Source organism: Actinocorallia longicatena (genome assembly GCF_039534125.1).
In the GTDB taxonomy this organism is placed as follows: Bacteria; Actinomycetota; Actinomycetes; order Streptosporangiales; family Streptosporangiaceae; genus Actinocorallia; species Actinocorallia longicatena.
The window spans coordinates 55,727-99,653 of sequence record NZ_BAAAUV010000026.1; the positions used below are offsets into that span (position 1 = coordinate 55,727).

Annotated in this window: 36 protein-coding genes and 1 tRNA gene (1 of these 37 only partly in view); 20 read left to right on the forward strand and 17 right to left on the reverse strand. The window is 71.2% G+C overall.

Annotation, left to right across the window (positions count from 1 at the left end):
- The 7 genes from ABD785_RS33680 to htpX all read left to right on the forward strand — a co-directional run.
- A protein-coding gene (locus ABD785_RS33680) for a NuoI/complex I 23 kDa subunit family protein (RefSeq protein ID WP_344836527.1) crosses the window boundary here: on the forward strand, window positions 1–63 show its 3' end. It extends 411 nt beyond the left edge of the window; only the last 63 of its 474 coding nucleotides appear in the window; its start codon lies off the left edge, out of view; its stop codon occupies window positions 61–63.
- Entirely contained in the window at window positions 60–563 is a 504-nt protein-coding gene (locus ABD785_RS33685; protein WP_344836529.1) for an NADH-quinone oxidoreductase subunit J family protein, read from the forward strand. The genes ABD785_RS33680 and ABD785_RS33685 overlap by 4 nt, the downstream gene beginning before the upstream one ends.
- Window positions 564–884: an NADH-quinone oxidoreductase subunit NuoK gene (gene nuoK, locus ABD785_RS33690; protein ID WP_344836531.1), complete on the forward strand. Its 321-nt coding sequence runs from the start codon at window positions 564–566 to the stop codon at window positions 882–884. It abuts the gene before it with no gap.
- The gene (locus tag ABD785_RS33695) at window positions 881–2,866 is read left to right on the forward strand and encodes an NADH-quinone oxidoreductase subunit 5 family protein (RefSeq protein ID WP_344836532.1); all 1,986 of its coding nucleotides are present in this window, start codon (window positions 881–883) and stop codon (window positions 2,864–2,866) included. The genes nuoK and ABD785_RS33695 overlap by 4 nt, the downstream gene beginning before the upstream one ends.
- Window positions 2,863–4,329, forward strand: a complete 1,467-nt coding sequence (locus ABD785_RS33700; protein WP_344836534.1) for a complex I subunit 4 family protein — start codon at window positions 2,863–2,865, stop codon at window positions 4,327–4,329. The genes ABD785_RS33695 and ABD785_RS33700 overlap by 4 nt, the downstream gene beginning before the upstream one ends.
- Window positions 4,329–5,804 carry an NADH-quinone oxidoreductase subunit N gene (locus ABD785_RS33705; protein WP_344836537.1) on the forward strand — a complete coding sequence of 492 codons (1,476 nt, stop codon included), beginning with the start codon at window positions 4,329–4,331 and terminating at the stop codon, window positions 5,802–5,804. Before ABD785_RS33700 ends, ABD785_RS33705 begins: the two co-directional genes overlap by 1 nt.
- Before the next feature lie 73 nt (window positions 5,805–5,877).
- Window positions 5,878–6,726, forward strand: a complete 849-nt coding sequence (gene htpX / locus ABD785_RS33710; RefSeq protein ID WP_344836540.1) for a zinc metalloprotease HtpX — start codon at window positions 5,878–5,880, stop codon at window positions 6,724–6,726.
- A 48-nt stretch (window positions 6,727–6,774) separates the two neighbouring features.
- Here htpX and ABD785_RS33715 read toward each other — a convergent pair whose 3' ends face one another.
- Window positions 6,775–7,266: a YajQ family cyclic di-GMP-binding protein gene (locus ABD785_RS33715; protein ID WP_344836543.1), complete on the reverse strand. Its 492-nt coding sequence runs from the start codon at window positions 7,264–7,266 to the stop codon at window positions 6,775–6,777.
- Window positions 7,267–7,400: 134 nt separating this feature from the next.
- Between ABD785_RS33715 and ABD785_RS33720 the strand changes: the two genes are divergently transcribed.
- Together ABD785_RS33720 and ABD785_RS33725 are read left to right on the forward strand one after the other, a co-directional pair.
- Window positions 7,401–7,784 carry a hypothetical protein gene (locus ABD785_RS33720; protein WP_344836545.1) on the forward strand — a complete coding sequence of 128 codons (384 nt, stop codon included), beginning with the start codon at window positions 7,401–7,403 and terminating at the stop codon, window positions 7,782–7,784.
- A gap of 73 nt (window positions 7,785–7,857) precedes the next feature.
- Window positions 7,858–7,942, forward strand: a tRNA-Tyr gene (locus ABD785_RS33725).
- A 179-nt stretch (window positions 7,943–8,121) separates the two neighbouring features.
- Here ABD785_RS33725 and ABD785_RS33730 read toward each other — a convergent pair.
- Window positions 8,122–8,430: a hypothetical protein gene (locus ABD785_RS33730; RefSeq protein ID WP_344836548.1), complete on the reverse strand. Its 309-nt coding sequence runs from the start codon at window positions 8,428–8,430 to the stop codon at window positions 8,122–8,124.
- A 161-nt stretch (window positions 8,431–8,591) separates the two neighbouring features.
- On the opposite strand from ABD785_RS33730, the gene ABD785_RS33735 reads away from it, so the two are divergent.
- Complete coding sequence (locus ABD785_RS33735) at window positions 8,592–12,347, forward strand: hypothetical protein (protein WP_344836551.1); 3,756 nt, start codon at window positions 8,592–8,594, stop codon at window positions 12,345–12,347.
- A gap of 92 nt (window positions 12,348–12,439) precedes the next feature.
- On the opposite strand, the gene ABD785_RS33740 is transcribed toward ABD785_RS33735, so the two are convergent.
- Complete coding sequence (locus tag ABD785_RS33740; protein WP_344836554.1) at window positions 12,440–13,468, reverse strand: mechanosensitive ion channel family protein; 1,029 nt, start codon at window positions 13,466–13,468, stop codon at window positions 12,440–12,442.
- 184 nt (window positions 13,469–13,652) lie between these two features.
- Between ABD785_RS33740 and ABD785_RS33745 the strand changes: the two genes are divergently transcribed.
- The 4 genes from ABD785_RS33745 to ABD785_RS33760 are packed head-to-tail and all read left to right on the forward strand — an operon-like array spanning window position 13,653 to window position 18,242.
- Complete coding sequence (locus ABD785_RS33745; RefSeq protein ID WP_344836557.1) at window positions 13,653–15,053, forward strand: ABC transporter substrate-binding protein; 1,401 nt, start codon at window positions 13,653–13,655, stop codon at window positions 15,051–15,053.
- A 44-nt stretch (window positions 15,054–15,097) separates the two neighbouring features.
- Window positions 15,098–16,393 carry a flavin-containing monooxygenase gene (locus ABD785_RS33750; RefSeq protein ID WP_344836559.1) on the forward strand — a complete coding sequence of 432 codons (1,296 nt, stop codon included), beginning with the start codon at window positions 15,098–15,100 and terminating at the stop codon, window positions 16,391–16,393.
- On the forward strand, window positions 16,393–17,316 hold the full coding sequence (locus ABD785_RS33755; RefSeq protein ID WP_344836561.1) for a bile acid:sodium symporter family protein: 924 nt from the start codon (window positions 16,393–16,395) through the stop codon (window positions 17,314–17,316). The genes ABD785_RS33750 and ABD785_RS33755 overlap by 1 nt, the downstream gene beginning before the upstream one ends.
- Window positions 17,313–18,242 (forward strand): SDR family oxidoreductase, encoded by a 930-nt coding sequence (locus tag ABD785_RS33760; RefSeq protein ID WP_344836564.1) that lies wholly within the window; start codon window positions 17,313–17,315, stop codon window positions 18,240–18,242. Before ABD785_RS33755 ends, ABD785_RS33760 begins: the two co-directional genes overlap by 4 nt.
- Window positions 18,243–18,286: 44 nt before the next feature.
- Here the strand turns inward: ABD785_RS33760 and ABD785_RS33765 are convergent, their stop codons facing one another.
- Window positions 18,287–20,425, reverse strand: a complete 2,139-nt coding sequence (locus ABD785_RS33765; protein ID WP_344836567.1) for a discoidin domain-containing protein — start codon at window positions 20,423–20,425, stop codon at window positions 18,287–18,289.
- Window positions 20,426–20,725: 300 nt separating this feature from the next.
- Here ABD785_RS33765 and ABD785_RS33770 point away from each other — a divergent pair, with 300 nt between their 5' ends.
- The 3 genes from ABD785_RS33770 (at window position 20,726) to ABD785_RS33780 (ending at window position 23,198) form a co-directional block, all read left to right on the forward strand.
- Window positions 20,726–21,988 (forward strand): DUF1996 domain-containing protein, encoded by a 1,263-nt coding sequence (locus ABD785_RS33770; RefSeq protein WP_344836570.1) that lies wholly within the window; start codon window positions 20,726–20,728, stop codon window positions 21,986–21,988.
- 46 nt (window positions 21,989–22,034) lie between these two features.
- Entirely contained in the window at window positions 22,035–22,628 is a 594-nt protein-coding gene (locus ABD785_RS33775) for a DUF305 domain-containing protein (protein ID WP_344836573.1), read from the forward strand.
- A gap of 87 nt (window positions 22,629–22,715) precedes the next feature.
- Window positions 22,716–23,198, forward strand: coding sequence for an SRPBCC family protein (locus tag ABD785_RS33780; RefSeq protein ID WP_344836576.1), 483 nt, complete (start codon window positions 22,716–22,718; stop codon window positions 23,196–23,198).
- Between the two features lie 100 nt (window positions 23,199–23,298).
- On the opposite strand, the gene ABD785_RS33785 is transcribed toward ABD785_RS33780, so the two are convergent.
- The 4 genes from ABD785_RS33785 to ABD785_RS33800 form a co-directional block, all read right to left on the reverse strand.
- Window positions 23,299–24,201 (reverse strand): hypothetical protein, encoded by a 903-nt coding sequence (locus ABD785_RS33785; protein ID WP_344836579.1) that lies wholly within the window; start codon window positions 24,199–24,201, stop codon window positions 23,299–23,301.
- Window positions 24,202–24,280: 79 nt separating this feature from the next.
- Window positions 24,281–25,045 (reverse strand): hypothetical protein, encoded by a 765-nt coding sequence (locus ABD785_RS33790; protein ID WP_344836581.1) that lies wholly within the window; start codon window positions 25,043–25,045, stop codon window positions 24,281–24,283.
- Window positions 25,046–25,209: 164 nt separating this feature from the next.
- Window positions 25,210–25,893, reverse strand: a complete 684-nt coding sequence (locus ABD785_RS33795; protein ID WP_344836583.1) for a hypothetical protein — start codon at window positions 25,891–25,893, stop codon at window positions 25,210–25,212.
- A 343-nt stretch (window positions 25,894–26,236) separates the two neighbouring features.
- Window positions 26,237–26,896 carry a TetR/AcrR family transcriptional regulator gene (locus ABD785_RS33800; protein WP_344836586.1) on the reverse strand — a complete coding sequence of 220 codons (660 nt, stop codon included), beginning with the start codon at window positions 26,894–26,896 and terminating at the stop codon, window positions 26,237–26,239.
- 286 nt (window positions 26,897–27,182) lie between these two features.
- Here ABD785_RS33800 and ABD785_RS33805 point away from each other — a divergent pair, with 286 nt between their 5' ends.
- Window positions 27,183–27,653: a hypothetical protein gene (locus ABD785_RS33805; RefSeq protein WP_344836589.1), complete on the forward strand. Its 471-nt coding sequence runs from the start codon at window positions 27,183–27,185 to the stop codon at window positions 27,651–27,653.
- A gap of 3 nt (window positions 27,654–27,656) precedes the next feature.
- Here the strand turns inward: ABD785_RS33805 and ABD785_RS33810 are convergent, their stop codons facing one another.
- The 9 genes from ABD785_RS33810 to ABD785_RS33850 all read right to left on the reverse strand — a co-directional run bounded on the left by ABD785_RS33810 (window position 27,657) and on the right by ABD785_RS33850 (window position 38,088).
- Window positions 27,657–28,553, reverse strand: coding sequence for a DUF3455 domain-containing protein (locus ABD785_RS33810; protein ID WP_344836592.1), 897 nt, complete (start codon window positions 28,551–28,553; stop codon window positions 27,657–27,659).
- Between the two features lie 98 nt (window positions 28,554–28,651).
- The gene (locus ABD785_RS33815) at window positions 28,652–29,728 is read right to left on the reverse strand and encodes a mechanosensitive ion channel family protein (protein WP_344836595.1); all 1,077 of its coding nucleotides are present in this window, start codon (window positions 29,726–29,728) and stop codon (window positions 28,652–28,654) included.
- 132 nt (window positions 29,729–29,860) lie between these two features.
- Window positions 29,861–30,883: a cobalamin B12-binding domain-containing protein gene (locus ABD785_RS33820; RefSeq protein WP_344836597.1), complete on the reverse strand. Its 1,023-nt coding sequence runs from the start codon at window positions 30,881–30,883 to the stop codon at window positions 29,861–29,863.
- Window positions 30,880–32,523 carry a PP2C family protein-serine/threonine phosphatase gene (locus ABD785_RS33825; RefSeq protein ID WP_344836600.1) on the reverse strand — a complete coding sequence of 548 codons (1,644 nt, stop codon included), beginning with the start codon at window positions 32,521–32,523 and terminating at the stop codon, window positions 30,880–30,882. Before ABD785_RS33825 ends, ABD785_RS33820 begins: the two co-directional genes overlap by 4 nt.
- Before the next feature lie 41 nt (window positions 32,524–32,564).
- Complete coding sequence (locus ABD785_RS33830) at window positions 32,565–33,746, reverse strand: ABC transporter ATP-binding protein (protein WP_344836602.1); 1,182 nt, start codon at window positions 33,744–33,746, stop codon at window positions 32,565–32,567.
- 3 nt (window positions 33,747–33,749) lie between these two features.
- On the reverse strand, window positions 33,750–34,580 hold the full coding sequence (locus tag ABD785_RS33835; protein WP_344836604.1) for a carbohydrate ABC transporter permease: 831 nt from the start codon (window positions 34,578–34,580) through the stop codon (window positions 33,750–33,752).
- Window positions 34,580–35,491: a carbohydrate ABC transporter permease gene (locus tag ABD785_RS33840; protein ID WP_344836607.1), complete on the reverse strand. Its 912-nt coding sequence runs from the start codon at window positions 35,489–35,491 to the stop codon at window positions 34,580–34,582. Before ABD785_RS33840 ends, ABD785_RS33835 begins: the two co-directional genes overlap by 1 nt.
- Window positions 35,488–36,729 (reverse strand): ABC transporter substrate-binding protein, encoded by a 1,242-nt coding sequence (locus ABD785_RS33845; RefSeq protein WP_344836610.1) that lies wholly within the window; start codon window positions 36,727–36,729, stop codon window positions 35,488–35,490. Before ABD785_RS33845 ends, ABD785_RS33840 begins: the two co-directional genes overlap by 4 nt.
- A 69-nt stretch (window positions 36,730–36,798) precedes the next feature.
- Window positions 36,799–38,088, reverse strand: coding sequence for an FUSC family protein (locus ABD785_RS33850; protein WP_344836613.1), 1,290 nt, complete (start codon window positions 38,086–38,088; stop codon window positions 36,799–36,801).
- Between the two features lie 150 nt (window positions 38,089–38,238).
- Between ABD785_RS33850 and ABD785_RS33855 the strand changes: the two genes are divergently transcribed.
- Window positions 38,239–39,750 (forward strand): SDR family oxidoreductase, encoded by a 1,512-nt coding sequence (locus ABD785_RS33855; RefSeq protein WP_344836616.1) that lies wholly within the window; start codon window positions 38,239–38,241, stop codon window positions 39,748–39,750.
- Window positions 39,751–39,857: 107 nt separating this feature from the next.
- Window positions 39,858–43,927 (forward strand): beta-ketoacyl synthase N-terminal-like domain-containing protein (locus ABD785_RS33860; protein ID WP_344836619.1); only part of this gene is annotated, 4,070 nt, incomplete at its 3' end.

Sequence of the window (43,927 nt, forward strand, 5' to 3'; positions counted from 1 at the left end):
TGGACGGTCCCGCCGCCGCAGCCGCCCGAGCCCAACGCCGACCCGCCCAAGGAGCTCCGGTGACCGCGCAGGAGATCGTCTTCTCGGCCCTCGGCGTCCTCGCCGTGGGGTCGGGGGTGCTCGTGGTGTCCACGAGGCAGCTCGTCCACGCCGCGCTGTGGCTGGTGGTGTCGTTCGGCGCGCTGGCCGGGATGTACCTGGTGCTGACGGCCGAGTTCGTCGCCTGGGTCCAGGTCCTCATCTACGTCGGCGCGGTCGTCGTGCTGCTGCTGTTCGGGATCATGCTGACCCGCGCGCCGATCGGCCGCTCGGACGAGCTGGACTCGGGCAACCGGATCGCGGCGCTGGCCGTCGCGGGGGCCACCGGCGTGACGCTCGTGACGCTCCTGGTCCGCGGCTTCCAGGACGCGAAGATCGACCTGAAGCCGGGGTCGGGCAGCGGCGGCGCCGTGGGCGAGTCGCTGTTCAGGACCTGGGTGCTGCCGTTCGAGGTGCTGTCGGTGCTGCTGCTCGCGGCGCTGATCGGAGCGATCGTGCTGTCGCGCGGCGGAGGTGAGGACTAGGTGCACGTCGTCTATCCGGTGGTGTTCGCCGCGCTGCTGTTCTCCGTGGGGATCTACGGGGTCCTCGCACGGCGCAACGCGATCCTCGTGCTGATGTCGGCCGAGCTGATGCTGAACGCCGTCAACCTCAACCTGGTGACGTTCGACATGTGGCTGCGCGACCGGCTGCACGGCGGCCAGGTCCTCACCCTCTTCACGATCGTGATCGCGGCGGCCGAGGTCGGCCTCGGCCTCGCGATCGTGCTGCTGCTGTTCCGCAACCGACGGAACATCGACGTCGACCGGCAGGACACCCTCCGGGAACCCGAGGAGGTCCGGTGACGGTGCTCGCCGCACAGGCGATCGTGCTGCCGTTCCTGGGCGCGGTGCTCGGGCTGCTCGTCGGCCCGCGGCTGACCCGGGTGCTGGCGGGCGGGCTGAGGCAGGACGCGGAGACGCCCGTCGTGGCCGAGGGGTCGGAGGCGCACGTCTCGGCCGAGGCCGAGGGGGAGGCCGCACCGCCCGAGGCGCAGGCCGGTCCGCCGGGAGCGGTGACGGGCGGGGCGCGCGGAGCGCTCGGGCCCGTGCTGTGCGCGGTTCTGCCGACGGCCGCGATGACCGTGCTCACCGCCGTGATCGCGACCGTCCAGTGGCAGTCGCCCGCGACCCGGGCGGGGGTGCTGACGACGATCCCGACCGGGACCGCGCCGATCACCGTCGGGCTGACGGTCGACGGGCTCGCCGCCCTGCTCGGCCTGCTGGTCGGGTGCGTGGCGCTGGCCGTCCAGGTGTACTCGGTCGCCTACATGCGCGACGAGCCTCGCTACTCCTCCTACGCCGCGTTCGTGTCGCTGTTCACCTCGGCGATGCTGCTCGTGGTGTTCGCCCGCGACCTCCTGCTGCTGTACGTCGGCTGGGAGATCATGGGCGTCTGCTCCTACTTCCTGATCGGCCACCACTGGGAGGACCGGGCCAACACCCGGGCCGCGATCAAGGCGTTCCTGGTGACCAGGGTCGGCGACGCGGGCTTCCTGCTCGGGATCATCGTGCTGGGCGTCGGGGCGGGCGGCTTCGACATCCCGACCGTCCTGGCGAACGCGGAGTCGCTCCCGCACACGACGGTCGTCGTCGCGGCGCTGCTCCTGCTGTGCGGGGTCGCGGGCAAGAGCGCCCAGTTCCCGCTGCACACCTGGCTGCCCGACGCGATGGCGGGCCCGACCCCGATCAGCGCGCTCATCCACGCGGCCACGATGGTCGCGGCCGGGATCTACCTCGTGGCGCGGCTGTACCCGGTGTTCCTCGCCGCGCCCGTCTCGCTGGCGGTCCTCGGTGTGCTCGCCGCGATCTCCATGGTCGGAGCCGCGCTCGCCGCACTCGCCCAGGACGACCTCAAGCGCGTCCTCGCCTACTCCACGATCAGCCAGCTCGCCTACATGGCGGCGGGGCTGGCCGTCGGCGCGAAGACCGCCGCGATGTTCCACCTCGTGACGCACGGGGCGTTCAAGGCGCTGCTGTTCCTCTCAGCGGGCTGCGTGATCCACGCGGTCGGCTCGAACCTGCTGGCCGGGATGGGCGGGCTGCGCAGGGCGATGCCCGTCACCTTCGTCTGCATGACGATCGGGTACGCGGCGCTCGCCGGGCTGCCGCCGTTCTCGGGGTTCTTCTCCAAGGACGCGATCGTCGAGGGCGCGCAGGAACTGGCGTTCAACGGCGCCATGGACGGCGCCCCCGACCTGCCGGGCTGGGTCGCCTGGTCGGTCTACCTGGCCATGCTCGCGACGATCTTCCTGACCGCCGCCTACGCGATGCGCGCGTGGCTGCTGACCTTCTTCGGCACCCCGGCCGAGGGCGCCCACGAGGCCCCCGCGCTGATGAGGTGGCCGCTGGTGCTGCTCGCGGTCCCCGCGGCGTTCGTGGGCTTCTGCGGGCTCGGCGCCGACGAGCTCCGCCCGCACGCGGGCACCGCCGCGATGTCGCTGCTGTTCGTCGCGGCCGGTGCCGCGGTGACCTACCTGACCTGGAAGGACGCCCCCTCGAGCGACCCGGCGGCCCGGCTGCGCGGGCTGCGTCCGGTGTTCGCGAACGCCTTCTACGTGGACTCCCTCTACGACCGGGTGATCGTGCGGCCCGTGCTGTGGCTGGCGGGGGCCGTCCGGGGGTTCGACGTGAAGGTCGTCGACGGGGCCGTGGAGGGCGTCGTCCCGGCGACCCGGCGGCTCGGGGCGCTGGCCCGGCTGCCGCAGGGCGGCAATCCACAGACCTATCTGACCGGCGTCCTGGCCGGTGCGGTGTTCCTCGTCCTCGCGGTGGTGGTCTTCTCATGAGCGCGCTGCTGCTGCTCCTCACGCTGGCCGTGGCCGTCGCGGTGTTCTTCGTCCGCGGGGACGCCGTGGTGTTCGGCCGGTGGGCGTCCGGGCTGGTGCTCGCCTGGACGGTCCTGATGGGGGTGCTGTTCGACTTCGGCGAGCCGGAGCGGATGCAGCACACGACCGACTGGGCCTGGGTTCCGGGTCTCGGGATCAGGTTCCACCTGGGCGTCGACGGGGTGTCGCTGCCGCTGGTCGTGCTGACGGCGCTGCTGACCTTCCTGTGCTTCGTCCACCTCGGCCGCCGCGACACCGCCGAGCCCGGTCTCCTGGCGGCGCTGCTGCTCCTGCTGGAGTTCGGGATGCTCGGCACGTTCCTGGCGCTCGACCTGCTGCTGTTCTTCGTGTTCTTCGAGGTCGTCCTGCTGCCGATGTTCGTGATCATCGGGCGGTGGGGCGGGCCCGGGCGGCGGCACGCGTCCTACAAGTTCATCATCTACACCCTCGTCGGCTCCGGGTTCCTGCTGGTCGGGCTGCTGCTGCTCGCCTCGGGCGCCGGCACGCTCGACATGGTGAAGATCGCCGAGGCGCACGGTTTCGGGATCACGCACGGCACCCAGGTCGCGGCGTTCGCGTTCCTCGGGATCGGGCTGGCCGTCAAGGCGCCGATGTGGCCGCTGCACACCTGGCTGCCGGACGCCCACACCGAGGCGCCGACCGTCGGATCGGTGCTGCTGGCCGGGGTGCTGCTGAAGATGGGCACCTACGGGTTCGTCCGGATCGCGGTGCCGGGGCTGCCCGAGGGGGCGTCGTTCTGGGCGCCGTGGCTGGGCTGCCTGGCCGTCGTCGGGATCATCTACGGGGCGCTGGCCTGCCTGGCCCAGACCGACCTCAAGCGGATGATCGCCTACTCCTCCATCGGGCACATGGGCTTCGTGCTGCTGGGGATCTCGACGCTGACCGCGGTCGGGATCAACGCCGCGCTGTTCGGCAACATCGCCCACGGCCTGATCACCGGCCTGCTGTTCTTCCTGGCCGGCTCCATCAAGGAGCGGTACGGGACGGGCACCCTCGCCGAGATCGGCGGCGGGATGCTGGGCCGGGCGCCGCGGCTCGGGTCGGTGCTGACCTTCGCGTGCGTCGCCTCGCTCGGGCTGCCGGGGCTCGCCGGGTTCTGGGGCGAGATGATGGCCCTGGTCGGCTCCTACCGGCCGTCGGCGGGGCTGCCGCGCGAGACCTTCGTGACCTTCATGGCCGTCGCGGCGATCGGGGCGGTGCTGACCGCGGCCTACTTCCTGCGGCTCCTCGGCCGGATCACCCACGGACGCCCGTCGTCCGGCGGGGCCCTGGTGGACGTGCGGCCGCTCGAATGGGCCGCCTGGACGCCGCTGATCGTCCTCATCCTGCTGGTCGGGCTCTGGCCGAAGACCTTGCTGGCCCTCACGGACGCGCCGGTCCGCGCGCTGATCGGAGCAGGCTGATGATCCAGTCGATCGACTACGCGGCGCTCTCGCCGCTGATCGTGATCTCGGCCGGGGCGATCGCGCTCCTGCTGGGCGACCTGTTCGACGCGTCGCGGCGGGTGCTGGGCTGGGCAGCCGCCGGAATCCTCGCCGCCGCCTTCGGCGCGGTCCTGGTGCTGGCCGCCGGCGACCCGCGCGCGACGTTCTGCGTGCCGGGCGAACTGCGCGGGGACGGGCCGCCCTCCTGCTCCTACGTCGCCGACGACTTCACGCTCGTGTTCCAGGGGATCGTGCTCGCCGCCGCGTTCGTGGTGGTGCTGCTGTCGCTGGAGGAGATCGAGCGGACCTCGCTGCCCGCGGGGGAGTACTTCTTCCTGCTGTTCTGCGCTGTCGCGGGCGTGCTGTCGCTGGTGGCGGCGCGCGATCTGGTGCTGCTGGTCGTCGGGCTCGAGACCCTGTCGCTGCCGGTGTTCGCGCTGGTCGCGCTGCGCCGCTACGACGGCAGGGCCACCGAGGCCGCGGTGAAGCTGTTCCTGGTGTCGGTGGTGTCGGCCGCGGTCCTGCTGTTCGGGATCAGCCTCGTCTACGGGACGACCGGATCGATGCACTTCGACCGGATCGCGATCGCGAACGTGCCGGACGGCCTCGAACCGGTGCTGGCGGCCGGGATCGTGATGGTGATCGTCGGCTTCGGGTTCAAGGTGGCGGCGGTGCCGTTCCACTTCTGGGCGCCGGACGTCTACCAGGGGGCTCCGCTGCCCGTCGCGGCGTTCCTGTCGGTCGTGTCGAAGGCGGGCGGGTTCGCCGGGCTGGCCCTGGTCGTCACGCTGGCGTTCCCGCAGCAGTCGGACGTCTGGGGGCCGCTGCTGGCGGTGCTCGCGGCCGTGACGATGACGGCCGGCAACGTGATGGCGCTGCGGCAGACGCAGGCCGTCCGGCTGCTGGCGTGGTCGTCGGTGGCGCAGTCGGGGTACATGATCGCGCCGCTGGCCGTCGGGGTCTTCCACATCAGGGAGGCGGTCGCGGCCACGGCCGGATACCTGGCCTTCTACGCGGTCATGAACCTGGGGGCGTTCGCGATCGTCACCGGGTTCAGGGCGCGTCAGGGAGCCGGGGAGGCCGACCTGCTGGCCGACTACCGCGGCATGGCCCGGGTGACGCCCTGGTACGGCGGGGCGCTGGCGTTCTTCCTGGTCTGCCTCGCGGGGCTGCCGCCGGGCATCATGGGCCTGCTGGCCAAGGTGCTGGTGTTCAAGGCCGTCCTGAGCGAGCCGGTCGCCTGGCTGGGCGTCGTGATGGCCGTCAACACCGCGATCGGGCTGTACTACTACCTGCGCTGGGCGGTCCGGCTGTTCGGGCCCGCCCCCGCCGAGCGGTACGACCTGCCGTGGGAGCCGTCGTTCAAGGTCGCGGTCGCCCTGACGGCCGGAGCCGCCGTCCTGCTGTCCGTCGCCCCTCAGCTCCTGCTGGAAGCCACCCTCTCGCTCGGGTAAAGCTCCAGTTCCGGAACGTATCTCCGCTCTTTCGCGTTGTTTCGGGTGAGAGGCCAAGGGGAGGTTCTCGACCATGAACGGCTTGAAGACGGCACTCCTGATCGGGGCGCTGTCCGGAGTGATGCTCCTCGTCGGCTGGGGGCTCGGCGGGCGCGGTGGACTGATGATCGCGCTCTTCATCGCGCTGCTCAGCAACGGCGCCGCCTACTTCTTCAGCGACAAGATCGCGCTCCGGTCGATGCGGGCGCATCCCGTCAGCGAGGTCGAGGCACCCGCGCTGTACGCGATGGTGCGGGAGCTGTCGACCGCGGCCCGGCAGCCGATGCCGCGCCTGTACGTCTCGGAGACGCCGCAGCCCAACGCGTTCGCGACCGGGCGCAACCCGCGCAACGCGGCCGTCTGCGTGACCCGCGGGATCCTGCAGATGCTCGACCAGCGGGAGCTGCGGGCGGTGATCGGGCACGAACTGTCGCACGTCTACAACCGCGACATCCTGATCTCCTCGGTCGCCGCCGCCCTGGCCACCGTCATCACCTACCTGACCTACCTGGGCATGTTCCTGCCCGGCCGGTCCAACGACGACGACGGCCCCGGCGCCATCGGCGCCCTGCTGATGGTCTTCCTGGGCCCGCTGGCCGCCGGCGTCATCCAGATGTCGATCAGCCGCACCCGCGAGTTCCAGGCCGACAAGTCCGGCGCCGAGCTGAGCGGCGACCCGCTGGCCCTCGCCAGCGCCCTGCGCAAGATCGCGGGCGGCGTCCGCGCGATGCCCCTGCCCCAGGACCCGAACCTGGCCTCCACCAGCGCCCTGATGATCGCCAACCCGTTCCGCGGCCAGGGCATCGTCAAGCTCTTCTCCACCCACCCGCCCACGGAGGAGCGCATCGCCCGCCTGGAGCAGATGGCCGGCCACCGCCCCTGACGCGAGCACGGGGCGTCTCCTCTACCGGAGCCGCCCCGTTCGTGCTTTCTAGCGGTAGTTGGTGAACTGGAGGGCGACGTCCAGGTCCTTGCCCTTGAGCAGGGTCATGACGTCCTGGAGCTCGTCCTTCTTCTTGGAGCTGACCCGGAGCTCGTCGCCCTGGATCTGGGCCTTGACGCCCTTGGGCCCCTCCTCGCGAATGATCTTGCTGATCTTCTTCGCGTCCTCCTGGGAGATGCCCTCCTTCAGGGCGATCTGGATCTTGTAGAGACGGCCGGACGCCTTGGGGTCGCCGGAGTCCAGGATCTTCAGCGAGAGGCCGCGCTTGATCAGCTTCTCTTTGAAGACGTCGAGGACGGCCAGGGCCCGCTCCTCGCTGTTGGCCTGGATCTCGATGGCCTCACCCGACCACCTGATACCGGCGTCGACGTTGCGGAAGTCGAAGCGGTTGCCGACCTCCTTGGCCGCCTGGTTCAGCGCGTTGTCGGTCTCCTGCCGGTCGAGCTTGGAGACGATGTCGAACGAACTCTCGGATGCCACGGTGACAAGTCCTAACGGATTGTGACGATCAAGACGGGGTAGAGCCTGTTCAGGAACGGGCTGCCACTGGTAACAGTCTCGCAGCCCGAACCCGGGGAATCGCTCATTCAGACATCCGATCGGGGGGATCCGGTTTGTCTTCCACGTTCCTGGTGGCCCTGCCACTGGCCACCGCCCTGGCCTTCTCGGCCACCGCCTGCGGCTCCGGCGACACGGCCGTCAAGGCCAGCCGCTCCGCCGCCGCAGCGGCCGACAAGGCCAAGTCCCAGGCCACCCAGGCCGCGGACACCGCCAAGACCGAAGCCACCAAGGCCGTCGACGCGGTGAAGACCGAGGCCACCAAGGCGGTGGACGCCGTCACGGCCACCCCCACGATCTCCAAGCCGACCACCCCGCCCGTGGCCAAGAACGTCAAGAAGAACACCCCCTGCAAGATCACCAACCAGAAGGGCACCACCCCCGACGGCAAGACGACCCTGACCTGCAAGTGGGTCAACGGCAAACGAGTCTGGACCTGACCCCCACCCCGAGCCCGGATGTCCGACCCACTCCCCACATCCGCTAGTATTTCTCTCGTCGCAAGCGACACAAGGCGGTTTGCCCGAGTGGCCAAAGGGAGCAGACTGTAAATCTGCCGGCTCAGCCTACGGTGGTTCGAACCCACCAGCCGCCACCACTTGCGAAATAGCCCCTGACCAGGGAAACCCGGTCAGGGGCTGTTTGCGTTGATCGGGCTCTTGGGGTGCAAGAGCGACAGCGGAGGTATGGCCTGACGGCTGGTCGATCACTGATGGGGATTGAGGATGAACGCGATGTGGAAGTGTGACGTCGCGGCCTGGGTCCAGGGGCCGGTACCTATTCGGTGAGAGGTGCGGTGGCGTCGGACTCCATGCTGTCCTGGTCGGCAATGGGGGCCTCCACGTTCTCTGCGGCGCGCGGCTCGAACTCTCGAATGTGCTCTTCACGACGACCGTTCTGGTCGCGTTCGGCGGTTTCGCTGGGAGCGGGGTCGTCGCGGCGGAGTGCGTCCCGCAACTCCTTGACCGCATGGACCAGGGGTATGCAGGCTCGGACGAGTTCGGCGAGCGCGCCGGGCAAGCGGCTGGCTGCACCGACGATGATCACGATGCTGCCGATGATCAAGATGATCGCGGTGGTGTTCACGTCTGCCTCCAGGGCGATAGGGCCGGTGTCCGGCCGGTCCGCCCAAGCTCGGCTACGCCGCCTGGTCGTTTCCATTCCGGATTCCGGTATTCGCGGCGATCGCCCAGTTGGAGTCCGTAAAATTGCTTATCCGGACCGGATCTGGCTTTAAGGGGAGGTCGGTGGGTGACGCAAGGGAGTTCTACGCCGAGCGTCTGACCGAGCTGATCGACCGGTCTGGCCTGCGCATCGACCAGGTCCCGGGCAGAGTCTCCCGTCCTGCCGGGGCTCGATGGCAGATCAACGCCCAGCGTCTCAGCGACTGGCAGGCTGGTAAGAACGTCCCCAACAAGGAGCCCGCAGCGGCTCTGGTCCGCTCGCTCATCACTCGGGCGCGCGAGCGGGGCGTCCTTGCTGAGGATGTCACCAAAGGGCTCTTTGACGAAGCGCTCTGGCAGAGCTGGCGGAAGAAGGCCAGGGCCCACCGGGTGAACAATTCCGCGGCCTTCCATCCGCGGACGACGGCGGTGCTGACCGATGCGACTGAGCCACCGGTGAACGTGGTCTTCGCTGAGGATCATCTGCCTCGCCTACGTCACCTGACCGAAATGGCCCTTCAAGAGGCTGGGCAGGTGCCCTGGGACTTCTTCACGGGCGGGCCCAAAGGAGAGTTCGCCGCAGGCCTCTATGTTCACCGCGAGCTGGAGAACGTGCTCCTGGACGCCATGGTGGCGGAGCCCGGGCGGACGCTGCTCGTGCGGGGCGAGCCGGGCTACGGCAAGACCAGTTTGCTGTGGGGGCTTTCGGCGCGTCTGCTCGAGGACGACGCGGCTGAAGTCTTTCTGATCAAGTCGGTGTGGCTGCTGGGTCCGGCGCCCCTGGTGGAGTCGGTGATGCTCGAGGCCGCTGTGCGGCACCTGGCAGAACAGGGCGTCAGATGTACGGTACTGATCGACACCGCAGATGTCCTGGCGGGCGACGAGCGTGCGCAGCTGGCGCTGAGAGCGCTCGTCAAAGTGGTGACGGAGCGCGGCGCCTCGGTGGTGGTGACCTCCCGGCCGGCGGAGGCCAACGCGCTGCCCAGTTTCTGGCGTGGTTTCATGCTCGGCCCGTACGCGACCGGCGTCGGTCCGGACGGCTCGTTGAGCGAGTTCGAGCGTGCCGTGGCCGCTCATGCCCGGCTGTATTGCGGGACCCGGCAGCAGGCTGAGAAGTTGGCGGACCAGCTGCTCAGCGCCGTGGCGCGTAGACAGCCGATCGAGCCGCTGTGCCGCAGGCCCCTGACATTGCGGATGCTGTCCGAGCTCTACAGCCCCGGGACGGTCCCGAGCACCGTCGATGTCACCGGTCTCTACGAGACGTACTGGCTCGACAGGGTCCAGGAGGACCGGCGGGTCGGGATCGCGGCACACGACACGGCCGACGCGTCGGAGAACCTCGAGTCCTGCGCGGTCGAGTTGGCCCTGCGGATGCTCCGCGTCGGGGTGCCTCAGACCGTGCTTGACGCCGATCTCCGGCCGCGACGCAGGAAGGAGATCGCATTGCTGTGCCGGCGCGGAGTGGGTGCGGTCAGCGACGGTGAGTTTCAGTTCTTCCACCAGACCTTTTTTGAGTACGCCGCAGCGCGAGGGCTGCTGACGAAGTACGGCGATCACGCGCTGGCGATGCTCAGGGATCGAGTGCTCGCCTACCCCGCCGACTATGTGCGGCTGGCGGTCTTCGAGCAGACCTGGTTGTGCGCCTGGCGGCGGCCGGAGCTCCGTCCGGCCGCGGTGCGGTTGGCGCAGGAGCTGCTGGCGGAGGGCTCCGAGAACCAGGAACACGTTCCGTATGCGGTACGGAGAGTGATCCTCTCGGTGCTCTTCCAGGTGTCCGAGGTTCCGACGATTCTGTACGCGGAGTGGAACCGGCTCATCCGGGCTTCCGATGTATCGATGCTGAGGGACGGTCTTCTCCTTGCACCTGCGCCTCGGCGCCATTTCTCCGACGGAGATGTGGAGATTCTCACCCATTGTGTCGCGCGTGATGACGCCATCTGGGTGACCGTCCTCGGGGTACTGGACCGTCTCGCCGATCGTGATCCTGAACGTGCCGACGACATTCTGGACGCACTGGGGATCCTGGAGAAGGCTGAAAGCCTCCCCTTCACAGAACTGAGCGCCCGCTACGAACTCCCGTCACTTCTGGCGAAGCTGGCGGTTGCACGGCCCGAGCATGCCTTGGCCCATCTGGCACGTCTGTGCCGGCTGGCGGTGAGGCGGCGCAATCCCGCCTACCTGGCCAGGAGCTTTGCCGAGGTACGGCAGGCGAAGATCGGTCGGCCCCGCCTCGTAGCAGAATGGGCGGACTCCGTACCCGGGGGAGGGCTGGGCGAGGAGCAGGTTCTCGTCCTGGCCTATGCGCTTCTGCACCGGGATCGGATTCTCGCCGAGGCGGAGGACGTCGGCTGGGATGCGCCGCTGAGGGCGCTGCGAGAGCTCGTTGACCGGAAGCCCGCGACATTGGACGCGCGTGACCGGGCCGTGTTCGGCGGCATTCTCCAGGCATTCGCCGATTCGGCCCCCGCCGAGTACGCCGCCCCGTTGGCTGAGATCATCGAATCGATCGACAATCTCGGCCTCTTCGGAGAGCTCCATCGAGGCTGGCTCGCGGCCCTGATCGCTTCACCGCGTTGTTCGCTGCGGGAAAGCGCCGTCACCTGGCTTGTTTCGGGATTGCCTGCATCTCACAGTCGCCCCAATGATCTGCGACAGCGGTTGGCCGACAGCGTTCGACGGGCCTTGGAACGTCCGGACTTCCCCATCAGCGTGGCCGCGGAGATCGCTGCGGCCGCAGTGCGGAGAATCGACCACACGGAACCGTGGCTTGATCCCGACGTGATGCTCAGGCTCGTCATCAGGGCGGCCGTCGCCCAGATTCCCGAAGCCGTTGACGCCGTCCACCAGCTGTCTGATCCGGGCCATTCGCTGACCAAGGCTGCGGCGAGGACCGTTTCGCAGAAGCTCCGAGATCCGGTCTCCGATCTTTCGGAAGCGGAACTGACGATCAAGCTCGCTCTCGACAGAGAGGATCTGAAATCGCTCGGACGCCTTGAACTGCCCGCATCATTCGTGCAGGAGCACCAGCAGGTCCTGGTGCGGCTCATCAATGCCGGGCACGGATCAAAGGACTCCGAACGACAGCGCCTTTCGGCTGAACTTCGGCTACGTCTGGCGCAGGACACCGGGCTCCCCATCCCGACCTGGGAGGAGCTCCTCGCCGCGCTGGATCTGGCGCGTGAGCCCAGGACCGGCGAGGCGCTCGTCGGTCTCATCCTGCATGGCGCGGTCCGACGTGACTATGGCTACCCGGAGGCGCGAGATGTCCTCGCCGGGAGGCTGCGCAAGGATGACGCCGGTCTACTGGTGCCGGAGAACGACGTGCTGGCCGCCAGGCGCGCTCTGGTGTCGCTGGGCGCCGTCCTCGGCGCACCGGGTGAATCGGCCGCCTTGCTGAACGTGGCGTTTCTCGGCCCGGTGGACGGCCAGGCGCTCGCCAAGGCTTCCAGCTTCCTTCTCACCTCGCACCGGCTGGGACCCCATCTCACCGGCGAGCAGAGCACCGAGTTCCTCCTTGCGATGGGCCGTCGTTTGGTGGCGGAGGGTGTCTCCGAGAGCGTCCGCAAGGACAACGCGGCCCGCTGGCGTCCTGCCTTGGCCGAGGCCGTCGAGCGGGCCTCCCTCGCGGATCGGCTGCGCATCCTCGCGGCGACTCCTGAGCTCGATCCCCAGCTGGCGTCCGCTCTCGTGCTCAAGTTCGACCTCCTGGGCGCTCCGGCCATCCGCTCCGGCCTGGCGCGGCTCATCGACGATCCCCGTACTGATGGACAGGTCCGCAGATCAGCCCGCATCGCACTCCAGCGGACACCGCAGACATCGGACCTCTGGTCCTTCGAATGAACCGCTCACTCGGCCTCGCTGATCGACAGCCCATGGTCTTGTGGACCGGCTGAGCCGACGTCGACGGAGTTCTGCCTCGTGAAGTGGGTGGGTCAGTCGTTGGTGAAGATGAGGTTGCGGGTGGGGAGGGGGATTTCGATGGATTCGGTGCGGAAGCGGGTGTGGAGGCGTTTGACGAACTCGTGTTTGACGATGAACTGGTCGGTGAACTCGCGGGTGCGGAGGACGACGGTGAAGTCGATGCTGGAGTCGTTGAAGGTGTGGAAGCGGACCAGGGGTTCGTGGTCGGGGACGCCGCCGGTCACTTCGGTCATGACCTCGCGGGCTACCTCGATGGTGACTTTTTCCACGTGGTCCAGGTCGCTGCGGTAGCCGACCTTGGCCTGGAGGAGGAGGCCCATGTCCTGGGCCGGCTGGTGGTAGTTGGTGAGGATGGCGTCGGCGAACTTGGCGTTGGGGACTATGACCAGGTTGTCCGACATGGTGCGGATGGTGGTCTTGCGCCAGTTGATGTCCACGACGTTGCCCTCCTGGCCGGTGCTCAGGCGGACGAAGTCGCCGGGGACCACCGTTTTCGAGGCCAGGATGTGGACGCCGGCGAAGAGGTTGGCGAGGGTGTCCTGGAGGGCGAGGGCCACGGCGAGGCCGCCTACTCCCAGGGCGGTGAGCAGGGGGGTGATGGAGACGCCCAGGCTCTGGAGGAGGACCAGGGTGCCGATCACCAGGACGATGGCGCGGGTGATGTTGGCGAAGATCGTGACGGACTGGGCGACGCCTGAGCGGGCCATCGCGATGGAGCCGACGACGCCGGCCGCCAGGCGGGCCGCGGCCAGGGAGATCGCGAAGATCAGGACGGCCACCAGGGTCTGGCCGATGACGGTCCGCACGCCGGGCTGGAAGCGCATGATCAGGGTGCCCGACCAGAGGCCTCCGGTCAGGCACAGGATGAGGGCCAGGTCGCCCAGGAGGCGGACGACCAGGTCGTCCCAGGCCCAGCGGGTTCCCGCGGCGCGGCGGGACAGGCGTCGCAGGATGGGGCGCAAAGCGAACCCCGTCAGCAGCAGGGCCGCGACCACGGCGACAGCGAGGGTGAGACGTCCCCATTCGACCGGCTCGGGCACAATGATCCGTTCTGTGATGTGGGCGGAATGGCCCGATCGTATCGATTCGGCAGGTGGCGGGGGCGGGCTCCGGCGATCGCCTTGAACGGGTCATTTCGGGCGGAACTCGGCACCGGGACGGGGCGTCTGATCGTCACGTGCGATCGTCCGCGCGCCCGTGGCTCGGAGAGCTCCAGGAGTGACAGTGAGAAGGCTTCCCCCGGCCTTTCGCCGGCTGATCATCGTGGTGGTGCTGGTCGTCGCCGTGGGCGTGGTGTTCGTGGTCGAGCGGCGGTCGTCCGGAGAGGGCTGCGAGGGCGGCCTGGTGTTGAAGGGCACGGAGTGCGTCGGGCTCACCGACGGGTCCGCGCGCTTCGGCAACGACCTGGACGGCCTCCTGAAGCGGATGCTCCGGGAGAACGAGAGCGTCCGGGGCACGAAGGACCGGGTGAAGGTCGCGTTCATGATCCCGGCCACCACCGGCGCGAACGGGCCGGAGACGCCGGTCTCGGTGCGGACCCAGATCCAGGGCGCGCTGGCGGCCGTCCACCGGGCCAACACCAGGCTCGGGCCGCGGACCATCCGGTTCGAGCTGGCGGTGGCCAACACCGGGGACCGGGCGCGGTACTGGGAGATCGCGACCGGGCAGGTCGTGGCCGATCCGCGGGTCGTCGCGGTCAGCGGGCTCGGCTCCAGCGTCGACACGACCCTGTCGGCGATCGCCCGGCTGAAGCGCGACAAGGTCCCGATGGTCGGCGCGACGATGACCGCCGACGATCTGCACGACATCAAGGGCGGCCTGGTCCGCGTCGCGCCGCCCAACGAGGACGAGGCCAAGGCGCTCGTCCGGGAGGTGCCCCGGACGGCCAAGGGGTCGGTGCTGATGCTCCGCGACGCCGACGAGACCGATCTCTACGCCGCCGATCTGGCCGGGGAGTTCCGGCGGAGCCTCGCGGACCTCAAGCCGGAGGAGGTCCCGTTCACCTACGGCCCGGCGGAGACGTCGGGCGACCCGTTCTGGCAACTGCGCGTCCGGATCTGCAGCCGCAAGCCGTCCCACATCCTGTTCGCCGGGCGCGGGCGCCAGCTCCAGGACCTGTTGCAGGGGTTCGGCGCCGAGGCCTGTGACGGCCTGAACACCACGATCATCAGCGGCGACGACGCCGCCAGGGTCGTCCCGGAGGGGACGGTCGCGGACGCCCTGAGGCTGGGGATCACCCTGCGGTACGCGAGCCTCGCCTCGCCCGAGGCGTTCACGGTCCGTCCCGACCTCAGGACCGGTTTCGGGCAGTTCGAGCAGAGCTGGCTGGAGCTGGGCTTCAGCAGGGAGGACATGGCCGACGGCCAGGCGATGATGGCCTACGACTCCGTCTACGCCGTCGTCCAGGCGGCCAACAACGTCGGCAGCAAGGGCACCCCGGTCACCAGGGCCGGGATCGCGGCCCAGTGGTTCCAGATGAACGATCTCCAGGACCTGAAGTACGGCTTCAACGGGGCCAGCGGCCGGATCTCCTTCGACCCGGTCACCGGGAACCCGATCGCCAAGCCCGTCCCGATCATCGAACTCTCCTCGACGGGCGTCCGCCGCCTCGTCACCGTCCGCTGAGGAGATTGTTCGTGTTATGGGTGGGTTTGATGGAGAATGCGGGGATGGTTGAGAGCTTTGCGGTGATCGGAGCGGGCCCGTCGGGGCTGGCGGCGGCGCGGAACCTGCAGCGGGCCGGGCTCGCGTGGACCGGGTACGAGCTCGCCGGGGACGTCGGGGGGCTCTGGGACTTCGAGGGGCCGCGGAGCACCGTCTACGAGTCGGCGCATCTGATCTCCTCGAAGGGGACCACGCAGTTCAGCGAGCATCCGATGGGGGACGAGGTCGCCGACTACCCCTCGCACCGGGAACTGCTGCGGTACTTCCGGGGGTTCGCGGAGCGGTTCGGGCTCCGGGAGGGGTTCAGGTTCGGCAGCGAGGTCGTGAAGGTCGCCCCGGCCGGGGACGCGTGGGACGTCACCGTGCGGACCGCGGAGGGCGAGACCACGCACCGGCACGCCGGGGTGCTGCTGGCCAACGGGACGCTCAGCGAGCCGAACCGGCCGGAGCTGCCCGGCTCCTTCGACGGCGATGTGATCCACACCAGCGCCTACAAGCGGGCCGCCCAGCTCGCGGGACGGCGGGTGCTGATCGTCGGGGCCGGGAACTCGGGATGCGACATCGCGGTCGACGCCGTGCACCACGCCGAGGCCGTCGACATCAGCGTGCGGCGCGGCTACCACTTCGTGCCGAAGTACCTGTTCGGCAGGCCGGCCGACACCCTCAACCAGGGACGTCCGCTGCCCGCGCGGATCAAGCAGGCGATCGACGGCCGGGTGCTGAAGCTGTTCACCGGGGATCCGGCGCGGTTCGGCTTCCCGGAGCCCGACCACAGGATCTACGAGTCGCATCCGATCGTGAACTCGCTGATCCTGCATCATCTCGGGCACGGCGACCTCGGGGTCAGGGCCGACGTGGAGCGCCTCGACGGTGACGGGGTCCGCTTCCGCGACGGCACCCGCGGCACCTACGACCTGGTGATCCTCGCGACGGGCTACCGGTTGCACTACCCGTTCGTCGATCCGGCGCTGCTGCGCTGGGACGGCGCGGCCCCCGACCTGTACCTCAACATCTTCAGCGAGAACGCCCCCGGCCTCTTCGTCCTCGGAATGATCGAGGCGTCGGGGATCGGCTGGCAGGGCCGCTACGAGCAGGCCGAGCTGGTCGCCTCCTACCTGACGGCCAGGAAGGAGGCGCCGCGGCGGGCCGCCGCCTTCGACGAGCGGATCCGCGGCCCCCGCCCGGACCTGACGGGCGGCTACTCCTACCTCGGGCTCGACCGGATGGCCTACTACGTCAACAAGGACGCCTACCGGAACGCCGTCAGGGCCGCCGTCGCGACGCTCCGCGGGGAGAAGTGATGGACGTCGACGGCGTCACGATCGCCTTCTCCGAGGGCTCCCTCACCACGCTCAAGATCGTCGTCGGGGCGATCCTCTTCGGCATCGCGCTCGACACCAGGGCCGCCGACTTCGCCGCCGCCGCGCGCAGGCCCCGCGCCATCGCCATCGGGGTGCTCGCCCAGTTCCTGCTGCTGCCGGCCGTCACCTTCGTGCTGACGCTGGCGCTCGGACTGCGCGGTTCGGTCGCGCTCGGGCTGATCCTCGTGGCGTGCTGCCCGCCGGGCAACGTCTCCAACATCCTCACCCACCGGGCCCGCGGCGACGTCGCCCTCTCGGTGTCGATGACGGCCGTCAGCAACGTGCTCGCGATCGTCCTCATGCCGCTGAACCTGGCGTTCTGGGGCGGGCTGCACCCGTCGGGGAAGAAGTTCCTCACCGAGATCGACCTCAGCGCCGTCGACATGCTCCTCGAGGTCGCCCTGGTCATCGCGGTGCCGTTCACCGCGGGCATCGCCCTCGCCCACTTCCTCCCCCGGTTCGCCGCCCGCGCCCACAGGGTCGTCGGGCCGCTGGCCTTCCTCGGGCTCGGCGCCGTCATCGCCGTCGGCCTGGCCAGGAACTGGGACGTCTTCCTCGACCACATCGGCGTCGTCCTGGTCGCGGTGTTCCTGCACGACGCGCTCGCCCTGCTCCTCGGCTACGGCATCGGCCGCGCGACCCGGCTGCCCGCCGGCGGCACGAAGGCGATGACGTTCGAGGTCGGCGTCCGCAACGCCGGGCTCGGCCTGCTGCTCGTCTTCACCTACTTCGACGGCCTGGGCGGCATGGCCCTCGCCGCCGCGTGGTGGGGCGTCTGGGACATCATCGCCGGGCTCGCCCTCGCCCAGATCTGGCGGACGCGCTCCCGCTCCGCCACCGTCGACGAACCGGAAGCCGCATGAGAGTCCTCGTCACCGGAGCCAACGGCTTCCTCGGATCGTCCGTGGTCCGCTCCCTCGCCGCCGCCGGCCACGACGTGACGGGCGCCGACCTCGCCGTGCCCGTCCCGCCGGTCCCCGGGGTGCGGCACCTCGTCGTCGACGTCACCGACGCCGCGCTCGTGGACGACGCGTTCGCCGGGACGCGTCCCGAGGTCGTCGTGCACCTCGCCTCGATCGTCACGCCGGGCCGCGGATCGACGCGGGAGCTGGAGTACCGGGTCGACGTGGACGGCTCCCGCCACGTCCTGGACGCCTGCCTCGCGCACGGGGTCCGCCGGATCGTGGTCTCCTCCAGCGGCGCCGCCTACGGCTACCACGCCGACAGTCCCGCATGGATCACCGAGGACCAGCCGGTCAGGGGCAACGCCGAGTTCGCCTACAGCCACCACAAGCGGCTGGTCGAGGAGATGCTCGCCGCGGCCCGCGCGGAGCGTCCCGAACTGGAGCAGGTCGTGCTGCGCATCGGCACGATCCTCGGCGAGAAGGTCGACAACCAGATCACCGCGCTGTTCGAGCGTCCCCGGCTGCTCAAGATCCGGGGTGCGGACTCGCCGTTCGTGTTCGTCTGGGACACCGATGTCACGGCCGTCATCGAGCGGGCCGTCACCGCCGACGCCCCGGGCGTCTACAACGTCGCCGGCGACGGGACCCTCACCGTCGGCGAGATCGCCGCTCGGCTCGGCAAGCCCGTCCTGACCGTCCCCGAACCCGTCCTGCGCTGGGCGCTGCGCCTGGCCCGCCCCCTCGGGCTGACGCCCTACGGCCCCGAGCAGACCCGCTTCCTTCGCTTCCGCCCGGTCCTGGACAACACCCGGCTCAAGACCGTCTTCGGCTACACCCCGTCGAAGACCACGGCCGAGGCCTTCGAGGCCTGGCGCACCCGCTGACCGGGCGAAGGCCCCCCACATCGGGGGGCCTTCGCGGGAAGGGCCTACTTGTAGACGCGGACGTAGTCGACGAGCATCCGGGCCGGGAACGGGGTGGACGTCGCGGGCGGGCCCGGGAAGTCACCGCCGACGGCCAGGTTGAGGATGATGTAGAAGGGGTGGTCGAAGACCCAGGGGCCGCGGGTGGCCTCCAGGGCGTCGCGGTCGATGTTCACGACCGTCTGGGCGTCCATCGTGAACCTCATGGACGTGCTGTTCCACTCGACGGCGTAGGTGTGGAAGGCGTCGGCGTAGCTGCCCGGGCCGAGCAGGGTGCCGCCGTGGCCGCCGGCGCCGTTGTAGGCGGGGGCGTGCAGGGTCGAGTAGAGCTTGTTCGGCTCCTTTCCGAGGATCTCCATGATGTCGATCTCGCCGGAGTAGGGCCACGGACGTCCGGTGAGGAAGTCGGCGCCGAGCATCCAGAACGCCGGCCACAGGCCCGCGCCCGCCGGGATCTTGATCCGGGCCTCGACCTTGCCGTACGTCGTGGAGAAGGTGGTGCTGGTGTTGATCCGGCCCGAGGTGTACTGGCAGGTTCCGCTGCCGGTCAGCGGGTCGGTGGGGCAGGAGGCTCCGGGCGTCGCCTGCTTGCGGGCCTCGATCACCAGGTTGCCCTGGCCGTCGGTCGAGGCGTTGGCGTTGTCGGTGTAGTACTGGAGTTCGCCGTTCTGGCCGGTGCCGGGGTCGGCCTTCCACTTCGCCGCGTCGGGCTTCGTGCCCGCGCCGGCGCCGAACTCGTCGGAGAAGACGAGGGTGGTGGGCGGTGAGGCCGGGTCGGCGGGCCTGGCGGGCGGGGTGATGGGGGCGCCGCCGGTGCCGTGGACCTGGAACTCCCAGAGGGCGTAGCCGTAGGGGCCGTTGCGCTGGGTGCCGTACATCCGCACGTGACGGCCGGTGCCGTTGACCGTCAGGGTCTCCTTGAAGCCCTTGCCGGTCGTGGTGCTGTAGATCGTCGTCCAGGTCTGGCCGTCGGGGGAGGTCTGAATCTGGTAGGCCGTGGCGTAGGCCGGGTCCCACTGTAGGACGATCTTGTGGATCTGGGCCGTCGCGCCCAGGTCGACCGAGATCCAGCCGGGGTCGGACCAGCCGCCGGCGGGGCTCGTCGCCCAGCGGCTCGCCGGGTCGAGGTCGAAGGCGCGGGCCGGGACGCACTGCCGGCAGGTGCCGTCGTCCTGGCTGCTGGAGGCGGCGCCGGTCCGGCCGTAGGACAGCAGCACGTCACCGCCGGGATCGGTCTCGCCGCCGCCCGTGGTGTGGACCGCGACGTCCCACAGCGAGTAGCCGTAGCCGGTGGCGCGGGCGGTGCCGTGGACCCGGACGTAACGGCCGGAGCCGCTGACCTCGTAGGAGGCCCGGCCGCCCGTCCCGCCGGTGACGGTCTTGAGGACGCTCCAGGACGCGCCGTCCGCCGAGGTCTCGAGAGTGAAGTCCCTGCCGTAGGCGGCCTCCCAGTTCAGGTCGATCCGGCAGATCGTCCGGGCGGAGCCGAGGTCGACCCGCAGCCACTGCGGATCGGCCGCCGCCGACGACCACCGGGTGCCGGAGTCGCCGTCGAAGGCGGCCGAGGCGGGGGTGCCGCCGTTCTCGGTCGAGGACGCGGACGCCGGCCTGCCGCGGGCGGCGTCGGCCGTCCCGCAGGAGCCGCCGTCGCCGGTTTCGCCGAAGACCTGGAACTCCCAGAGGGAGTAGCCGTAGCCGGTGGCGCGGGCGGTGCCGAGCATCCGGACATAGCGGCCGTTACCCGCTATGTCCCAGCTGTCGACGCCGCCGTCGCCACCGGCCACGGTCTTCAGGTCGGTCCAGGTGGTGCCGTCGGCGGACGCCTGGACCTTGTAGTCCCTGCCGTAGGCGGTCTCCCAGGTGAGGACCACCTTCGTGAGGGACGCCGAGGCGCCCAGGTCGACCTGCAGCCACTGCGGGTCGGCCGCCGCCGACGACCACCGGGTGCCGGTGTCGCCGTCGAAGGCGTACTGGGCGGGGGTCCCGCCGTTCTCGGTCGAGCTGGTGGTCGCGGTCCTGCCCTGGGAGAGCAGGGCGGGCGCGGCTTGGGCGGGTGGTGCCACGAGGCCGACCGCGCACGCGATCGACGCGCCGATGGCGGCGCACCCGGCCGTGAGCCGGGTGCGCCAGGGGGAAGTTCTCACCGATCACTCCTGTGGGGGTGGACGAGCAGTGGGTGAGAGCGCTCACTTCGATACTTAAAATAAGTCTAAAGACAATCCTTTGGCTACCCCCGGAGGGGGCCCGGAAACCGGCGGCCCGGTCGAGCCTCCCTTCTCGATCGGGCCGCCGGGGTCAGGGGATCCGGCGCCTTCGAGACGCAGAGCCTGAGGGTTCGTCTCGTTCGTGTCAAGGCCTTGACACGAGGCGGTTACGGACTCAATCTTGCTCCGGGAGCGCTCCCTTCAAGACTAAAAATAAGTGTCTAAAATGAAGGGAGAGAGATGTCTCTGAGACCTGTCCGCCTGGCGGGACTGCTGCTCCTGGTCCTGCTCGCGGCGCTCGTCGACGGCACCGTCCGGACGGCCGCCCAGGCCGCTCCATCGGTCATCTCACAAGGGAGAACGGCCACCGCGTCGTCGGTCGAGGGGGCGGGCACGCCCGCGTCCGCGGCCTTCGACGGGAACACCGGGACCCGCTGGTCCAGCAGCTGGTCGGACGGCCAGTGGATCAGCGTCGACCTCGGGGCCAGGGCCTCGATCGAGCAGGTCGTGCTGCGCTGGGAGGCCGCCTACTCCAGCGGATTCGACCTCCAGGTGTCGGCGGACGGCGCGAACTGGCTGACCGTGCACAGGACCACCGGCGGGACCGGCGGTGTGCAGACCATCGGCCTGTCCGCCACCGGACGCCACGTGCGGCTGCTCTCGACCCGGCGCGCGACCGGCTGGGGCGTGTCGCTCTTCGAGTTCCAGGTGACCGGCGAGCTCGGCACGACCGCGATCCCGCCCGGCGCCGTCCGGGTGGCGGAGTTCCTCGCCGAGTGCCCCTACACCCACCGGCTGCCCGACGACCCGATCGTCGTCCCCGGCATTCCCGGCGGATCGCACATGCACAGCTTCTTCGGCAACCAGACCACGAACGCCCACTCCGACCTGGCCGCCCTCCAGGCCGGCGGGACGAGCTGCACGCCCGCCACCGACCCGTCCTCGTACTGGGTGCCGACGCTCTACAACGGCGCCACCCCGGTCGAGCCCACCGGGACGACCTTCTACTACCTCGGTGAGGGAGTGAACGAGGGCGTCACCGCGATCACCCAGCCGTTCCCGCTGGGCCTGCGGATCGTCGCGGGGAACGCGAAGGCGACCGGGCCGGACGGCACGATCGCCCGGTGGTCGTGCCTGCACGCCGGTCAGGTGAACCCGTCGCACGACTTCGTGACCTGCCCGCCCGGCACGATGATGGAGTCCTACCTGGACTTCCCGCAGTGCTGGAACGGCGTCGACCTCGACGCGCCCGACCACAAGAGCCACATGGCCTACCCGGTCAACGGCGCCTGCCCGGCCACCCATCCGGTGCCGGTGCCGAAGCTCCGGCAGGTCCTCAGGTACCCCGTCAACGGCGATCCCGCGCAGTTCCGGCTGGCGTCGGGGCCGGGGTACACGATGCACGGCGACTTCTTCAACGTGTGGCCGCCCGCCGAGATGGCGCGACGGGTCCGCGACTGCATCAATCCGATCGTCAAGTGCGGCTTCGACGGCCACGCCTGACCTTGAATCCGTCCGGGGAACCTCCCCCCTGGGCGGCGGAGTCCTCATGAAGACCGTGCTGAGCGGCGGCCTCGTCCTGGCCGTCACCCTGCTGACCGGCTGCTCCGCCGGGCACGCGGGCCACACCGGGCACCCGCACCCGGCCGTCGAGAGCCCGGCCGTCGCGAGCCCGGCCGTCAAAGGCTCGGCCGTCGCGAGCCCGGCCGGGTTCAACCCGACCGACAGGGGCTGGATCCAGCTCATGATCCCGATGGCCGAGAGCGCCACCGAACTGCTCGCCCTCGCGCCCTCGCACGCCGGACGCCGCGAGGTGAGGGCGTGGGCGGCCGCCGTCGCCGAGGCCCAGCGGACCGAGCTGGACGGCCTGCGCGCCCTGCTGGCCCGGGCCGGCCTGCCCACCACGAACATCCACGAGGGCCACGCCATGCCCGGCATGGTCACCGGCGCCGACCTCGGCAGGGCGGCGACGCTCAAGGGCGCGGCCTTCGACGCCCTGCTGGTCACCGCCCTGCGCGCCCATCTCGACCAGTCGGCGAAGGTGTCCGCGGCCGCCTCGGAGTCCGGATCCGACCCGGCCGCCCGCGCTCTGGCCCGGCGCATCGCCGACGTCCACGGGACGCTCCTGTCCGCCGCTCCCTGAGACGTCGCCGAAGACCGCCAGGGCCGGGCCGGGCTTTCCGGGTACCCGGGCAGAACACCGTTCGGGTGGCATGTGAGGATGACGGGCATGGCTACCGAGCGGTTCGAAGTCGTCCGAGATGTCCCGGCGGAGCCCGGCGCCGTGTTCGCGCTGCTGCGGGACCCCCAGGGCCATGTCGCCATCGACTCCAGCGGGATGCTGCTGTCGGCGGAGGGCGAGCCCGTCGAGAAGGCCGGCGACCAGTTCGTCGTGCACATGGACCGGGAGGCGCTGAACGACTATCCGATGGGCAAGTACGACGTCACCGTCATCATCACCAAGTACGAGGCCGGCAAGCTCATCGAGTGGACGGTCCGCGGACGCATCCGGCCGCAGCTCAAGCACGTGTACGGCTACCGGCTCGAACCGTCGGAGACCGGGACGCTCGTCACGTCCTACTACGACTGGAGCGAGATCGACGAGGCCTACCGGGACAAGGGCGTCTTCCCCGTCATCCCCGAGGCGGGCCTCCGCGCGACCCTCGGCATCCTCTCCCGCACCGTCGCCCCCGGCCAGGGCCTGCCCGCCTGAACCCGGGCCGCCCGAAGCCGAGCCGCCCGAAGCCGGGCGGACGGAAGTCCCGTGAGCAGCGGGAACACTGCTCACGGGACCCCTCCGGGAGGGCTTCGGGTCACTTCCTCCGCTGGGCCGCCTTCGCCTTGATCGCGGCACGGGCCTGTTGCGGCGTCAGGGTCCGCAGCGCCTTGAGCGTCCCGGTCAGCGCCGGGTCGGCGTAGCCGCGCCACCTGGTCTGCGTCTCGAAGACGGCCGTGTTGGTGCCGGCCTTGGCGGGCAGCCCCGCACGCAGGTCGGCGATCGGGTTGAACAGCCCCCACGGTCCGCAGCCCTCGGACTTCGGCACGCTGAAGGCGTTGTCGACCAGCCGCGAGGTGAACACGCTCGGGTCGTCGGGGTGGGCCTCGATCGGCGTGCCCGAGATCGGGGTGTTGGGCGGCGGCGGGTCGGTCGTCAGGAACGTCAGGTTCAGTGTGACGGGACTGGCCGCCGAGCCGATGAAGCAGCCGTCGCCGAGCAGCGTGTTGATCGTCTTGATCTTGAGCTTCATCCGGTAGGCGACGCTCGGCGCGTCCGGCGGCGAGGAGACCGGGTCGGCGGCGAACTGCGGCTGGGCGGAGACCTGGAGCACCGGCAGGATGTCCGTGCCGGGGATGCCGAAGATGCCGCCGTCGACCCGCACCGGATCGCCCTTGAGCGGGGTGAAGATGAACTTCTCCTCCAGCGTGACCGGGTCGAAGCCGTTGGCGAAGGTCATCCGGATCGGGCTGGTGATCTTCTGGTCGATCCTGCCGAGCTGGAGCCGTCCGCCGGTGATGACCACGACGCTGCACAGCCAGAAGTCCGGCACGGCGTCCGGCGGGAGCTGGGCCGCCGTCGGGCAGTCGTCGAAGGTGAGGGCGGGCGAGATCGGCGGGGCGGCGGCCAGCGCGGCCTGCGGCGGTGCGGCCACGGCGAGCGCGCCCGCCGCGAGGGCCAGGGCCGCCGCGGATCCGCGCCGGACGAGGGGTGCTTTCATCGGGTCTCCTGGAAGGGGGGCGTGCACGACGGTGCGGGCCGCCCGGAGGCGGCCCCGCACCAGGGCCTGGCGGCAGGACCTAGAGCTGGTCGTAGGTCTTGAACGACACGTACTGCTTGAAGATCGCCGTGTTCTTTCCGGCGGCCGACGGCAGGCCCGCGTACAGGTTGACGGCCAGGTCGAGCAGGCCGAGGCCCGCGCCGCAGCCGGTGGCCTTCGGCACCGCGAACGCGTTGTCGACGACCGTGGTCTTGAGCACCGGCGGGTCGTCCTGGACGACCTCGGGCGGCGAGCCCTCGATCGGGGTGTTGGGCGGCGGCGGGCTGGTGGCGGTGATGCCGAGGTTCAGGCTGATCGGCTTGGCGGCCGAGCCGATGAAGCAGTTGCCGCCGAGCAGCGGGTTCTGGACGTTCACCTTCAGGCCGAGCTGCACCTTGCTGTCCTGCAGGCCGAAGCCGCCCGCGTACTTGGGCTGGGCGTAGACGGCCGTCACGAACGGGTCGCCGAACAGGCCCGGCTGCACCAGGAACTTGCTCGCCTTGAAGCTGCCGAAGACGACCTTCTCCTCGAGGGTCTCCGGGTCGAAGCCGTTGGCGTAGGTCAGGGTGATGGGCGAGCTGATCGTCTGGTTGATGGAGCCGAGCTTGAAGGTGCCGCCGTAGGTGATGGCGACGTTGCACTGCCAGAAGACCGGGTCGGCGCCGGACGGGAGGGCGGGGCAGTCCGCGAAGCTGAACGCCGGGAGGGGCTCGGCCGCCGCCGCGGGGGCCGCGGCGCCCAGCAGGGCGCCGCCGAGGGCGAGGGTGACGGCGCAGGCGGGGAGGCCGCCGAAGGTTGTTCTCATGCTGCTCCAGTCAGGACGGACGGACGGGCCGCCGGAGAGCGCGGCCCGTCCTCGGGTGGGATCGAGCGGTGTCGGATCGTCGGGTTCTGATCGATCGGTGTCGGGTCGATCGTCAGGTGGACGATTGCGGATCGATCAGTCGTTGATCCGGCGGTGGGTGAGCGTCAGGGTGCGAGGACGAGGTCCGCGCCGCCCGGGTTCGTGACGATCTGGAACTTGCCGTTGGCGACCGCGGTGGCGGGGCAGCGCACGTCGGAGCTGGTCCGCTGGAGCGACTGGCCGGCGAGCTTGCCCTGGCTGTGGGAGTTGGTCGTCACGGGCCGGTTGGCGTTGGCGCCGTTGTAGACGTCGATCACGAGCGCGGTCGACGTGGTGAGGCCGTAGTCACAGGTCAGCGACGGGATGCCGATGCTGGGGAGGGTCAGGACGGCCCGCACCAGCACGTTGAGGTTGGGCGCGAAGATGGTGATCTTCCCGTCCCGTCCGCCGGCGATCGCCGCGTAGTCGACCTGGCCGCCGCTGTAGGGCAGGTTGAGAGCGGTGACCGTGGTCGTCCCGCCCTTGTTGTTGGTGCAGCCGGTCAGGCCGACACCCGTGAGCTGGCCGTTGAGGCCGTTGGACTGGATGTAGGCGTCCAGCGTGCCGCCGGTGCAGGTGTTGGTGATGAGGCCGAGCGTGCTGGTGCCGCTCAGGGTGACGTTGCCGCCGATGTTGGTCGCCCGGACGTTGCCGGTGTACGCGACGCCACCCGAGGTGATCGTCGCGGACGCGAACGCCGAGGTCGTCGTGGTGAGCAGAAGCGCGAAGGCGCCGAGGACGGGCAGCCCGATTCTGCGGATGCTTCTCATGATTCCTCGTTTCGAAGGGGGGAATTCGAGGACTCCGTGCACCGCCTTCCCGTCCGGGCCCTGGGTGGAAAGGGCGTGTCACGGCATTCGGACCGAATCATGAATGAAGGCGTTCATCAACAGCCGGCTACCGGTCGGTAGAAACGGCTTCGGGTTTGGGAGACCTGATTGGGACCCTTGTGGAGTGTCCGGATACCGGCTCCATGTGCGGGAGCCGTCACCTCACTCTGGGTGATCACGGCTGACCGGCCGCAGGTCCGGTATGACGTGGGTCACGCCGGGGCCCCGACCGGGCGGTCATCCGGCCATGCGGACCCGACGGCCGGATCCGGCCATGCCGTGATCAGCCCTGGAGCGGGGCCTCCGGGCCCCAGCGGGCCGGATCGGGCACCGCGAACGCGGCGAGAAGACCGTTCAGCAGCTCCGGCAGCCGGTCGGTCTCCCCGCGCCTGATCCGGGTGTAGGCGACCTCGTAGATCCCGCCGACGATGGTCTCGGCGATCAGGGCTGGCTCGGGATAGTACGGGTAGAGCTCCCGGGTGTTCCCCTCGATGACCTGCACGAACGCGTTCACCGCCCGGTCGCGCCGGTCGGCGGCGGCGGGCCCGGCCGCCAGGCTCTCCACGACGCAGGTGCGCGCGGCGAGGGGTTCGGCGGCGAGGAACTCCAGGAACGCCCCGACCCCGGCGCGCAGCCTCCCGCCGGCCCCGGCCTCGCCCCGGTGGGCGTCCATGACGTGGGTCATCAGCCGCTCCAGGACGGAGTCGAACGCCCTGAGGAAGGCGTCCTCCCTGTTCCTGAAATGCACGTAGAAAGTGGCCCTCGAAACGCCCGCGTGGGCGGTGATGGCGTCCACTGTGAGGGCGGCGTAGCCATTCGTGCCGACCAATTCGAGGACCGCCGAAAGAATGCGGGATATCTGGTGTCCGACCACGTAGTCACGGGAGAGCGAGTGCCGTCCGGACGGCAATCGACGCGCGCCTGGCCCGCTCTCTCGTACCATCTCCGCTCCTTGTCCGGGCCCCGATCGTCTCACGGTGGAGCGCCGGCGCCCGAAGGTGGGCGGCCCTTACGGGACCGGCCACCCCTGGCCACGGACTTGCGACCGCCCGGAACGCGAAGGCCGGAATCGCCTGGACATTCCGAACCGAGAATGTCCAGTGGATTCCCATCCTGAACGGTCGGAGACGCCCCCCGCCCGCCCGGTAATTACGCGAGGAAAGCATTGCGAACCAGGAGATCCCCGCGGCCGTCCCATCCAGTGACCCCCTCATGGAGATGGAGCCGACATGGTCCGCAACTCACTGATCGCGGCGGTCGCGACGGCCGGCGTTCTGGCGCTGACCGGATGCGAGGTCTCGATCGGTTCGGACTCCGCGAAGCCGACCGAGACCGCCGCACCCGCCGCCACTTCCGCCCCGTCCGCCGCACCGTCCGGTTCCGCCACCGCGGCGGCACCGCCCAAGGCCGGAGTCTTCGCCACCGCGAAGGACGCCGCCGACGCCCTCGTCGCCGCCTGGCACCTCGGCGACAAGACCCAGGCCCTGAAGGCCGCCGGACCCAACACCGTCGAAAAGGTCTTCGCCAGCGCCATCTCCGACGACAAGATCCAGGCCTGCCGCGCCGGCTCCGAGGCCGGCGTCTCCTATGCCTACGACTGCTACTACGCGTGGAAGGACGGAACCACCTCCCACTTCTACGTCGACCCCTACCCGGCCACCGGCTGGCGAGTGGTCAACTACCAGCAGATCCTCAAGTGACCGTTACCCGGCGTCCCGGATGAAGACGTAGTCCGCCCGGTAGCGGCTCTCCGCCCTGGGCGTGACGCCCGGGTCGCAGGGGCCGGTGGGCGCGAGCCCGCCGACCGTGTTGAGCCGGAGGATCTCGTCGGTCTCCGACAGGAGGCCGCCCGGGGCGCCGGCCTGGGTGGCGGCCAGGTCGAGTTCGGCGATGTTCCCGGCGCCGTTCGGGGTCCGGCTGAGGACCCTGCCGGTCACCGCGGATCCGTCGGGGGCCGCCCACTCGGGCGGTCCGGCGGGTCCCGGCACGGCGAAGAAGTGCGCGATCCCCCGCTGGAGCGAGGCCCGCACATCGTCCTGGGTGAAGGCGAAGGTCCCGTCGGGCTGACGGGTGCACGCGTAGATCTGCGCCCCTTCTGTCACCGCGGCGGCGAAGTTCTGGTCGAGCGCCCGCCGCATGTCGATCCGGCTGGTCAGCCCGTGGATCTGCCCCCGCACCGCCCCTCGCGGGAACGCGGTGTTCGCGAGGTCGACGGAGAAGCCGCCGGGGTCCTCCCGCAGGTTCACCAGGACCTTCGGGTCGGTGACCCGGACCGTCCCGGTGACGAGGTTCCGCCCCGTCAGCAGCCGCGTCGCGAACAGGACGACCTTCGTCTCCCCGTCGCTCCCCTTCGGCCCCTGCCGGAGCACCCCGCCGGTGGGGATCCCCATCCCGTCGAACCGGATCGCGTACGACAGCAGGTCGCCCTCGATCCCGAGGAACGCCACCCCGCTCCCGTCCGCGTCCCCGCCGCTCACCACGTTCGCCCCGTTGAGGGCCGTCGCGAAGGAGCCGCCGCCCTCCGCGGCCTCCGCCGCCCCGCCGGTCATCCCGGCCACCGCGATCACCGCGACGGCCACCGCACTCGTCACTCGCCTCATCACGAACTCCGTCTTCCGAGGGCCGGCACCCCCTGGCACCGGCATCTGGAAGTTGCACGTCCCTTCCGGCCGCACCCGTTCACCCCCCGGAGGAGACCTCAATCACCGCCTGCGCGCTGAACCGGAACGCCCCCCGCACCGTGCGCGCCGGGCGTGCGGTGGATGAGGTTGTGGGTGGGGAGGGGGATCTCGATGCCCTCGGCGCGGAAGCGGGCGTGGAGGGCCTTGAGGAAGGCGTGCTTGACGGGGTACTGCTCGTTGTACTCGATGGTGCGGAGGACGACGAGGAAGTCGACACCGGTGTCGCCGAAGGTGTGGAAGCGGACGAGGGGCTCGTAGCCGGGGACGCCGCCGGGGGAGTGGTTCATGATGGCGCGGGCGACCTCCAGGGTGACCTTCTCGACGGCCTCGAGGTCGCTGTCGTAGGCGACCTTGGCCTGGAGCATGAAGTCCATGTGGCGGGTCGGCTGGTGGAAGTTGGTGAGGATCGCGTCGGCGAAGCGGGCGTTGGGGATGATCACCAGGTTGTCGAAGATGTCGCGGATGGTGGTCTTGCGCCAGTTGACGTCGACGACCTCGCCCTCCTCGCCGGTGCTCAGCCGGATGACGTCGCCGGGCTCGACCGTCTCCGAGGCCAGGATGTGGACCCCGGCGAAGAGGTTGGCGAGGGTGTTCTGCAGGGCCAGCGCCACGGTCAGGCCCCCGACGCCCAGCGCGGTCAGCATCGGGGTGATGGAGACGCCGAGGCTCTGGAGCAGCACCAGCGTCCCGATGACGAGGATGACCGCCCGGGTGATGTTGGCGAAGATCGTCACCGATCGCTCCACGCCGGAACGGGCGGAGGCGACCGAGCCGACGATCCCGGCGGCCAGCCGGGCAGTGGCCAGGGAGACCGTCAGGATCAGCACGGCCGACAGGGTCTGGCCGATGACGGTGCGGACGTCCGGCTGGAACCGCACGATCAGGGCGCCGATCCACAGGCCGCCGATCATGCAGAGGATGGACGCCAGATCGCACAGCAGCCTGACGACCAGATCGTCCCAGGTGGTGCGGGTGCCCGCGGCCCAGCGCGACAGCCGCCGCAGGGAGAACCGCAGGAAGAGGCTCACGACCACCAGGGCGGCCACCAGACCGGCGGCCATCGCGACACGGACCCATTCGAGCGGCTCGGGCAATCAAGATCCGTTCTATGTAGCGTGCAGGTAACCGTTGCGACCCTACCCACGCCTCACGAGGCATGGCGAGCAAGGTGAGGATCCCCTCACCTCTGGGTCACCTTCCGCAACCGTCCGTGAGGGGCGTCGCGCTCAGGCCGTCGCGCTCCTGGCCTCGGCGAGGAAGGCGCGGGTGCGGTCGAAGTCGGCGAAGCGCCCGGTGAGGGCGTCGAGCAGCCGGGGGACCGCGGACGACCCCGACGGCGCCCGCCGGGCCAGGACCTCGACCGTCCAGGAGAGGGCGTCGAGGAAGACGCGCGAGTCGTCCAGGTAGAGGGAGGCCGCCAGCGCCTCGACGGTCTCGGTGACGCGCTCGGTGGTCTCGCGCCGTTCCTGGGCGGTGCCGTCGTCGAGGGCGCCCCGCTCGAACAGGACCTGCTTGACGATGTCGGAGGCGGCGAGGGAGACCAGCGTGTACTCCTGGTCGGCCAGGTGGGGCAGGTCCTCGAGGGTCCGGTGGCCGGGCCGCGGTTCCCCCGGGACGCCCTTGTCGAGCAGGTCGGCGGCGGCGCCCGCGTCGGGCGCCCAGCCGTCGGCGGCCAGCCGGGCGGCGTAGCGGCCGCCGGGACCGTGTCCCGCCCCGCCGACCAGGACCGGGACGCCGAGCGCGTGGCAGGCGGCGACCGCGGCGTGCGCGGCGGGCAGCCGGGCGGTGGTCGTGCTCGACAGCGCGACCGCATCGGGACGCCCGGACCGCAGATGCGCGATCAGGTGCGGGGTCGGCATCTGCGCGCCGAGGTAGTCGACGTGCCAGCCCCTGAGCTGGAGCACGACGGCCAGCAGCCGGGCGGGGAAGGCGTGCCACTCCCGGTCGGAGCAGGTCACGACGATCCGGCCGAGGCTCCGCCCGGTCGCGGGGGCGGGCCGCCGCGCGACGAGCATCTCGGTGGCGTGCCCGCACACCGACGTCGCGATGTGCTCCTGCGCGACGGTCATCCGCCCGGCAGCCCACTCCGCGCCGACCTTCATCTGGACGGGCGCGATGAGGCCGAGCAGCACCGACTCCACGCCCTTCCCCTCCTCGAGCGCCTCCAGCGCGGTGCCGGCGGCGGCGTGGTGGTCGCCGTCCGCGACGGCGTTCCACAGGGCTTGGACGTGCCGTTCCCGGGGTGTCATCGGGCCGTGGCTCCTTCGTCTCGCGGGAGGCGTTCCGGGCGGGGCCCCATCGCGACGACGGCCATGTCGTCGCCGAAGCCGTCGCCGATCCACTCCGAGGCCAGCATGTGGACGCGCTCGACCAGCGCGTCGGGGGGCATTCCGCCGCAGCGCGACAGCTCCTCGCGGAGCCGTTCGTCGCCGAAGAACTCGTTGCCGAGGGGACCGCCCCTGGCCTCGGTGACGCCGTCGGTGTGCAGCAGGCAGGTCTCGCCCTTCGCGAGCTCGACCGAGGCGGTGACGGCGTCGATGTCATCGAGGGCACCGATGAGGGTGCCGGCCGTCGGCACCTCCTCGACCCGGCCGTCGCCCCGGACGATCAGCGGGGCCGGATGCCCGGCGCTGGTGAGCCGCATCTGGACCCGGGGCCCGAGATGACGGACCGAGGCGAGCACGAGTGTCACGAACGTGTTGGGGTCGCCGCCCAGCAGGACCATGGTGTTGAGCCGGTCGAGCAGCTCGCGGTGGTCGGTGGTGACCGGCTGGAGGATGCCGAGCGCGGTGCGGAGCTTGCCGGTCAGGACGGCCGCCTTCAGCCCGCGCCCGCAGACGTCGCCCAGCACGATCATGGATTCCCCGCCGGGCTCGGCCGCGGGGTAGACGTCGTAGAAGTCGCCGCCGACGCGGAGCCCGCCGCCCGCGGTCTGGTAGCGAGCCGCCATCACCACGCCGTCGAGGTCGCGGGTCCGCGGGGGCAGCAGGTCCTGGATCAGCACCTCGGTGATCGACATCTGCTCGGCGTGCCGGCGGGCCGCGGCCAGGGCCGTTCCGGCGAGCGCCGCGAACGCCCGGGCGAACTCCTCCTCGTCCTCGGAGAAGCGCGGCCGGTCGTGCCGCCGCACCAGCACCAGCGCGCTGTCGGGTCCGCCGGGATCGGCCAGCGCGGTGACCATCATCGAGCCGGGCTCGCCGACGCCGTCGCACAGGAACCGGCCGGGCACGGAGTCGGGCGCGATCCACTGGGACGGCACCGGCGGATAGCCGTGGAGGACCTCGGCGAGCCCCGGCACGTCGCCGGGATCGAGGCCGAGACGTCCGGTGCGGACCCTTCCCTCCGGCCCGCACTGGACGGCCGTGTAGTCGCGCCGCCCGTCCGGCGAGACCACGAGCGCGACGTCGGCGAGGTAGCGGGCGAGGGCGACGGTCGAGTCGAGGCAGCTCTCCACGTCGAGGGAGGACAGTTCGCGGGAGGCCGCGGCCAGGAACGAGGTCCGTTCCCGCTCCGCGGCCAGCAGCCCGGCGAGCCCGTCCCGCTCGGGACGGTCGGCGCGGGCCATGAGCCACCACAGCACCAGGGTTCCGGAGGCGGTGGGATGGGCCTCGAAGAACCGCTCCCCGACCTTCCCCCTGACGATCCGGTCCCGCGGGTCGGCCGGCGGACGTTCGGTGAACCGCTGGTGGGCGCGGGCCAGCCAGCCGGGGACGGCGTCGGCCAGGGCGGTCCCCGGCACGGCGCCGGCGAACAGCAGGCGCCCGGCCTCGTTCACTCCTGCGACGGCCCCGGCCGGATCGACCGCCAGGACCGGATAGGGCGCGAGCCGCCAGGTGGGCGTGATCGTGCCGAGAATCTGGTGTTTCGTTCGCGGGGGGTGACCGCTCATGGCCGAACGTTACTCCCGCGGCCTCCCCGGATCAGCAATTCTCAAGAATCATCATCGGTCAGATTGGCGCCCGTCTCGGGGTCGAAGAGGTGGATCAGCGCGGGATCGTAGGAGAGCGTCAGCTCCTGAGCCTCCCTGGCCTGCGACTTCACGTCGAGGCGGGTGACGAGCTGGACCCGCTCGCCGTCGGTGAGCGAGCCCTGGAAGGCCTCGGCGAGGTGGTCCGACCGGACCGCGCCGCCCGCGTCGAGGTCGATGTAGGCGTACTTCTCCGCGCCCAGCGACTCCAGGATGTCGACCCGCCCGGTGAAGGACGGCCCGGGGTCGCCGCCGGCGGTGTTCGCGGCGATGCGGGCGTCCTCGAAGGCCTCCGGGCGGATGCCCATGATCACCTGCGGGGGCGCGTCGTGCCGTTCCAGCGCCCGCCGGGTCCTGTCGTCCAGCGGGATGTCGCCGAGCAGGGTGTGCAGGCTTCCGGAGCCGATGTCGGCGGGCAGGAAGTTCATCGACGGCGAGCCGATGAAGCCCGCGACGAACAGGTTCTTCGGATGGTGGTAGAGCTCCTCGGGCGTCCCGACCTGCTGGATGACGCCCTTGCGCATGAGCACGATGCGGTCCCCGAGCGTCATGGCCTCGGTCTGGTCGTGGGTGACGTAGACCGTGGTGGTGCCGAGCCGGTTCTGCAGCCGGGAGATCATCGTGCGCATCTGCACGCGGAGCTTCGCGTCGAGGTTCGACAGCGGCTCGTCCATCAGGAACGCCTTGGGGTCCCGGACGATCGCCCGCCCCATCGCGACCCGCTGCCGCTGCCCGCCGGACAGGTTCGCCGGCTTGCGGTCCAGCAGCGCCTCCAGGTCGAGGATCTGGGCCGCCTCCTCGACCTTGGCCGAGGCCGCCGCCTTGTCGACCTTGGCGAGCTTCAGCGGGAAGCCGATGTTCTCCCGGACGGTCATGTGCGGATAGAGGGCGTAGGACTGGAACACCATGGCGATGTCCCGGTCGCGCGGCGCCTTCTCGTTCACCCGCCGGCCGTCGATGAGGAGCTCGCCGTCGCTGATGTCCTCCAGCCCGGCGATCATGTTCAGGGTGGTCGACTTCCCGCAGCCCGACGGCCCCACCAGGATCACGAACTCCTGGTCGGCGATGGTCAGGTCGAGGGCTTCGACCGCGGTCGTGCCGTCGGGGTAGCGCTTGGTCACCCCGTTGAGTGCGATCTCAGCCACGGATCATCCCTTCACAGCTCCTGAGGTCAGGCCGGACACGATCCGGCGCTGGAAGAACAGAACGAACAGCACGATCGGGATCGTGATGACGACGGCCGCCGCGGCGATGGACCCGGTCGGGTCCTCGAACTGCGAGCTGCCGGTGAAGAACGAGATCGTCGCCGGGGCCGTTCGCGCGCGGCTGGAGGACGTCAGCGAGATCGCGAACAGGAAGTCGTTCCAGCAGACGATGAACGCCAGGATCGCGGTCGTGACGACCCCGGGCGCGGCCAGCGGCGCGATGACCATGCGGAAGGCCTGGGCGGGCGTGGCGCCGTCCATCTTGGCGGCCTTCTCCAGCTCCCACGGGATCTCCTTGAAGAAGTTCGCCAGGGTGAAGATCGTGAGCGGCAGCGCGAAGGTGATGTAAGGCAGGATCAGGCCGAGCCAGGTGTTGAACAGGCCGAGGTTGCGCTCGATCTGGAACAGCGGGGTCACCAGCGAGATCTGCGGGAACATCGAGATCAGCAGCGAGATCCCCAGCACCAGGTTCTTGCCGGGGAAGGTCAGCCGGGCCACCGCGTAGGCGGCCATCGTGCCGATGGCGATCGCGATGACGGTCGAGATCAGGCCGATGCCGATCGAGTTGAACAGGCCGCGCACGAAGTCGTCGTTGTCGAAGATCCCGGTGTAGTTGGACCAGGTCCACTGGCGCGGGATGAACGAGCCGTCGGTGATGCTGCTCGCGCTCTTGAACGACAGCGAGACGATCCACGCGACCGGGATCAGCGCGTAGAGCACGACGATGATGTTGATGATCGTCCAGCGGGCGCGGACGCCGCCTGTGGTGGCCATCAGCGCCCGCCTCCCGGTTCCTGGCCCGGCGCGCTGGCCCCGAGCCCCTTGACGAAGATCAGCGCGATCAGCGCGACGATCAGGAAGATCAGCACCGACATCGTGGAGCCGATGCCGAGATTCAGCCCGCCGATGAGGTTGTGATACGCGATCACCGAGACCGAGCTGGTGTTCTGCGCGCCGTTGGTCAGCACGTAGATGTTGTCGAAGATCCGGAACGCGTCGAGCATCCGGAACAGCACGGCCGCGACGATCGCGGGCTTCATCAGCGGCAGCGTGATCATCGTGAACCGCTGCCAGGTGGAGGCGCCGTCCATGGAGGCCGCCTTGAGGGCGTCCTCGGAGACGAGCGCGAGCCCGGCCATCAGCAGCAGCGCCATGAACGGGGTGGTCTTCCACACCTCGGCCAGGATGATGATCGCGATCGCGGGCCAGTGCTCGGTGAGCGGCGCGGTGCCGTCCGGGAGCATCGCGGCCAGCCAGCCGGTGCCGGGCGTCCAGGCGTACTTCCAGCCGTAGGCGGCCGCGACCGTGACGATGCCGTAGGGGATCAGGACGACGGTGCGGACCAGGCCCTTGCCCATGATCGTCCGATACATCACCAACGCGATCGCCATGCCGAGCACGAGCTCGATCACCACGCTGACGATGGTGATCAGCAGCGTGACGCCCAGCGCGTCCCACCAGAACGGGCTGGTGAGGACCGTGCCGTAGTTCTCCAGCCCGATCCAGGCCTGCTGGTCGGGGAAGCGCAGGTCGTTGCGCTGGAACGACAGCAGCACGGAGTAGACGATCGGCCAGCCGGTCACCAGGAGCATCACGAGGGCGGCCGGCGCGCACAGCCACCAGCCCAGCCGCCGTTCGGCGCGGCGGCCCTCGCTCACCGCCGCGACCGCGGGATCACTTTTCACGGCAGTACCCCCTTGCTCTGCAGCGCGTCCGAGATGAGGTCGTCGAGCGTCTTCAGGGTGCTCGGCGGGTCGATCGACGCGGGCGGGGAGAGCGTCACCGCCGTGACGGTCGACACGTTCTGGTAGGTCGGCGTCTTGGGCCTGGGGGCGGCCGTCTTGAGGGCGTCGAGGATGGCCTGGCGCATCGGATAGGCCTTGGCCATGCCCTCGGCGCTGTAGACGGCTTCGATCGTCGGCGGCAGGCCGTCCTTGGTGGCGGCGATCCGCTGGCTCTCGGGGTCGCGCAGGCAGAGCGCGGCCTTGAAGGAGGCGTCGGGGTGGTGGGAGTAGCGGCTGACGGCGAAGTTCGCGCCGCCCAGCGGGGAGCGGCCCGGGCCGGTGATGCCCGGGTAGGCCGCCCACTTGAAGTTCCTGATCATGTCGGGCTTGTTGGCGGCCATCGAGGCGTAGACGAACGGCCAGTTGACCTCGTAGGCGGCGCGTCCGGCCTCCACGGCGAGCCGGGCGTCGTCCTCCTTGGTGTTGGACAGCGACGGGTCGGCGGCCTTGGAGCGGGCGAAGTCCCGCATCGTCTGGAGGGCCGTCAGGGCGGGCCGGCCGAGTTCGACGCGCTCGCCGTCCTGGCTGAGGATCCGTCCACCGGCCGAGGTGACCAGGCTGTTGAACCAGACCACGATGCCCTCGTACTGGGCGCCGGTGACCTCGCCGTAGTGGGGCTTGCCCGCCTTGGCCAGCGCGGCCGACGCCGCCATCAGGCCCTGCCAGGTCGACGGCGGGTCGGGCAGCAGGTCCGAGCGGTACCAGAGCAGCTGCACGTTGCTGTTGTAGGGCGCCGCGAAGAGCCTGCCCTTCCACATCGCGGTGTCGATCGGCAGCGCCAGGGTGCCCTTGCGGGCCTGCTGGGCGTAGGTGCCGCTCCACTCGCGGATCCACTCGGCCTCGGCGAGCTCGGCGGTCCAGGTGACGTCGAGGCCGAGGACGTCCAGGCCGGAGTCCTCGGCCGCGAGCCTGCGGACGAGCTGCTCGCGCTGGTCGTCGGCGCCGCGCGGAAGGGTGTTGAGGACGATCTTGTAGGCGCCCTTGGCCAGCCCGTTGCACCTCTTGACGATCTCCGCCATGTTCTGCTGGGGCGCGTTGTAGAGGTTGATCGTCGGAGTGCCGCCCTCGGAGTCCGAGCCGCAGGCGGCGAGCCCGAGCACGGCCGCCGCGGTCACGGCGAGTACCGGTCTGTTCCTCATGGGGCTTCCCCTACCCCGGCCTCTTTTCATGATCACCAAGAGCGGTCGATGGGTGATCAAAAGGTGGGGCTAGGGTAGGCGCCCCGTGGTGTGGCTGCGGGCGTAGCGGTCGGTGGCGGCGGGGCGGTCCTTGGGGCGTCCGGGGCCCTTGCGGGCGGGGCGGAGCCTGGCCTTGTAGTGCGGTTCGGGTGGGACGGGCCGGTGCCTGACCACGCCGTGGACCAGCGGTTCGCGGCCGTCGCGCATGCCGTCGAGCAGCCGGTCGAGGTGGACGAGCAGCTCGCCGTGCAGCGGCCAGTGGCCGGGGTCCTCACGGAGCAGCGCGCCCAGGGCGTCGCGTTCGCGGCGGCCCGCGTCGAGCGAGGACTCCAGCAGCCCGGTCTGCCGGACGGCCTCCTCCTCGGTCGCGGAGGTGGCGGCCGCGCAGTAGCGGCGGGTCGCCTGGGCGAGCTCGCGGAGCGTGGCGGCCAGCCGGTCGCGGACGTCGGCCTCCCACATCTCCTTGCCCAGGCCGGAGCGGTCGAGGGTGTGGAGCTTGGTCCGGTCGGCGACGCTGCGGGTCAGCCCGCGGGTGGTGACGGCGGCGTGCTCGAAGGTCTCCAGCGCCAGCCGCAGCGCGGGCCCCGGCGAGGCGCCGTTCCTGGCCCGCGGGTTGAGCCTGGCGCTCTCCTCGGCGGCGGCCAGCGCCTGCTCGGTCCGCTGGATGTCCCTGGCGCGCTCCTTGGATCGTTCCACCCAGGTGCCGACGGTCTTCTCGTCGGGTTCGGCGCGCAGCCCGCCGGCGATGTCGTCGAGCAGCCCGCTCATGGACGCCCCCAGCTCCGTGATCGCCTCGGCCGCCGGCTGGACCCGCACCGGCGAGGCGATCAGCCCGGCGGCGAGGCCCACCCCGGCCCCGATGATCGTCTCGACGATCCGGTCGGTGGCGGCGGCCTCGGTGCCGAGCTGGAGGATCAGCATCGCGCTGATCGGCACCTCGAGGATGTGGTCGTTCAGCTTCAGCACATGCCCGAGGACCAGCGACGCCGCGATCGCGAGACCGAGGCTCCACCAGGTGAAACCGAGCAGCGCGGCCAGCGCCACCGCCACGAGCACCCCGGTGGCCACGCTGAGCACGCGCTGGAAGGCGTGACGCATGGTCTGGTAGGAGGAGGCCTGGACGACCAGCAGCGCGGTGAGCGGCGCGAGCAGCGGAGCCTGGACCTCCAGCAGCAGCTCGGCGGCGAGATAGGCCGCCATGGCCGTGACGACCAGCCGGGTGATCTCGACGGCCGGAGGGCGGGAGCGCCTGCTGATCAGCCGGACGCTGCTGGTGGACACGTTGCGGACGCGCGAGGTGACGGTGGAAGCGTAAGGCACAGCCTGAAGGAACCTCATGACGTGGGCGGAGATGCTGTCACCTCCTTCAATCGCCCCCCCGAAACGGATATTCCACGCTTTACCGTCTGTTGGCATCCTGAAGAGGGGCGAACGGCGAAGAAGAAGGGAGGCAACCCTGAGGGAGGCGACATGCGGGTCCTGGTGACGGGCGCGAGCGGGTACATCGGCGGGCGGCTCGTTCCCGAGCTGCTCAAGGCGGGGCACACCGTCAGGTGCGCGGTGCGGCGGCCGGAGAGCGTCGGGGGGATGCCCTGGGCGGGACGGGTGGAGATCGTCACCGCCGACGTCCAGGACGCGGAGGCGATCGGCCGGGCCCTCGACGGGATGGACGTCGCCTACTACCTGGTGCACGGGATGGGCGGCGGCTCGGGCTTCGCGGAGCGCGACAGGGAGGCCGCGGAGATCTTCGCGGCGGAGTCGGCGCGGGCGGGCGTCGGTCAGATCGTCTACCTGGGCGGGCTCGCCTCCGGCGGCAAGATGTCGCCGCACCTGCGCTCCCGCAACGAGGTCGGCCGCATCCTCATGGCCGGGACGGTCCCCGCGGCCGTCCTGCGCGCCGCGGTGATCATCGGCTCGGGGTCGGCCTCGTTCGAGATGCTCCGCTACCTGACCGAGCGGCTCCCGGTGATGGTCACCCCGCGCTGGGTCGGCACCCGGATCCAGCCCATCGCCATCCGCGACGTCCTGCACTACCTGACGGCCGCCGGGGAGTGGCAGGGCATCAGGGGCGTCTTCGACATCGGCGGCCCCGACATCCTGACCTACAAGGAGATGATGCTGCGCTACGCCTTCGTCGCCGGGCTGCCGCACCGCACGATCGTCCCGGTGCCCGTGCTCAGTCCCGGGCTGTCGAGCCACTGGGTGGGGCTGGTCACCCCGGTGCCGTCGAGCATCGCGCGTCCGCTGGTGGAGTCGCTGCGGACCGAGGTCGTCTGCCGTGACAGGCGGATCGCCGAGCTCGTCCCCGACCCGCCCGCCGGGCTGACGGCCTTCGACGAGGCGGTGGCGCTGGCGCTGCGGCGGATCCGCGACGCCGAGGTCGAGACCCGCTGGTCGTCGGCGTCGACCCCGCGGCGCCCGAGCGATCCCCTGCCCACCGACCCCGGCTGGGCGGGCGGCAGCCTCTACACCGACGAGCGCACCGTCCGCACGGCCGCGTCGCGGGAGTCGGTCTGGCGGGTCGTCGAGGGCATCGGCGGCGACAACGGCTGGTACTCCCTGCCGCTGGCCTGGCGGCTGCGCGGCCTCGCCGACCGGATGAGCGGCGGCGTGGGCCTGCGCCGCGGCCGCCGCGACCCGAACCGGCTGCGGGTCGGCGACGCCCTGGACTTCTGGCGGGTCGAGGCGGTCGTCCCCGGCGAACTGCTGCGGCTGCGGGCCGAGATGATGCTCCCCGGCCTGGCCTGGCTCGAATGGACGCTCCGCACCGAGGCCGGCCGGACCGTCCTGCACCAGCGGGCGATCTTCCACCCGCACGGGCTCACCGGCCATCTCTACTGGAAGCTCATCACCCCCTTCCACGCCCGCATCTTCGGCGTCATGCCCCTCAACATCGCCACCACGGCCCTGCGGGCGGAGGAGCCCGCCGCTGCATCGCTCCGCGACCGGCAGGCCAAGGTCTCGGACGGTTTTCGGGGGTGACGTATGGGGTCTGCAAAATGCCGCTTGGGGCCGGTGTGCGCCCGATTTCGGCACGGCGTCCTTACCTAGGGTGATCCCCCGGGTCCACAGGGGGAGGCACGGGGGTCATGGGCGAGCCGATCGCGATCATCGGTATGGGGTGCAGGCTGCCCGGCGGGGTGCGGTCGCCCGAGGACCTGTGGGACGTCGTGGCCGGGGAGCGCGACGCCACCCGCGACCTTCCGCTGGATCGCGGCTGGGACCTGGCCCGGCACTACGACCCGGCTCGGACCGGCCGGATCGGCACCTTCTACCAGCAGCGGGGCGGTTTCCTCGACGCGCCGGGCGAGTTCGACGCGGAGTTCTTCGGGATCGGTCCGCACGAGGCGGCCGCGATGCACCCCCAGCAGCGGCTGCTGCTCGTGACCGCCTGGGAGGCCGCCGAGCGCGCCGGAATCGATCCGGTCACGCTCCGTGACACCGTGACGGGCGCCTACGCCGGGGTGTTCGCCGTGGACTACGGGCCCCGGCTGCACGAGGGGACCGCCGAGGTCGAGAGCCACCTGTATCTCGGGTCGGCGGTCGGCTCGTCGTCCGGGCGGGTGTCCTACGCGCTCGGGCTGCTCGGCCCCTCGGTGACGGTCGAGACGCAGTGCTCGTCGGCGCTGACGGCCGTCCATCTGGCCGTCCAGGCACTGCGGGCGGGGGAGTGCGGGCTGGCGTTCGCGGGCGGGGCGTGCGTGATGGGCACCCCGGGGATGCTGGTGGCCTTCAGCAGGCAGCGGGCGATCGCCGCGGACGGCCGTTCCCGCTCGTTCTCCGACGCGCCCAACGGCTTCGGGGTCGCCGAGGGCGCCGCCACCGTGCTGCTGGAACGGCTGGCGGACGCCCGCGCCGCCGGCCGCAGGATCCTCGGAGTGATCCGGGGTTCGGCGCTCAGCCAGGACGGCGCGACCAAGTACATGGCGGTGCCGAGCAGCGCCGCCCAGCAGGCGGTGATCCGGCGGGCGCTCGCCGACGCCGGGCTGTCGGCCCCCGAGGTCGACCTGGTCGAGGCGCACGGGACCGGCACCAAGGTCGGCGACCCGCTGGAGGCGGCCTCGGTCCTGGCGACCTACGGGCAGGGCAGGCCGGAGGGCTCGCCGGTCCACCTCGGCTCGCTGAAGTCGAACATCGGGCACACGATGGCGGCGTCGGGGCTGGCGGCGATCGTGAAGGTCGTCATGGCGATGCGGCACGGGGTGCTGCCCCGGAGCCTGTACTCCGAACGGCTCAACCCGAAGATCGACTGGGCTTCGGGGCAGGTCAGCGTGCTGTCCCGGGCCCGTCCCTGGGAGCGGGCCGGACGGCCGCGGCGGGCGGGCGTCCTGTCCTACGGCATCACCGGGACCAACGCCCATGTGATCGTCGAGGAGTGGCCGCAGGAGGATCCGCCGCCGCCGGCGGTGGCGGCGGCCGTCCCGGTGCCGTGGGTGCTGTCGGCGCGCACGCCCCGGGCGCTGGCCGAGCAGGCGGGCCGGCTGCGGGCCTGGCTGGCGGAGCGTCCGGCGGAGCGGATCACCGACGTCGGCTGGTCGCTGGCGACGACCAGGACCCGGTTCGAGCACCGGGGGATCGCGGTCGGCCGGGACCGGGCCACCCTGATGGCCGAGCTCGACGCCCTCCAGCACGGGCGGCGCGGCCGGGGCCTGGTCACCGCGGCGGCCGCGCCGGGGGCCACACCGGTGTTCCTGTTCCCCGGCGACGGCCCGGTCCGGCGGGGCACGGGCCTCGACCTGATGGCGGAGTCGCCGGGATTCGCCGGGCGGATGCGCGAGTGCGGTCTCGCGCTGGCTCCGCTGGTCGGCTGGGACCTCCTGGACGTCCTGCGCGACGGGCCCGGTCCGGAGGCGGCGCAGGCCGTCCGGTTCGCGCTGATGGTGTCGCTGGCCGGGCTCTGGCGCGACCACGGGGTCGAACCCGCCGAGCTCGCGGCGTACGGCGTCGGCGAACCGGCGGCGGCCGTGGTGGCGGGCACGATGACGCTGGCGGAGGCGGCGGCCGAGGTCGCCCGGCGCGGGCACGCCCTGCCGGGCCTCGCCGACCACGGCCGCGACGGCCGCGACGCCTACCGGAGGAGGATCGAGGACCTGGCGGCCACCGGGGCCCGGGTCTTCGTCGAGCTGGGCCTCGGCCCGGCCGCGGGCCGGAGCCCGCTCCCCGCCGGCTCGGCCGCCGTGGCGACGCTGCGCCGCGACTCCCCTGGCCTGGACGGTTTCGTCACCGAGCTCGCCCAGGTCCACGCGCACGGCGCCGCGATCGGCTGGGCGCCGTTGCTCCCGGGCGCCCGGACGGTCGAGCTGCCGACCTACGCCTTCCAGCCGCGCCGCCACTGGCTCGACGCCACCGGCGGCACCGACCTGGCCGCGGCGGGCCTCCAGCACCCCGACCATCCGCTGCTCGGCGCGCAGACCCCGCTGGCCGGCACCGGCGGCTTCCTGTTCACCGGGCGGCTGTCCACGCGCACCCATCCGTGGCTGGCGGGCCACTCCGTGCGCGGCTCCGCGGTGCTGCCCGCGGCCGTCCTGCTGGAGCTGGCGTTGCAGGCCGCGCACCGCAGCGGTGCCGAGGCCGTGGCCGAGCTGCTGCCCGAGACCCCGCTGACGGTCGCCCCGGACGAGGACGTCCATCTCCAGGTCGCCGTGGGAGCCCCCGGGCACTCGGGGGACCGGCCGATCACGATCCATGCCCGTCCCGCCACGGGAGCCTCGTGGATCCGGCTGGCGGTGGGCGCGCTCGCGGCCCGCGCCCCCCGCGGCGAGCCGCCCGTCGCGCTCCCCGGCGACGCCGTCCCGGTCGATCTCGGCGGCTTCTACGACCGGTCGGCCCGCTACGGCCCGGCCTTCCACGCCCTGCGCCGGGCCTGGCGGCACGGCGAGGACCGGTACGCCGACCTCGAACTGCCGGCTGCGCCCGACGGGTTCGGCCTCCACCCCGCCCTCCTGGACGCCCTTCTGCACGCCCTGTTCCTCGACGATCCGGCCCGTCCCCTCACGCCGTCGTCCTGGCGGGGAGCCCGGCTCGCCGCGACGGGCGCCCGGGCGCTGCGCGTCCGGCTCTCTCCGGTCCCCGGCCCGGTCCCGGCCGCCTACACGGTGAGCGCCGCCGACCCCGAGGGCGGTCCGGTCCTGCACGTGGACCGGGTGGTCGTGCGGCCCCTGCCGGAGGACGGCCCCGCGCCCGCGGTCGTCAGGGACGCGCTGTTCGTCACCTCCTGGACGCCCCGCGCCCCCGGCCCCGAGGCCCCGGTGGGCGAGTACGCCGTCCTGGACCTGCGTCCGGGCTTCGGGCCGCCCGGCGCCCGGGCGGTCCGGTCGGCGGCGACGGGCGCGCTCCGGATGCTGCGAGAACGCCCGGGACGGGTGCTCGTGATCACCCATGGCGCGGTCGCGGCGGGCCCGGAGGAGGCGGTGCCCGACCTGGTGCACGCGCCGGTGTGGGGGCTGGTCAGGGCGGCCCAGGCCGAGAACCCGGACCGGATCGTGCTGGCCGACATCGACCGCGACGGACGGTCGGCGGAGCTGCTGAGGACCGTCATGTCGCTGGGCGAACCGCTGCTGGCGCTGCGCGGCGGCGTCCCGCTCGTGCCCGGGCTGGCCAGGCTCCCCGACGCGGGCTCGCGCGGCACCCCGCTGCGGCCCGGCGGGACCGTGCTCGTGACGGGCGGACCGGACGGGCTCTGCGGCCCGGTGGCCCGCCATCTCGTCACCGGGCACGGGGCCCGGCGGATCGTGCTCGCCGCGCGAGGCGGGCCCGCGGCGCCGGGCGCCGCGGAGCTGTGCGCCGAGCTGACGGCCCTCGGCGGCGAGGCCGTCAGCGACGCCTGCGACGTCGCGGAGCGGGAGGAACTGGCGGCCCTGCTCGCCAGGGAGCCGGTCGACGCCGTGATCCACATTCCCGTCGTGCCGGGTGACGCGGGCTTCACGGCCCTTGACGCCGACGGGCTCGACCGGACCCTGCGCGAGGGCACCGACGCCGTGCTCCACCTGCACGATCTGACCGCCGGCCACGACCTGAGGGCCTTCGTGGTCTTCACCCCGGCGGCGGGGCGGCTCGGGACGGCCGGGCACGCGGGCCTGGCCGCGTCGGCCGCGTTCTTCGACGGCCTGGCGCGCACCCGGCGCGCCCGCGGCCTGCCCGCCACCTCGCTGGCCTGGGG

What these genes read in the sequence shown, in the direction of transcription:
- ABD785_RS33700 (WP_344836534.1), top strand. Translation starts at nt 2,863, where the DNA reads ATGAGCGCGCTGCTGCTGCTCCTCACGCTGGCCGTGGCCGTCGCGGTG.
- ABD785_RS33705 (WP_344836537.1), top strand. Translation starts at nt 4,329, where the DNA reads ATGATCCAGTCGATCGACTACGCGGCGCTCTCGCCGCTGATCGTGATC.
- htpX (WP_344836540.1), top strand. Translation starts at nt 5,878, where the DNA reads ATGAACGGCTTGAAGACGGCACTCCTGATCGGGGCGCTGTCCGGAGTG.
- ABD785_RS33750 (WP_344836559.1), top strand. Translation starts at nt 15,098, where the DNA reads ATGGTTGAGAGCTTTGCGGTGATCGGAGCGGGCCCGTCGGGGCTGGCG.
- ABD785_RS33755 (WP_344836561.1), top strand. Translation starts at nt 16,393, where the DNA reads ATGGACGTCGACGGCGTCACGATCGCCTTCTCCGAGGGCTCCCTCACC.
- ABD785_RS33760 (WP_344836564.1), top strand. Translation starts at nt 17,313, where the DNA reads ATGAGAGTCCTCGTCACCGGAGCCAACGGCTTCCTCGGATCGTCCGTG.
- ABD785_RS33770 (WP_344836570.1), top strand. Translation starts at nt 20,726, where the DNA reads ATGTCTCTGAGACCTGTCCGCCTGGCGGGACTGCTGCTCCTGGTCCTG.
- ABD785_RS33775 (WP_344836573.1), top strand. Translation starts at nt 22,035, where the DNA reads ATGAAGACCGTGCTGAGCGGCGGCCTCGTCCTGGCCGTCACCCTGCTG.
- ABD785_RS33780 (WP_344836576.1), top strand. Translation starts at nt 22,716, where the DNA reads ATGGCTACCGAGCGGTTCGAAGTCGTCCGAGATGTCCCGGCGGAGCCC.
- ABD785_RS33785 (WP_344836579.1), bottom strand. Translation starts at nt 24,201, where the DNA reads ATGAAAGCACCCCTCGTCCGGCGCGGATCCGCGGCGGCCCTGGCCCTC.
- ABD785_RS33790 (WP_344836581.1), bottom strand. Translation starts at nt 25,045, where the DNA reads ATGAGAACAACCTTCGGCGGCCTCCCCGCCTGCGCCGTCACCCTCGCC.
- ABD785_RS33795 (WP_344836583.1), bottom strand. Translation starts at nt 25,893, where the DNA reads ATGAGAAGCATCCGCAGAATCGGGCTGCCCGTCCTCGGCGCCTTCGCG.
- ABD785_RS33800 (WP_344836586.1), bottom strand. Translation starts at nt 26,896, where the DNA reads ATGGTACGAGAGAGCGGGCCAGGCGCGCGTCGATTGCCGTCCGGACGG.
- ABD785_RS33805 (WP_344836589.1), top strand. Translation starts at nt 27,183, where the DNA reads ATGGTCCGCAACTCACTGATCGCGGCGGTCGCGACGGCCGGCGTTCTG.
- ABD785_RS33810 (WP_344836592.1), bottom strand. Translation starts at nt 28,553, where the DNA reads ATGAGGCGAGTGACGAGTGCGGTGGCCGTCGCGGTGATCGCGGTGGCC.
- ABD785_RS33820 (WP_344836597.1), bottom strand. Translation starts at nt 30,883, where the DNA reads ATGACACCCCGGGAACGGCACGTCCAAGCCCTGTGGAACGCCGTCGCG.
- ABD785_RS33825 (WP_344836600.1), bottom strand. Translation starts at nt 32,523, where the DNA reads ATGAGCGGTCACCCCCCGCGAACGAAACACCAGATTCTCGGCACGATC.
- ABD785_RS33835 (WP_344836604.1), bottom strand. Translation starts at nt 34,580, where the DNA reads ATGGCCACCACAGGCGGCGTCCGCGCCCGCTGGACGATCATCAACATC.
- ABD785_RS33845 (WP_344836610.1), bottom strand. Translation starts at nt 36,729, where the DNA reads ATGAGGAACAGACCGGTACTCGCCGTGACCGCGGCGGCCGTGCTCGGG.
- ABD785_RS33855 (WP_344836616.1), top strand. Translation starts at nt 38,239, where the DNA reads ATGCGGGTCCTGGTGACGGGCGCGAGCGGGTACATCGGCGGGCGGCTC.